This is a genomic window from Methylobacterium sp. 174MFSha1.1 (assembly GCF_900116815.1).
Taxonomy (GTDB): domain Bacteria; phylum Pseudomonadota; class Alphaproteobacteria; order Rhizobiales; family Beijerinckiaceae; genus Methylobacterium.
In genome coordinates this window covers 1-56,835 of the sequence record NZ_FPCB01000021.1, presented here as the reverse complement: position 1 = coordinate 56,835, position 56,835 = coordinate 1, and the positions used below count along the sequence as shown (strand labels likewise).

Annotated in this window: 48 protein-coding genes and 1 pseudogene (1 of these 49 only partly in view); 24 read left to right on the top strand and 25 right to left on the bottom strand. The window is 71.3% G+C overall.

Annotation, left to right across the window (positions count from 1 at the left end):
* Positions 1–410 carry the 3' portion of a DUF3313 domain-containing protein gene (locus BM430_RS18980; protein WP_093568813.1) on the top strand. It extends 478 nt beyond the left edge of the window, so the window shows 410 of its 888 coding nt (coding positions 479–888); the start codon falls outside the window, past its left edge; it ends in the stop codon at positions 408–410.
* 221 nt (positions 411–631) lie between these two features.
* Here BM430_RS18980 and BM430_RS18975 read toward each other — a convergent pair whose 3' ends face one another.
* Entirely contained in the window at positions 632–1,819 is a 1,188-nt protein-coding gene (locus BM430_RS18975; protein ID WP_093568812.1) for an amidinotransferase, read from the bottom strand.
* A gap of 309 nt (positions 1,820–2,128) precedes the next feature.
* Between BM430_RS18975 and BM430_RS18970 the strand changes: the two genes are divergently transcribed.
* The 6 genes from BM430_RS18970 (at position 2,129) to BM430_RS18945 (ending at position 8,534) form a co-directional block, all read left to right on the top strand.
* Entirely contained in the window at positions 2,129–3,214 is a 1,086-nt protein-coding gene (locus BM430_RS18970) for a lysylphosphatidylglycerol synthase domain-containing protein (protein ID WP_093568811.1), read from the top strand.
* 4 nt (positions 3,215–3,218) lie between these two features.
* On the top strand, positions 3,219–3,875 hold the full coding sequence (locus BM430_RS18965) for a Tgt2/MlaC family protein (protein WP_177303101.1): 657 nt from the start codon (positions 3,219–3,221) through the stop codon (positions 3,873–3,875).
* A gap of 136 nt (positions 3,876–4,011) precedes the next feature.
* The gene (gene hpnI / locus BM430_RS18960) at positions 4,012–5,196 is read left to right on the top strand and encodes a bacteriohopanetetrol glucosamine biosynthesis glycosyltransferase HpnI (RefSeq protein ID WP_093568810.1); all 1,185 of its coding nucleotides are present in this window, start codon (positions 4,012–4,014) and stop codon (positions 5,194–5,196) included.
* Between the two features lie 76 nt (positions 5,197–5,272).
* Positions 5,273–6,709 (top strand): hopanoid biosynthesis associated radical SAM protein HpnJ, encoded by a 1,437-nt coding sequence (hpnJ, locus tag BM430_RS18955; protein ID WP_093568914.1) that lies wholly within the window; start codon positions 5,273–5,275, stop codon positions 6,707–6,709.
* Positions 6,710–6,820: 111 nt separating this feature from the next.
* Entirely contained in the window at positions 6,821–7,681 is an 861-nt protein-coding gene (gene hpnK, locus BM430_RS18950; RefSeq protein ID WP_093568809.1) for a hopanoid biosynthesis-associated protein HpnK, read from the top strand.
* Between the two features lie 67 nt (positions 7,682–7,748).
* Positions 7,749–8,534 (top strand): molybdate ABC transporter substrate-binding protein, encoded by a 786-nt coding sequence (locus BM430_RS18945; RefSeq protein ID WP_093568808.1) that lies wholly within the window; start codon positions 7,749–7,751, stop codon positions 8,532–8,534.
* Positions 8,535–8,592: 58 nt separating this feature from the next.
* On the opposite strand, the gene BM430_RS18940 is transcribed toward BM430_RS18945, so the two are convergent.
* Positions 8,593–12,195: an autotransporter family protein gene (locus BM430_RS18940; protein ID WP_244539554.1), complete on the bottom strand. Its 3,603-nt coding sequence runs from the start codon at positions 12,193–12,195 to the stop codon at positions 8,593–8,595.
* 570 nt (positions 12,196–12,765) lie between these two features.
* Here BM430_RS18940 and BM430_RS18935 point away from each other — a divergent pair.
* Positions 12,766–13,827, top strand: coding sequence for an HD-GYP domain-containing protein (locus tag BM430_RS18935; RefSeq protein ID WP_093568807.1), 1,062 nt, complete (start codon positions 12,766–12,768; stop codon positions 13,825–13,827).
* 345 nt (positions 13,828–14,172) lie between these two features.
* On the opposite strand, the gene BM430_RS34085 is transcribed toward BM430_RS18935, so the two are convergent.
* The gene (locus BM430_RS34085) at positions 14,173–17,760 is read right to left on the bottom strand and encodes an AsmA-like C-terminal region-containing protein (RefSeq protein WP_210188449.1); all 3,588 of its coding nucleotides are present in this window, start codon (positions 17,758–17,760) and stop codon (positions 14,173–14,175) included.
* A 232-nt stretch (positions 17,761–17,992) separates the two neighbouring features.
* Between BM430_RS34085 and BM430_RS18925 the strand changes: the two genes are divergently transcribed.
* Positions 17,993–19,750: a carbamoyltransferase family protein gene (locus BM430_RS18925; RefSeq protein WP_093568805.1), complete on the top strand. Its 1,758-nt coding sequence runs from the start codon at positions 17,993–17,995 to the stop codon at positions 19,748–19,750.
* Between the two features lie 66 nt (positions 19,751–19,816).
* Here the strand turns inward: BM430_RS18925 and BM430_RS18920 are convergent, their stop codons facing one another.
* The 3 genes from BM430_RS18920 to putA form a co-directional block, all read right to left on the bottom strand.
* Positions 19,817–20,179: a hypothetical protein gene (locus BM430_RS18920; protein ID WP_093568804.1), complete on the bottom strand. Its 363-nt coding sequence runs from the start codon at positions 20,177–20,179 to the stop codon at positions 19,817–19,819.
* A gap of 322 nt (positions 20,180–20,501) precedes the next feature.
* Entirely contained in the window at positions 20,502–20,762 is a 261-nt protein-coding gene (locus BM430_RS18915) for a hypothetical protein (protein ID WP_093568803.1), read from the bottom strand.
* A 227-nt stretch (positions 20,763–20,989) separates the two neighbouring features.
* Positions 20,990–24,079, bottom strand: a complete 3,090-nt coding sequence (gene putA / locus BM430_RS18910) for a bifunctional proline dehydrogenase/L-glutamate gamma-semialdehyde dehydrogenase PutA (protein WP_093568802.1) — start codon at positions 24,077–24,079, stop codon at positions 20,990–20,992.
* Positions 24,080–24,205: 126 nt separating this feature from the next.
* Between putA and BM430_RS18905 the strand changes: the two genes are divergently transcribed.
* The gene (locus BM430_RS18905; protein WP_093568801.1) at positions 24,206–24,670 is read left to right on the top strand and encodes an Lrp/AsnC ligand binding domain-containing protein; all 465 of its coding nucleotides are present in this window, start codon (positions 24,206–24,208) and stop codon (positions 24,668–24,670) included.
* 148 nt (positions 24,671–24,818) lie between these two features.
* Positions 24,819–25,136, top strand: coding sequence for a hypothetical protein (locus tag BM430_RS18900; protein ID WP_244539553.1), 318 nt, complete (start codon positions 24,819–24,821; stop codon positions 25,134–25,136).
* Positions 25,137–25,388: 252 nt separating this feature from the next.
* Here the strand turns inward: BM430_RS18900 and cysK are convergent, their stop codons facing one another.
* Entirely contained in the window at positions 25,389–26,369 is a 981-nt protein-coding gene (gene cysK, locus BM430_RS18895) for a cysteine synthase A (protein ID WP_093568800.1), read from the bottom strand.
* A 326-nt stretch (positions 26,370–26,695) separates the two neighbouring features.
* Between cysK and BM430_RS18890 the strand changes: the two genes are divergently transcribed.
* Positions 26,696–28,075, top strand: coding sequence for an NAD(P)/FAD-dependent oxidoreductase (locus tag BM430_RS18890; RefSeq protein WP_093568799.1), 1,380 nt, complete (start codon positions 26,696–26,698; stop codon positions 28,073–28,075).
* A 234-nt stretch (positions 28,076–28,309) separates the two neighbouring features.
* On the opposite strand, the gene BM430_RS18885 is transcribed toward BM430_RS18890, so the two are convergent.
* The 5 genes from BM430_RS18885 to BM430_RS18865 all read right to left on the bottom strand — a co-directional run bounded on the left by BM430_RS18885 (position 28,310) and on the right by BM430_RS18865 (position 32,795).
* Complete coding sequence (locus BM430_RS18885; RefSeq protein ID WP_093568798.1) at positions 28,310–28,621, bottom strand: response regulator transcription factor; 312 nt, start codon at positions 28,619–28,621, stop codon at positions 28,310–28,312.
* A 43-nt stretch (positions 28,622–28,664) separates the two neighbouring features.
* Positions 28,665–29,882, bottom strand: coding sequence for an ABC transporter permease (locus BM430_RS18880; RefSeq protein WP_093568797.1), 1,218 nt, complete (start codon positions 29,880–29,882; stop codon positions 28,665–28,667).
* On the bottom strand, positions 29,882–30,598 hold the full coding sequence (locus BM430_RS18875; RefSeq protein WP_280142283.1) for an ABC transporter ATP-binding protein: 717 nt from the start codon (positions 30,596–30,598) through the stop codon (positions 29,882–29,884). The genes BM430_RS18880 and BM430_RS18875 overlap by 1 nt, the downstream gene beginning before the upstream one ends.
* Positions 30,595–32,028 carry an efflux RND transporter periplasmic adaptor subunit gene (locus tag BM430_RS18870; protein ID WP_244539552.1) on the bottom strand — a complete coding sequence of 478 codons (1,434 nt, stop codon included), beginning with the start codon at positions 32,026–32,028 and terminating at the stop codon, positions 30,595–30,597. Before BM430_RS18870 ends, BM430_RS18875 begins: the two co-directional genes overlap by 4 nt.
* A gap of 158 nt (positions 32,029–32,186) precedes the next feature.
* Entirely contained in the window at positions 32,187–32,795 is a 609-nt protein-coding gene (locus BM430_RS18865) for a response regulator transcription factor (RefSeq protein WP_093568796.1), read from the bottom strand.
* A 407-nt stretch (positions 32,796–33,202) separates the two neighbouring features.
* On the opposite strand from BM430_RS18865, the gene BM430_RS34800 reads away from it, so the two are divergent.
* The 3 genes from BM430_RS34800 (at position 33,203) to BM430_RS34075 (ending at position 34,885) form a co-directional block, all read left to right on the top strand.
* The gene (locus BM430_RS34800) at positions 33,203–33,589 is read left to right on the top strand and encodes a hypothetical protein (RefSeq protein WP_093568795.1); all 387 of its coding nucleotides are present in this window, start codon (positions 33,203–33,205) and stop codon (positions 33,587–33,589) included.
* Between the two features lie 133 nt (positions 33,590–33,722).
* On the top strand, positions 33,723–34,211 hold the full coding sequence (locus BM430_RS34795; RefSeq protein WP_177303100.1) for a hypothetical protein: 489 nt from the start codon (positions 33,723–33,725) through the stop codon (positions 34,209–34,211).
* Between the two features lie 227 nt (positions 34,212–34,438).
* The gene (locus tag BM430_RS34075; protein ID WP_143132069.1) at positions 34,439–34,885 is read left to right on the top strand and encodes a hypothetical protein; all 447 of its coding nucleotides are present in this window, start codon (positions 34,439–34,441) and stop codon (positions 34,883–34,885) included.
* 266 nt (positions 34,886–35,151) lie between these two features.
* Here the strand turns inward: BM430_RS34075 and BM430_RS18845 are convergent, their stop codons facing one another.
* Together BM430_RS18845 and ppk2 are read right to left on the bottom strand one after the other, a co-directional pair.
* Complete coding sequence (locus BM430_RS18845; protein ID WP_093568793.1) at positions 35,152–36,624, bottom strand: carbohydrate porin; 1,473 nt, start codon at positions 36,622–36,624, stop codon at positions 35,152–35,154.
* Positions 36,625–36,631: 7 nt separating this feature from the next.
* Complete coding sequence (gene ppk2 / locus BM430_RS18840) at positions 36,632–37,552, bottom strand: polyphosphate kinase 2 (protein WP_093568792.1); 921 nt, start codon at positions 37,550–37,552, stop codon at positions 36,632–36,634.
* A 232-nt stretch (positions 37,553–37,784) separates the two neighbouring features.
* On the opposite strand from ppk2, the gene BM430_RS18835 reads away from it, so the two are divergent.
* The 7 genes from BM430_RS18835 (at position 37,785) to BM430_RS18805 (ending at position 43,834) form a co-directional block, all read left to right on the top strand.
* The gene (locus tag BM430_RS18835; protein WP_093568791.1) at positions 37,785–38,210 is read left to right on the top strand and encodes a DUF2852 domain-containing protein; all 426 of its coding nucleotides are present in this window, start codon (positions 37,785–37,787) and stop codon (positions 38,208–38,210) included.
* A 160-nt stretch (positions 38,211–38,370) separates the two neighbouring features.
* Positions 38,371–39,621 carry a GTP cyclohydrolase II gene (locus BM430_RS18830; RefSeq protein ID WP_093568790.1) on the top strand — a complete coding sequence of 417 codons (1,251 nt, stop codon included), beginning with the start codon at positions 38,371–38,373 and terminating at the stop codon, positions 39,619–39,621.
* 37 nt (positions 39,622–39,658) lie between these two features.
* Positions 39,659–40,894, top strand: a complete 1,236-nt coding sequence (locus tag BM430_RS18825; RefSeq protein ID WP_093568910.1) for a URC4/urg3 family protein — start codon at positions 39,659–39,661, stop codon at positions 40,892–40,894.
* Between the two features lie 126 nt (positions 40,895–41,020).
* The gene (gene upp, locus BM430_RS18820; RefSeq protein WP_093568789.1) at positions 41,021–41,683 is read left to right on the top strand and encodes a uracil phosphoribosyltransferase; all 663 of its coding nucleotides are present in this window, start codon (positions 41,021–41,023) and stop codon (positions 41,681–41,683) included.
* Positions 41,684–41,749: 66 nt separating this feature from the next.
* Positions 41,750–42,757, top strand: a complete 1,008-nt coding sequence (locus BM430_RS18815; RefSeq protein ID WP_093568788.1) for an NAD(P)H-quinone oxidoreductase — start codon at positions 41,750–41,752, stop codon at positions 42,755–42,757.
* Between the two features lie 127 nt (positions 42,758–42,884).
* Positions 42,885–43,199: a hypothetical protein gene (locus BM430_RS18810; protein WP_093568787.1), complete on the top strand. Its 315-nt coding sequence runs from the start codon at positions 42,885–42,887 to the stop codon at positions 43,197–43,199.
* A 155-nt stretch (positions 43,200–43,354) separates the two neighbouring features.
* Positions 43,355–43,834, top strand: coding sequence for a hypothetical protein (locus BM430_RS18805; protein ID WP_093568909.1), 480 nt, complete (start codon positions 43,355–43,357; stop codon positions 43,832–43,834).
* Between the two features lie 25 nt (positions 43,835–43,859).
* On the opposite strand, the gene BM430_RS18800 is transcribed toward BM430_RS18805, so the two are convergent.
* From BM430_RS18800 to BM430_RS18755, 10 genes are all read right to left on the bottom strand, one after another.
* Positions 43,860–44,741, bottom strand: a complete 882-nt coding sequence (locus tag BM430_RS18800; RefSeq protein ID WP_093568786.1) for a 3-hydroxybutyryl-CoA dehydrogenase — start codon at positions 44,739–44,741, stop codon at positions 43,860–43,862.
* Positions 44,742–44,877: 136 nt separating this feature from the next.
* Positions 44,878–45,828 carry an electron transfer flavoprotein subunit alpha/FixB family protein gene (locus tag BM430_RS18795; protein ID WP_093568785.1) on the bottom strand — a complete coding sequence of 317 codons (951 nt, stop codon included), beginning with the start codon at positions 45,826–45,828 and terminating at the stop codon, positions 44,878–44,880.
* A gap of 42 nt (positions 45,829–45,870) precedes the next feature.
* A complete protein-coding gene (locus BM430_RS18790; protein ID WP_093568908.1) occupies positions 45,871–46,620 on the bottom strand; it encodes an electron transfer flavoprotein subunit beta/FixA family protein in 750 nt (249 codons plus the stop codon).
* Between the two features lie 206 nt (positions 46,621–46,826).
* Positions 46,827–47,402 (bottom strand): cob(I)yrinic acid a,c-diamide adenosyltransferase, encoded by a 576-nt coding sequence (locus BM430_RS18785; protein WP_093568784.1) that lies wholly within the window; start codon positions 47,400–47,402, stop codon positions 46,827–46,829.
* A 116-nt stretch (positions 47,403–47,518) separates the two neighbouring features.
* Positions 47,519–48,121 (bottom strand): acyloxyacyl hydrolase, encoded by a 603-nt coding sequence (locus BM430_RS18780; RefSeq protein ID WP_093568783.1) that lies wholly within the window; start codon positions 48,119–48,121, stop codon positions 47,519–47,521.
* A gap of 137 nt (positions 48,122–48,258) precedes the next feature.
* The gene (locus BM430_RS18775; protein ID WP_048433402.1) at positions 48,259–48,444 is read right to left on the bottom strand and encodes a twin transmembrane helix small protein; all 186 of its coding nucleotides are present in this window, start codon (positions 48,442–48,444) and stop codon (positions 48,259–48,261) included.
* Between the two features lie 447 nt (positions 48,445–48,891).
* Positions 48,892–51,522, bottom strand: coding sequence for a TIGR02302 family protein (locus BM430_RS18770; RefSeq protein ID WP_093568782.1), 2,631 nt, complete (start codon positions 51,520–51,522; stop codon positions 48,892–48,894).
* An 86-nt stretch (positions 51,523–51,608) separates the two neighbouring features.
* Positions 51,609–51,848, bottom strand: a complete 240-nt coding sequence (locus BM430_RS18765) for a hypothetical protein (RefSeq protein ID WP_143132068.1) — start codon at positions 51,846–51,848, stop codon at positions 51,609–51,611.
* A gap of 100 nt (positions 51,849–51,948) precedes the next feature.
* Positions 51,949–53,220, bottom strand: coding sequence for a diaminopimelate decarboxylase (gene lysA, locus BM430_RS18760; RefSeq protein ID WP_093568780.1), 1,272 nt, complete (start codon positions 53,218–53,220; stop codon positions 51,949–51,951).
* A gap of 105 nt (positions 53,221–53,325) precedes the next feature.
* Positions 53,326–53,688, bottom strand: a complete 363-nt coding sequence (locus BM430_RS18755; RefSeq protein ID WP_244539551.1) for an LPS translocon maturation chaperone LptM — start codon at positions 53,686–53,688, stop codon at positions 53,326–53,328.
* 317 nt (positions 53,689–54,005) lie between these two features.
* Between BM430_RS18755 and BM430_RS18750 the strand changes: the two genes are divergently transcribed.
* Entirely contained in the window at positions 54,006–56,114 is a 2,109-nt protein-coding gene (locus tag BM430_RS18750; protein ID WP_093568779.1) for a hybrid sensor histidine kinase/response regulator, read from the top strand.
* Between the two features lie 19 nt (positions 56,115–56,133).
* Here BM430_RS18750 and BM430_RS18745 read toward each other — a convergent pair whose 3' ends face one another.
* On the bottom strand, positions 56,134–56,364 hold the full coding sequence (locus BM430_RS18745) for a 3',5'-cyclic-nucleotide phosphodiesterase (RefSeq protein WP_244539550.1): 231 nt from the start codon (positions 56,362–56,364) through the stop codon (positions 56,134–56,136).
* A 254-nt stretch (positions 56,365–56,618) separates the two neighbouring features.
* On the opposite strand from BM430_RS18745, the pseudogene BM430_RS18740 reads away from it, so the two are divergent.
* Positions 56,619–56,835 (top strand): annotated as a pseudogene (locus BM430_RS18740) (hypothetical protein); the annotation flags it as partial.

Here is a 56,835-nt window from a genome sequence, read left to right as displayed (position 1 = left end):
ACACGATCGGCAAGGTGCCGGTGCCGCGCCTGCCGATCGGACTCGGCGACCTCACGGTGGAGGCCGAGGCCCTCGACGCCCGCCGCCAGCAGCGCGCCGCGATGGTGTGGGCCGGGGGCGCCAACTCCTTCACCAACCAGGCCCGCTTCTCGCCGATCGCCGACATCTACGACCTCGCCGGCGATTTCGGCCAGGATTTCGGCTCGTACCTCACCACCGGCGTGGACCCGTTCGAGTCCGAGCTCACCATCCCGACCTACGAGCGCATCCGCGTGACGGTGCTCGGCGAGATGCCCCGCGATCCCGACTGCCAGGCCTTCGGCCGTGCGCCCGGAATCGACGGCATCGTCGGCGATTCGTTCGGCCTGCCGCCGGACTGGACCGACAAGGGGCCGACGGCCGGGCGGTAACCACCCGTCTGATACGATTTCCGGAAGATTCCTTCCGGGAACCGTATCGCGAGCCCGCGCGGCGTCTGAGCGAAGCCGATTTCCGCGTTGCGAAGCAATCAGTCGGAAATCGTATGAACCCACGCAGCAGACGAAAAGGCCCGCCACGGGAGTGGCGGGCCTTTTCGGGTTTGAAACCATTGGGCATCCGGCCCGCCCGAGGCGAGCCGGCTTCCCTTGGACTAGAAGTACGACTTCAGCACGCCCCGCCGGCGCACGTCGAGCGTGGCGCAGTGGAACGAGCCGCCGAACGGGCCGTAGGACAGGAACGGCGTCGGGATCGGGTCGAAGCCCCAATCCTTGAGCGCCTTGATCAGCGTCGGCTGGCTCGCGTCGACCACGATCTTCTTCTCGTCGATGGCGAGCACGTTGATCGAGGTCCAGGGCGAGCACATCGAGATCTTGCTCATGAAGCCCTCGACGGGGTCGGGGCGGGGCGCGATCAGCACGTCCCACTTCTTGAGCACCGCCGGCAGCTTCTCGACGTCGATGTAGTCGGGGTTGACCAGCACCTTGCCGGGGGCGAGCGGCATGAACGACGAGTCGATGTGCATCGGCTGCGGGCAGCGGCTCTCGATCTCGTGGATGCGGAAGCCCGGGCCGAGGTGGCGGCGCAGCCACTCGATGCCCATCAGGTTCGTCACGTTCGAGCGGGTGACGAACAGGTCGCGGCCGCAGCGCACGAAGTCGGCCGCGTCGAAGACCGGCTCGAACTCGTTCACCGTGAACTGCATCGGCTCGCCGGCCTTCAGGTTCGGCACCCGATAGTCGTAGTTGTAGAGCTCGTCGGTGAGCTGGGGCCGCGGCGCCGAGGTCCAGCGCGCGCCGGCCCGGAAATACTCCTTGAACAGCGAGCGGTAGGCGTCGCCCTCGAAGTAGCGCGAGCGCCAGCACATCGGGCTCTCGATGATCTCGTCGCCGATCACCAGGTACGGGTCGCGCGGGCAGGCGACGCAGAAGCCGCGCGACGACCAGCGCGGAGCCTTGAACTTCTTCGAGAAGTCGACCGAGTCGGGGCGGCGGATCTTCACGCCCTCGCCGGCCAGGATCTTGATGAAGCCGTCCAGCTCCTGCTGGGCGAGCTTCTTCATGAAGCCGGGGTACTTCCAGCCCGAGGCGAGCCGGTAGAACGGCTGGGCCGCCCGCGGCAGGTTGAAGATCACCGTCAGGTGGTGGGTCGGGATCGTGGCGCCGTCGAGCGAGCCGACGATCACCTCCTCCAGCGGATCCCACTCGTTCCAGGCCATCACCGGCGATTGCGGCGCCGGCGCCCGGCCGGGCGCGTCGCCCCCGAAGGCCGTCAGGTCATGGGTGCTCGCGTCGTCGAGCGCGCCGCCGCGCTCGGCCTCGAAGGTCGTCTCCCGATCCATGCTGGTCATCCCTTGGCGGCCGTCACGAGCGGCCTTCTTTCGCGATTCAGACCCCCGCCGGCCGAATCGGGGCGGGGAGGACGATGCGCCGTAATCTAGGCTTGCGGCATTGCTTGGGCGGCGGTGCTTTGGGCCGGCCCGCAGCACCGGTGGTGGATGCCGGTTTCGCCGGCACTGTGTCCGGGCGGTGATAGACAGCGCCCATCAAAGCTGCAACGTGCCGGGATGCAACGGCGCTGCTTTGTTTCGACTCCGTTGCCGGAATGGCGCGCCCTCTAGGGCCGCTGCCGCTGCGACAGAAAGAGGGTCATGAAGCGACTGACGACACTGGGCCTGATCGCCGGCCTCTGCACCGTGATCGGCCTGTTCGTCTCCTCGGGGCCGGAGGCGGTCGCGGCGGCCCTGTGGGCGTCCGGCTGGGGTGCCGTGCTGGTCGTGGTGGCGCGCTTCGTCGCCGTCGCCTGGGCGGGCCTCGGCTGGTGGGTGGTGTTCCCCCGCGGCGAGAGGCCGCTGCTGCGGGCCTGCGTCAGCGTGCGCTTCGTGCGCGAGGGCATCAACACGCTCCTGCCCGTGGCGCAGGTCGGCGGCGACCTGATCGGCGCCCGGCTGCTGACGCGCGAGCGGGTGTCCGGCGCCCTGTCGGGTGCCTCCACCCTCGTCGACCTGATGGTCCAGGCGCTGACGCAGTTCCTGTTCACGCTGGCCGGCCTCGGCATCCTGGTCGCGCTCGGCGGCGACGGGCCGATCGTGCACTACGTGGGCTTGGGCCTCGTGGTGGCGGCGCCGGCCCTCGTGGCCTTCTACCTGGTGCAGCGCCGCTTCGGGCAGAGCCTGCTCCAGGCGGCGATCAACCGCTTCGCCGGCGGGCGCGAGTGGCGCATCTTCGGCGCCGTCGACGTGATGTTCGAGCGCCTGCGCGGCCTCTACGCGGCCCGCGGCCGCATTCTCACCGCCATCGGCACGCATCTGTTCGGCTGGATCATCGGCACCTTCGAGGTCTGGATCGCGCTCCGCTTCATGGGCTACGAGGTCGGCTTCCTCGAGGCGATCGTGATCGAGAGCCTGGCGCAAGCCGTGCGCGGCGCAGCCTTCGCGGTGCCGGGCGCGCTCGGGGCGCAGGAGGGCGGCCTGATCGCGCTCTGCGCCGTGTTCGGCATCCCGGCCGAGGCGGCTCTGGCCCTGTCGCTGATCAAGCGCTTGGCCGACCTCGCCGTCGGGCTGCCGAGCCTGATGCTCTGGCACGCCATGGAGAACGAGGCCGATCCGGGCCGTCCGGCGGCCGGGATTGGCGCGGCCCTGCGGGCCTGGGTGCGCCCGCGCGACGCCCAGCTGCGTCAGGCGCCGATGCCTGCTTACGGCTACGCCGCGGCGCCCGCCGACGGCAAAGGAGAGTGACCTGGTGCAGACCCGACGCGAGACCCTGCGCAGCCTGACGATCGCCGGCCTCCTCACGGCCGCGCTGCCGGCCCTGGCCCAGACTCCCGCCGCTGCCCCCGCGGCCGCGGAGGGCGATCCGGCGGTCGCGACCGTGCGGCGGATGACCGACGCCCTCGAGGCCGCGCTCAAGGCCGGCGACGTGCGCGCCCGGGCCGAGACCCTGGCGGGCCCGATGAAGGAGGCGTTCGACCTGCCGGCGATGCTGCGCCTCGGCGTTGGCACCCGCTGGAAGGACATCCCGGCCGACAAGCAGCAGGCGCTCGTCGCCGCCTTCGAGGCCTACCTGCCGGCGACCTACGCCACGCGGCTCGGCGCCGCGGCGGGCAGCCAGTTCGCCATCGATCCGAAGAGCGAGCCGCGCGGCAACGGCCACATCGTCCACGTCACTGTGACCGACGGCAGCGGCGACACCTCGCCGGTCGACTACGTGCTGAACGCCGAGAACCGGATCACCGACGTCTACCTCCAGGGCACGGTGAGCGAGGCCGGCACCCTGCGCACCGGCTTCTCCGAACCGCTGCAGGAGGGCGGGGCCGACGGCCTGCTCGCCCATCTGCGCAAGTCCACCGAGACGATGCTGGCGGCGCCGGCACCGGCGGCTAAGTCGCCCGCCAAGTAGCCCGCCAGGTGGTCCGCCGGCCCGTGACGGCCGGCGGTCACGAAGTGCTTACCCTCCGCCCGCACCCTCAACCCACAACACAGCCCGCCGCGCGCCCCCCGCGCGGCCAACTCCTCCCAGGGATCGCCGCCACGCCATGGAATGGACCTGGATCTCCGCCCTCCTGCTCGTCCTGGCGCTCGCCGGATGCGTGTACGGCCTGACGACCGCCTGGCTCGCCGGGCGCCTCGCCAGGCAGCCGGTGCCGCGCCTCGCGCCCGATGCGCCCCGCCCCTCCGTGACCCTGCTCAAGCCGCTCTGCGGCGACGAGCCGAACCTGCACCACAACCTCACCACCTTCTGCGCCCAGGCCTATGCGGGCGCGGTGCAAGTGGTGTTCGGGGTGCAGAACGCGGCCGATCCGGCGATCGCCGTGGTGCACCGGCTCCAGGCCGAGCACCCCGGCTTGCGCATCGACCTGGTGATCGATGCCCGCCAGCACGGTGCGAACCGCAAGGTCTCGAACCTGATCAACATGGCGGGGCTGATCGCCCACGACGTCGTGGTGCTGGCCGACAGCGACATGGTGGTGGCGCCCGACTATCTCGAGCGCATCGTCGCGGAGCTCGCCCGCCCCGGCGTCTCCGGCGTCACCTGCCTCTATCACGGCGTGCCGGCGAATGGCGGCGTCTGGGCGCATCTCTCGGCGCTCGCCATCGACACGCAGTTCCTGCCCAACGTCCTGATGGGCACGGGTCTCGGGCTCGCCGATCCGTGCTTCGGCTCCACCATCGCCTTCCGCACCGAGATGCTGAGCCAGATCGGCGGCTTCGAGGCGATCCGCGACGACCTCGCCGACGACTACACCCTCGGGGCGGCGCTCCGCGCCCAGGGCGGCATCGTGGCGATCCCGAACTTCACCATCGGGCATACCTGCGTCGACACCTCGCTTTCCGGCCTGTGGCGCCACGAGACCCGGTGGAACCGCACCATCCGCAACGTCGATCCGGTCGGCTACGCCGGCACGCTCGTCACCCACGCCTTCCCGCTGGCACTGATCGCGGCGCTCCTGCCGGATGCCGGCGTCTACACGCTCGCCACCGCGGCGCTCGCGCTCGCCTGCCGGATCGTCCTGTGCATGCGGGTGGAGCGGGCCTTCGGCCTCGAGCCGCATCCCTACTGGCTGCTGCCGATCCGCGACCTCCTGTCCTTCGCCGGCTTCGCCTGGTGCTTCATGTCCGGCGCCGTGACTTGGAAAGGTCATGATTATCGGGTCGTTGCGGACGGTACGCTGATCCCGGAATCCGGCCTCGCCCGCGAGTCCGGCGCTCCCTCGACTTAAAAGACCTCATCGGGCCGCCCGGCGGCCTCACCGGCCGTGACCACGGCTTCCTGCTCAAGAGACGATCCCCCCGATGATGCGGACCCTCTTCCTCCAGGCCCCCACCTTCGACGGCTTCGACGGCGGCGCCGGCTCGCGCTACCAGGCCAAGCGCGAGATCAAGTCGTTCTGGTACCCGACCTGGCTCGCCCAGCCGGCGGCGCTCGTGCCGAACTCCAAGCTGATCGACGCGCCGCCGCACGACATCAAGCTGCCGGAGATCGTGGCCCAGGCCAACGACTTCGACCTCGTGGTGCTGCATACCTCGGTGCCGTCGTTCAAGTCGGACGTGAAGACGATCGAGGCTTTGAAGGCGGCGAACCCGAAGCTGATCGCCGGCCTGATCGGCGCCAAGGTGGCGGTGGACGCCGCCGGCGCCATGGCCCAGGCCCCGGCGGTCGACTTCTGCGCCCGCAACGAGTTCGACTTCACCGTCAAGGAGGTCGCCGACGGCGTGCCGATGGCGGAGATCAAGGGTCTCTCCTATCGCGACGCCGACGGTGTCGTGGTCCACAACCCGGACCGCGAGATCATGACCGACATGGACCAGCTGCCGTTCGTGACCTCGGTCTACAAGCGCGACCTTGAGATGGAGAAGTACTTCATCGGCTACCTGAAGCACCCCTACATCTCGTTCTATTCGGGCCGGGGCTGCAAGTCGCGCTGCACCTTCTGCCTGTGGCCGCAGACGGTCGGCGGCCACACCTACCGCACCCGCTCGGTCGCGCACGTGATCGAGGAGATCAAGTACTGCCTGAAGGAGTTCCCGCAGACCAAGGAGTTCTTCTTCGACGACGACACCTTCACCGATAACCTGCCGCGCGCGGAAGAGATCGCCCGCGAGCTCGGCAAGCTCGGCGTGACCTGGTCTTGCAACGCGAAGGCCAACGTGCCGCGCGAGACCCTGAAGGTGCTCAAGGAGAACGGCCTGCGCCTGCTGCTGGTCGGCTACGAGTCCGGCAACCAGCAGATCCTGCACAACATCAAGAAGGGCATGCGGGTCGAGGTCGCGGAGAAGTTCACCCAGGATTGCCACGATCTCGGCATCGCGATCCACGGCACCTTCATCCTCGGCCTGCCGGGCGAGACCAAGGAGACGATCCAGGAGACGATCGCCTTCGCCAAGCGGATCAACCCGCACACCATCCAGGTCTCGCTCGCCGCGCCCTATCCGGGCACCTTCCTGTACAAGCAGGCGGTGGAGAACGGCTGGCTCGACAAGGACAACGCCGAGCTGGTCGACGAGAACGGCGTGCAGATCGCCCCGCTGCACTACCCCCACCTGTCCCACACCGAGATCTTCAACTCGGTGGAAGAGTTCTACAAGAAGTTCTACTTCCGCGCCCCGAAGATCGCCTCGATCGTCAGCGAGATGGTGCGGTCGCCCGACATGATGAAGCGCCGCCTGCGCGAGGGCGTCGAGTTCTGGCACTTCCTGCGCGAGCGCCAGGGCGTCGCCAAGAAGGCGGCGTGAAGCAGGGTGGCGTGAGTTTTCACGCCTGACGAACCCGCTTGGAGCGGGCGCGAGCCTCCCCGTCCGGCCGGACGGGGAGGCTCTTTCGCATCGCGAGACATCAAGCCGACCATGACCACGCCCGTGCCCCGCAAGTGCCTCGTCGTCACCTCGGACGATTTCGGCCTGTCGCCCCAGGTCAACGCGGCGGTGGAGCAGGCCCATCGCCACGGCATCCTCACCGCCGCGAGCCTGATGGTGTCGGCGCCCGGCGCCGCCGACGCGCTGGTGCGGGCGCAGGCGATGCCGTCCCTGCGGGTCGGCCTGCACCTCGTGATGGTCGAGGCCTGGCCGACCCTGCCGGCGGCGGACCTGCCCGACCTCACCGACGGCGCCGGGCTGATGCGGGCCGACCAGGCGCGGCTCGGGCTCGACCTGGCGCTGAAGCCCCGCGCCCGCCGCCAGCTCGAGTCCGAGATCCGGGCGCAGTTCGAGGCCTTCCGGGCGACGGGGCTGCCCCTCGACCACGTCAACGCGCACAAGCACTTCCACATCCACCCGATCATCGCCGGCCTGGTGCTGCGGGTCGGGCGCGAATTCGGGATGCGGGCGATCCGGGTGCCGCACGAGCCGCGCGACACCTTGCGCCGCGCCGAGCCCGGCGCGCGCCCTGGCCTCGCCCTCGACACCGCGCCGTGGTCGGCACTGCTGCGCGCCCGGGCGCGGCGCGCCGGGCTCCTGGTTCCGGACCGCGTGCTCGGCCTCGCCTGGTCGGGGGCGATGACGCCCGCCCGGGTCCAGGCCCTGCTGGGCCGGCTGCCGAACGGGCTGACCGAGCTCTACCTGCATCCCGCCACCGACGGCGGCTTTGCGGGCGAGGCACCGGGCTACGCCTACGCCGAGGAACTCGCCGCCCTGGTGGCGCCCGCGAGCCGGGCGGCGCTGACGGCGTCGGGCGCCGTCGCCGGCGGCTTCTCGGATTTCGCTCGCTGACCGGCGACCGGCCGGCTACCGTAGGGGAGGGGCCGGGCACGCGGCTTGTTATCCGGGAGCCTCCTGCATGCGCCGCGTCACGATCCCGACCCGATCCCTGTGCCGCCTCGGCGCCGTCTGCCTCGTCCTCGCCCTGGTCGTTCCCGCGCGGGCGGCCGAGATCACGCTCCTGACCACAGGCGCCTACAAGCCCGTCGCAGCGGCCCTGGTGCCGGATTTCGAGCGGCGCACCGGCCACACGGTCACGATCCGCAACGACACCGCCGGCGCGGTGGCGCAGGCGATCCGCGACGGCGCGCGGCCCGATCTCGTGGTGCTGACGCCTAGCGGCTTCGAGGCGCTGATCCGGGAGCAGCGCCTCGCCGGCGGGCCGCCGGCGCCGCTCGCGAAGGTCGGCATCGGCGTCGCGGTCCGCGACGGCGCGCCGCTCCCCGACATCGCCACGCTGCCGGGCTTTCGCGAGGCGCTCTTGCGGGCGCGGGCCGTCGCGATGGTCGATCCGGCCTCCGGCGGATCGAGCGGGATCTACCTCGCGCAGCTCTTCGCGCGCCTCGGCATCGCCGACGCCATGAAGGGCAAGCTCGTCCTCGTGCACGGGGGGCTGGCGGCCGCGCGCCTCGTCACGGGGGAGGCCGACCTCGCGCTCCAGCAGACGAGCGAGCTCATGGCGGTCGCGGGCGCCCGCCTCGTCGGGCCGATCCCCGCGGAAGTGCAGAACGACACCGTCTATGCCGGGATGGTCCCCGCGGGGGCGGCGGAGGGAGAGGCCGCGTCCGCGCTCCTGCGCGACCTCGCCGGCCCGCAGGCCGCCCCGGTCCTGGCGGAGAAGGGCATGGTGCCGCCGGGCCCGTGACCTGTCCGGGCTGAGACGAAGGGCGCGGCTCTTGCCGCGCCCCGTCAGGTCGGGACGATCAGAACCGGTAGGTGAAGGTGCCCTTCACCGCGTGGTCCTCCGCCCGCGAGCCGACCTGGCCGGTATACGACACGCCGAGCGTCGCCGCCGAGGACACCCGCAGGTCCACCCCCGCCGAGGCGATCAGCGCATCCCGGGTGATCGGGATGCCGGCCGTCACGAAGCTCGGGCCGGTACCGAAGGCCAGCAGCGCCGTCGGAACCACGTCCCCGAACGCCCGCCGGTAGCCGACGAGGCCGTGCAGCGACACCGGGGCCCCGAAGCCGGGATCCACCTCGGTCCGACCCCGCACGCCCGCCGTCAGGGTCGGGATCTCCGACAGCCGCGACGCACCGGTCAGGGCCGCGACGCCGCCGGTCTCGGCGAACCGGTCGCGGTCGATGCCGACGTAAGCCCCGCCCACGAACGGCTCAATGTAGGATACCGAGACCGGCGCAACCTTGCCGAGCCCGCCCGCCCCGAGCGCGATCCGGTAGCCGATCTCGCCGAAGCCCTGCACCACGGAGCCGCCATAGCGCGCAGCGTCCGTCTCCGAGAATCCGGGGAAGACCACGGATCGGCGCAGCCGCAGGCTGGTGTCGGCGTAAACCGCGCCGAGCCGCAGGGCGAACGGTCCGGCCTCGTAGCCGCCATAGACGCCGCCGAAGCCGCTCTCGATCGTGCCGCTCCCGGTGCGGCCGGGGGTGTCGAGGCTCGTGCTGGTGTAGCCACCGGCTACGCCGAGCTTGATCCCGTTCTCCAGCCGGACGTCGGCGCCGAGCACGAAGCCGGCGGTGTCGCGGTTGAGCGTCACCGCGTTGCCGTCGCTGCGGGCCTGACCGAAGCTGCCGAAGCCCTGGCCCCACAGGCCGAACACACGGGGATCGAGCACCCGCACCGGCACCGAGGCGACCGGGGCGGTGCGGCCGGGCAGGTCGGCGGTGTAGGTGGCCGGCAGGCTGCCATAGTCGCGGAGGGCGTCGCCGGCCCAGCGCAGGCGGTCGAGGATGGCCTCGCGCACGAAGAAGGCGGTCTCGTAGGACGCCGAGACCGAACTGGCATGGATGTCGCCGGTCAGCGCCTGGAAGGCGGCGACGGCCTCCGGCGTGGTGAGCCCGACCGTGCGGCCGTAGAGGCCGCTGCCGGCGCCGGCGCCCTGGATACCGCCTGCGACCGCAGCCTGGTTGCGGGTCTGGGCGATGGCGGCGAAGGGGGTGTCGTTGCGGGTCAGCGTCAGGTCGACCTGCGTCGCCTGATAGCGCAGCGTCGGAGTGAGGAAGGCGAGGTTGGAGGAGACACCCCCGAAGGTGCCCGACACGCCGGTATTGGCGGACAGGATGGTGTACCGGGTGCGCGGGTCGTAAGCGCCGTTCTGCGCCAGCACATGGACGGTGCCACCCTGGAGCGTGGCGGTGCCGGTGGCCGAGAGGCGGTCGGCCTGGCCCGCCGCGTTCGCCTCGACCTGGAGGATGGAGCCTGCCGCGAAGGTGGCGTTGCCGGCGACCGTCAGGGTGCCGATGGAGTTGCCGGGGGCGATCGTGCTGCCGGACTGCGCCACGACCCCGCCGACCACGCCGGTGCCGCCGAGGCCGGCGCCCGGGCCGACGGTGACGACCGAGCCGGCGAGCGACCCGTTCACCGCGAGGCGTCCGCCGAGGATTGCCGTCGCGCCGGTGAGGCTGCTCTGACCGGTGAGGCTCAAGGTGCCGGCGTTGAGCTTGGTCAGGCTGCCGGTCCCGGATAGGGCGTTGGCCATGCCGGCATCGTTCGCCTGGTCGAGGACCAGGCTGGCGTCGTTGCGGATCGCGCCCGACCCGAAGGCCTGGGCGTGGCCGACCAGCGTGCCGCCCGAGATCGTGGTGCCGCCCGCATAGGTGTTGCTGCCGGTCAGCACCAGGGTGCCGGTACCGGCCTTGGTGAGCGCGCCCGATCCCGCGATGTCGTTGCGCCAGGTGTCGAAGGCGGAAGATCCGCCCTGGGCGGCGTCCATGGTGACGGTGACGTTGCGGGCGAAGGCGCCGTAGCCGTCGAAGGCGGCGTAGAGATTGAGCCGGCCCCAGCCGTCATAGGTGTTGCCGCCGAGCACGGGGGTGCCGGAGGGCAGGCCGGTGCTCGCCAGCACTTCGGTGCGCTGCGCGTCGGTGAGGTAGGGGAAGCGGGTGAGGAGCAGCACCTGCGCCTGGAGCGGCACGTCGGCGGCGGTCATCGGGGCGACCGTGCCGCTCGGCTGGAAGCCGTAGGTCAGGCGGGCGGTGTAGTCCGCCTTGTTCTGCGCCGCGTTGCCGAAGGCGTCGCCGCTGCCGGAGGCGGCGTTGAGGCAGGCGGTGACGCTCGACGCGCCGCAGGCGGAGGCCAGGTAGGCCTGCGTCTGCCGGTAGGCCTGGTAGACCCCGTAGGCTACCGTGTTCGCCGGGTTGGTCCAGTCGATCCGGTTGCCGCTCGCGTCGTAGAGCGCGCCGTAGAGGTTGGTGGCGACGATCGCCGAGTATTCGATCCGGCCGCCCATCACGTCGAAGGGCGAGTGCATGCCGGCGAGGATGCGGTTGTTGCCGAGCTCCGAGGCCCGGGTCAGGAGCTGCTGGCCCCGCTGCGGCACCAGGAAGGCGGTGGCGAGCGCCTGGAGGTAGCCCGAATTGGTGTGGCCGCTCGGATAGGCGCCGTCGGCGTAGGGGTTGGTGCTGTTGATGACCGGCTGCAGCAGGGTCGGGACGGCGACCGCGGTCGAGACCCGGTACGGCCGCGGCGAGGTGCCGATGCCCGGCACGAAGTCGCCGACCCCGAAGGTCGCCGGGGTGAAGACGCCGCCCGAGAACGTGCCGACATTCGGCGCGGTGAGCGGCCGGCCGCCATTGGCGTCGATCATCGCTTGCGTGACGGTGAAGCCGCGCACCCACTGCGCCGTCGTGCCGTAGACCGCCGGCACGGGAAAGTTCGACAGGTAGGTCGGCACCACCACGCCCGCGGTGTCGCGGGTCGTGAGGCCGGCCTTGTTCGTCGTCGCGCTGTAGGTGTTGAAGCGGGCGTCGAGCGGGTCGATCGCCGGGTTGGCGCCCTGGTAGCGGGCGAAGATCCGCTTGGCCGGCTCGGTCGAGGCGTTGGCGCGGGCAATGGTGTTGATGAAGTCGACGGCGCTCGCCAGCGGTGTCGCGGTGCCGTTGCCGAAGGCCGTCACGCCCGCATTGGCGTTGTTGCCGGTGTTGATGTTCGCCGCGTAATCCGCGAGCGTCGTCGTAACGTAAGCGGTCGGCGTCAGGCTCGTCGGCGTCGTGCCGGTGAACGAGGCGCCCGCCCCGGTGAGGTAGGACGAGGTCAGCGGCCCGAGGCCGTTGAGGATGCTGTAGGCCTGGCCGGTGCGGTCGTCGTGGATCGCCGCCAGGGTCTGCGCGTCGGTCCGCCCCTGCGTCAGGGTGACAACGGTCTGGTAGTTCCGGGTCAGCGCCGCCGGATCGCCCGTGAGGAGCCCGGCATAGGAATCGAGCACCCGGTTCATCACCGTGCCCGGATTGACCGAGGTGCTGTTGGAAAATCCCACCGGCGGCGAGGTCGGCACGCCTTGCGCCCACGCATCGGCCGGAAAAAGACACGTCGCCGCCAGCAGCGCGGCGCTGAGTTTCGGATTCATGAGCCCCTCGAAGATTCTTCTTCCGTTCGGGGTCGGCGCCTAGCTTGGCCGTATGAAGGGCCGATGACGAGGTAAGGACGGATACGCTGGGGAAACACGGTCCGTCCGTCGAGTCGACGCCCTGTGTTCGGGAAATGACGGTCCTTGCACGACCTCTCCGAGCGAGACTTCGACAGTCGAGGGGAACATCACTTCGTCCCGGCCTCGCCGCACGGACGGGTTGCAGGCGGGCGCCCCCGCGACGGGCTCTCCCGCGCGCCGCGCCGCCGACGCCCGTCCGCGGCGAGGATCATCCCCAGGGTCATCCTCCGGTCTGGTGCAAGTATCTTCAGGTTGTGCCGAACAACTTCCGGCGGTACGGTCCGGATGCACTGGAGCCGGCGGCGCAGCCGGGTCCCGACGACGCGGGGAGGGACGTTCGGCCGGTCGCGAACGCGGACGATTGCTGGTTTTGTTTCGTGCGTGTCGCCATTCACTCCGGCTGCGGCTCTTCTCCGTAAGCATTTATTCGGGACTGGACGCGTATTCGGTAGGCGCAGTGGAGGCCGTGCGGCCGCCGGGAGGGACGCGATGCCCGACGAGAGGACCTTCGTCCTCGTGACCGACAGGCCGGACCGGAGCGCCGCGATCAGCGCGGCCCTGCGGGGAATCGGGATCTGCGACGTCGTCGGACCTGAGGAGACGTGGCGGGACCGGCGGGCGCTGGCGGGGGTCATCTCCGACCTGACGCTGTCGCGGCCGGAGACCGACCATTGCCTGCGCGCCCTCCAGCGCCGTTTCGCCAACCAGCACCTGCCGGTGGTCTGCCTCCTGCGCAAGGCGACCCAGGATGCCCTGCGCCACGCCAAGACCCTCGGGGCCACGGTGTGCATGCCGGCCTACGTGCCGCCCGAGACGATCGTGGCGGCCCTGGCCAACCAGGTCGGGATCATGGCCGGCCAGGCCGAGCAGGCGGTGAGCCAGGGCGTGGTCCGGGCCGGGGAGGCGCTGACCGGCCTCATGGCCGAGACCCGGGCCGGCCAGCCGGTCCGCATGGGCGCCGTCGAGGCCGGGCTCGGCCCGATCCTCACCGCGGTGCAGGAGGGCGGCCTCGCCCGCTGGCTCGACACGGTCTGGACCCACGACGACGCCACCTACCAGCATTGCCTGCTGGTGGCCGGCCTCGCGGCGCAATTTGCCCTGCATCTCGGCTTCCGCTACGAGGACCAGTTCCACTTCGTGCGCGCCGCGCTGATCCACGACGTCGGCAAGGCCCGCATCCCCCTCGAAATCCTCAACAAGCCCGGCCGCCTCGATCCGGACGAGCTGGCGGTGATGCGCACCCACGCGGCGATCGGCCACGAGGTCCTGTGGGCGGGCGGCGAGCGCGACCCCGTCACCCTCGCGGTGGTGCGCCACCATCACGAGATGCTCGACGGTTCCGGCTATCCCGACGGCCTCGTCGGCGGCGAGATCGGCGACATGGTCCGCCTGCTCACCATCTGCGACATCTACGCCGCCCTGACCGAGCGCCGCCCCTACAAGTCGCCGATGCCGATGGCCGACGCGATGGCGATCCTCACCGCCATGGACGGCAAGCTGGAGGCGCGGCTGGTGGACTCCTTCGGCGAGGCGATGAAGGCGGCGGTCTGAGCGCCGGCTTGATTGGATGCTACAGAATCAACAATCTCCGCGTCATTCCGGGGCCGCGTAGCGGAGCCCGGAGTGCCGCAGGCACGCCCAGAACCGCAGATGGTTCAGGATCAAGCGGAGTGCTTTCCGCCTCTTTCTGACCGACCAGAGGCTCTGGATCCCGGGTTCCGCTACGCGGCCCCGGAATGACGCGCAGAAAATGAATACTGTCAGTCGAGCCAATAATTTTCGGGTTTACTGTAGCTCTCTGAGTAAAATTATGTATTAAATCAAATATTTTGTCGGCCTAGATTGTCTTTTCGTAGACTTCTATCGCAAACCGGCAAATACCTTTGCGAAGCCTGCTCACGGGCTGCCGGCCTCCGGTACCCCGCCGCCCTGCGCTCCGCCGCCCTGCCGGCGCGCCTCCTCCTCGGCCTTCAGGCGTGCCGTGTCCGCCGCCCGCGCCGCCTCCGCCCGCGCAGCCTCGGCGGCCCTGGCTGCCTCCTCCGCGCGCTGCCTCTCCTCGGCGCGTTGCCTGGCCTGCCGGGCCTCCTCGGCCGCCCGCGCGCGGTCCATCTCCAGGCGGCTGCGGCGGCGGGCGAGCTCGTTGCGGTCGGCCTCGACGGTCTCGATCTTGTCGAGCTCGCGCTGCAGCACCACGGCGGCCAGGACGTTGCTCAACGGAACGAGGTCGAGCTCGCGCTGCGGCCGGGCCAGCGGGCCGACGAGGGCGAGGCCGAGGGTGGGCGCCGGCGCCGTCCAGCCCCGGGGCGTCGCGGTGGCGGCGAACGTGCCGCGGGCGTCGAGGCGCATGGTCTTCGCGTCGACCTGCACCAGGCCGGTCCAGGTGGCGGGTCCGGGATCGAGGGTGAGGCTCCCGGTGCGCAAGGTGCCGCCGACCATCGAGGCCGGCACCGAGACGGGCCCCGCCAGCTCCAGTGCTCCGCGGTCGAACTCCTCCGTCACCACCCGCTCGACCCGGCCGGCGCGCAGCGGATCCTCCTCGGCGAGGAGCCGGGCGAGGGCGCGCTGCACCGCCGCCGGATCAAGGTCGCGGAGGGTGAGGCCGGCGAGTTCCAGGGTGCCGCTGCCAGCGAGATTGCCGACCAGGGCGGCCGGGCTGTCCCCCGCCGCGCCGAGGCGGAGCCGCAACGACACCTGCCCCCGCAGGGCGTCGCCGCCGGTGAGCGCCGGGAGCGCGGCCGCCGTCAGGCCGCCCTCCGCCGCGAGCGTCGCCTGGGCGCCCTGCCGGGCCAGGGTGGCGCTGCCGGCGAGCCGCCCGCCCGCGAGGCCGGCGGCGAACTCGCGAAACGTCAGGCCGTCGCGCCCGAGCCCGAGATCGAACCGCGCCCAGTCCGCCGCCAGGCCGCGGCCGAGATCGAGCCGCCTCACCGTCATGGCGACCTGACCCGTGACGGGGACGGACGGGGCCGGTCCGAAGCGGGTGGTGGACCAGGCGTCCGGCCCGGACGGCGCCCCGGGATTCAGCACCAGCGCCCCGGCGAGCCAGGGCAGCGAGAGCCGTTCGAGCGAGACGCTGCCGGAGACCTCGCCGCCCTGCGGCCGGGTCAGGGTCGCGTCGACCGCCGAGCCGGCGAGGGTGCCGGTCACGACGAGGCGCGGGGCGTCGCCGGCGCGGGACAGGCCGAGGTTCAGCCGGGCCGGCACCCGGTCCGGCAGGGCCGGGCCGGCGCCGAGGAGGCCGGCCAAAGGCCGCAGGTCGGGCGTCGCGAGGGTGAGAGCGCCGTCCTGGAGCGGACCGGCCGCCGGCAGCACCAGCGGACGGGTGGTCGCGATGGCGGCCCCGGCGATCTCGGCGTCGAGGGTCAGGGCGAGCGGCCCCTCCGCCTCTGATCCGTTCGACCCGGCTCCTTTCGCCCCGGTCCCGTTCGTTGCCTGCCGGCGCCCGGCGAGGTGCAGGCTCGCGGGCATCGCCAGGGCCGGATCGCTCGGCCGGCCGAGCCAGCGGCCGGAGGCCACGCCGTCGAGGCGGGCGTCGAGGTCGTCGAGGCGCCCGGCCCGGGCCGCCAGCGACAGGCCGAGGCGGCCGCCGGCGGCGCTGCCGCGGGCCTGGCCGCGCAGGCGGCCCGGCTCGGACCCGGACTCGCGCTCCAGCGTCACGTCGAGGGCGACCGGCCCGTCGCGCAGGAAGCCCGGCAGCAGCCGCGCCTCGTCGACGAAGGTGCGCGCGACGAGGTCGATCAGGGGGGCTGCCACCGGGGCGCTCACCCGCCCGGCGATGCGCCCGGCGCCGTCGGCGCCGATCCGGCCCGAGAGGCTGGCCCGGGCCCCAGCGAGGTCGCGCACCTCCAGGCTGTCGAGGCGGAGCGCGGCGCCCTCGGATTGCAGGCTGGCGGCGATCTCGCCGGTGCGGGGGCCGGTCGGCCCGTAGCGCAGGTCGCGGGCGAGCAGGGTCAGGCCGACATCGTGGTCCTGGAGCGCCGCGACGGCGCCCCGCATCGGCGGCAGCTCCGCCACGTCGAGCCCGTCGGCGATGATCTGGGCGTCGAAGCGCGGGCGGGCCTGGTCCGGCCCGGCCGGGCTGTAGCGGGCGCTGCCGGTGATCTTCGCGGTCCCCAACGCCACCCGCGCGTTGCGCAGCGAGAGCACCGGCAGCGCCGCCGCCACGTCGGCTTCGGCCGAGAAGGGCCGGCCGTCGAGGAGCCCGGCGAGCGGCCCGTGAAGCCCGAGCCGGTCGAGGAGCCGGGCGAGCCGGTCCGAGGCCGGGGCGTCGACCGCGGCGTGGCCCGAGAAGCCGCCGCTCGGGGTCACGTCGCCGGACAAGGCGAGCGCCATCCCGCCGGCGGCGGTGCCAGCGAGCCGCCGCAGGGTGACGGCGCCGGAGGGCCGCAGGGTGGCGCTGAGGGCGGCCCCGGCCCATTCCTCGCGAGCGAGCGTCAGGCTGTCGGCCGCGACGTCGAGCGCCAGGGTGCCGGGCAGGGAGGCGGGCGCCACGCCGCGCCCGAGCCGGTCGTGATTGAGCAGGTCATGATTGAGCAGGGCTTGGCCGGTGGCGCTCATCAGGAAGGCGTCGAGGTCGAGGCGGCGGGCCTCCAGGCTCATCGTCGCCCGGGCGGTCGCGAGGTCGAGGCTGCCGCGGCCGGTGAAGCGCAGGGGCGCCTCGCCCGGCACCTCGACGCTCAGGGTCTCGAAGGTAGCGACCCGGCCCTTCGCCTTGAACCCGCCCTGCACCGAGACCGGCAGCGTGGCGCCCGCGGCCTGGGCCGGCGGCCCCACCACCAGGCGAGCCGTGCCGCTCGCCTCCGGCACCCCGCCGCCCTCCGGGCCGGCCGCGACGCTCACCCGGGCGTCGAGATCCAGCCGGGGCACCGTGTCGCCGCCCGCGCCGAGCTTGACCGGGATCGTCCCGTCGGGGGCCGGCGCCCCGGTGGTGAGGCGGAACGGCACCGCCTCGACGCTGCCCTCCGCCCGCCACGGGCCGGCGAGGCGCGGCGCGGAGAGCCGGACGTTCTCGGCGTAGACTTGGTCGGTGCGCCCGGTCGCCGCCACCCGGGTGGTGACGAGGAGCTGCGAGACCCTCAGATCTTCCACCGCGAGATCCCGGCCCTCGCCGAGGGAGGACGGCGGCAGGAAGCTGCCGGCCTCGGTCATCGGCAGGGTGACCTCGCCGCGGCCCATCCGGGTCTCGGTGAAGCGGATCTCGCCGGAGAGGAGCGGGGTGAGGGCGATCTCGGCCTTGACGAAGCGCGCGTCGAGGCTCGGCCGGTCCCGCCCGGTCGCGAGCCGCAGGTGGTCGATCCGCAGGCGCGGCGAGGGCAGCAGGCGCACCTCGAGGCGGCCGTCGCTGTGCGCCTCGACCCCGAGCGAGCGGCCGAGCGCCGCGTCGAAGCTGCTGCGGTAGGATTCCCACGGAATGAAGGGCGGCGCGACCAGGGCCGCGGCGAGGATCAGGATGACGAGGCCCGCCAGGGCGGTCAGGATGTCGCGCACCGTGCTGTCCGTGCCGCCCCGCGAGGAGAGCGCCGCCTCATGTTCGTCCGACGGCCCGACGGGCCGTACCCCGATGACTGCGCTAGCATATCGGCATCGGAAACGCGGGCGAAATCCGGCGGGATCACGCAGCGGGAGCGGGAACCCGATGCACCCGCGCAACGCTTCTCCCCCGCCTGACAGGGGCAGCCGACACTGTTAGAGCGGCAGCGTGACCAGATCGACGGATCCGATGCGCTACTATCTCGGCCTCGCCACCACCTTCCACGACCCGGCCCTCGCCCTGGTCGGGCCGGACGGCGCGGTGCTCTTCGCCGAGGCGACGGAGCGCTACCTGCAATACAAGCGCGCCCCGAATTGCGAGCCGGATTCGGCGCCCCGCATGGCCGGCCTGCTCAAGGCCCACCTGCCGCCGGGCGCCGAGCTCGTCGTCGCCACCACCTGGGGGCCGGATTTCAGCCGCTACCTCGCCGACCAGGCGGGCACCGGCGCCTTCGGGCTCGAGGCGTTGCGCGGGCATTCCCCGGCGCTCAACCGCTCGCTGGTGCCGGAGCGGGCCGAGCGCACCTTCATCGCCGAGCTGGCGCTCGCACAGGGACGCGCCGGCTACGGCACCCTGCTCGGCCTCGACCGGGCGCATGGCGGCCGCTCGACCGTCGCGGCCTTGCGGCGCTACCCCCACCACCTGACGCACGCGGCCTACGGGCTGTGGGGCTCGCCGTTCCGGGACGCCACCTGCCTCGTCGTCGACGGCATGGGCGAGACCGGCGCCTCGGCGATCTACCGGATGGAGGCGGGGCGGCTCGTCGAGGTGAAGCGCCATCGCGGCCGCGAATCGATCGGCTTCTTCTTCGGCCTCGTCACCGATCTCGCCGGGTTCGACCAGACCAAGGGCGAGGAATGGAAGATCATGGGGCTCGCCCCCTACGGCCGGCAGGACCCCGAGCTGATGGCGCTTCTGCGCCGGCTCTACCGGATCGAGGGCGGCCGCCTGCGCTTCTCCGACGCCGCCACCGTGCAGGCGGTGGCGGACGAGATCCGCGTTCGGCGCCCGGCCGACGCCGACGCGGACGGCTGGGCCGACCTCTCGGCCTGCGGCCAGGCGATCTTCTCGGAGATGATGGACGTGCTCGTCGCCGAGGCGTGGCGGCTGGCGCCCCACGAGAACCTCGTCGTCACCGGCGGCTGCGCCCTCAATTCGTCCTATAACGGCCGGCTGCTGCAGCGCTGCGGCTATCAGCACCTGCACGTCCCGTCCGCGCCCGCCGACGACGGCAACGCGCTCGGCGCGGCCTGGCTCGCCTTCCAGGAGGACAACCCGGACTGGACCGGGCCGGGGCACCTCGCCACCCCGTATCTCGGCTCGCGGGTCTCGACCGAGCCCCTGGAGCGGATGGTCGGCTGGGAGCCGCGCCTGCGCCATCTCGGCCATGACGGGGTGACGCAGGCCGCGGCCGACATCCTGGCGGCCGGCGGGCTCGTCGGCTGGGTGCAGGGGCGGGCGGAATTCGGACCCCGGGCGCTGGGCAACCGCTCGATCCTGGCCGATCCGCGCCCGGCCGACGCCAAGGCGATTCTCAACGGCAAGGTGAAGTACCGCGAGGCGTTCCGGCCCTTCGCGCCCTCGATCCTGGCCGAGGCCGGGCCGGACTGGTTCGAGGATTACCAGGACAGCCCCTACATGGAGCGCACCCTGGTCTGGCGGCCGGAGAGGCGCGCTCACGTGCCGGCCGTGGTCCACGAGGACGGCACCGGACGCCTCCAGAGCGTCACGGACGAGCGCAACCCGGCCTACGCCGCCCTGATCCGGGCCTTCGCGGCGAGGACCGGCGTGCCGATCCTGCTCAACACCAGCTTCAACGTGATGGGCAAGCCGATCCTCCACACCGCCGAGGACGCGATCCTGATGTTCGCTACGACAGGCCTCGACGCTGTGGTGATCGAGGACTGGATCCTGGTGAAGGACGGCGTGATGCCGAAGGCCGGGTGACCCGACGAGAAGGGCCGGCCCCGTCCCCGGGTGCCGGCCCCTGATCGTTCCCGATGCTGGCGATGCCTACTCGCAGACCTCGACGCGCTTGTAGGTGAAGGATTCGTCGTCGAGCCACACCTTGCGGCGCTCGAAGTGGCAGATCGGGCCGCGGCGCGGGCGCACGATCACGGTCTCCGGCTCCTCGACGTAGACACGGCGCGGCGGGGGAACCGCGTAGGCCGGGGGCGGCGGGGGCGGGGGCTGCATGCCGTTCATGATGGCGCCGGCCGCGACGCCGCCGAGCACGCCGGCCGCCGCGCCGCCGATGATCGCCGCGCCGACATTGTCGCGGGCCTGGGCCTGGGGCGCTGCGGTGACGAAGAGGGCGGCGACGAGCGCCGCGCCCGCGCCGAGGCGCGGAAGGCCGTATGAGGTCAGAGCGCGCACGCTGAGGGTCTCCCGAAGGTGTTGGCGCGAGAATGCGAGTGACTGCTTAACGAAGTGCCAAGCTTGCCGCCCGGCCACAAAAGTCGAGCGGCACGGCCCGGGGCCGACGAAAGCCTCGCGCCGTCGGGATCGAGCTGTGGTGCCGGTTTGCGGCGATTTCCGGGTACGCCCACGGTTCGGCGAAGGGTGTGTATTTCGGGTGACGGTGCCGTCCCTCGACGCGGAAAGGGCCGCCCCTGGGGGCGGCCCGTCATCGTCGTCACGAGGTGGCCGGACTGCCGGCCCCGGCCGAGGCTGTCGGTCGAGAACCCGGCGACCGGGCTCAGCAGCGATAGCCGCCCGAGGTCTGGCCGTACTGCTTGACCGGGAAGTTCTGCTGCTTGGCGTTGCCCTCGGCGGCCGAGCTCATCGGGCAGGCGCCGTAGAACGGCACGCTGTCGTTGGCGCGGTATCCGATCGAACCGGTGGTCTCGACGTCATAGGCCCAGGCCGGGGCGGAGGCGTGCGGGAAGGCCATGGCGGTCGAAAGCGGGGCGGCGCCGAGGACGAGGGCGGCGGCGAGGGCGGCGATGCGGGTCTTCATGTGATCCAATCTCCGTCTTCTGCCGATCGACCCGGGGGCGATCGGCGTTCCGTTGCGATGATCGGAATATAGACGGCCCCCGCACGCCGGGACGTGCTCCCACGCACGCAGCGGAAGGGATTAAAGAACCGCCTGCCCATAGTTCTTGTACACAGTATCAGCCAATGAAGCTGCACCGTTCCCCAGGGTGAGTGGTCGCTCCCTCGATGCGCAACCTGCGCCCGTGCTCACCCCTCCATCGCGATCAGCGCCGCGTCGCCGCCTGCCGCCGCGGTATTCACCGTCACCGTCTGCTCGGTGGCGAAGCGGGTGAGGTAGTGCGGCCCGCCGGCCTTCGGGCCGGTGCCGGAGAGGCCGTGGCCGCCGAAGGGCTGCACCCCGACCACCGCGCCGATCATGTTGCGGTTGACGTAGACGTTGCCGGTCGAGAGGCGCGCGACCACCCGTTCCACCGTGGCGTCGATGCGCGAATGCACGCCCAGCGTCAGGCCGTAGCCGCTGGCCTCGATCGCCTCTAACACCCGGTCGAGGTCGGCGGCACGATAGCGGGCGACGTGCAGGATCGGCCCGAACACCTCCTCCGTCAGCGCCTCGGGGCCGGCGATCTCGTAGATCTGCGGCGCCACGAAATGGCCCGCGCCCGGCACCTCGCCGGCGTAATGCACCGTCGCGCTGCGGCGCATCGCGGCGCCGTGGCGGTCGAGGCGGGTGCGGGCATCAGAATCGATCACCGGGCCGACATGGGTCGCCGGGTCGCGCGGATCGCCGAGCCGCAGTTCCTGTGCCGCGCCCGCCACCATCCCGATCACCTTGTCGGCCACGTCCTCCTGGACGAGCAGCAGGCGCAGGGCCGAGCAGCGCTGGCCGGCGGAGCGGAAAGCGGAGGTCACCACGTCGTCGGCGACCTGCTCGGGAAGAGCCGTGGCATCGACCAGCATCGCGTTGATGCCGCCGGTCTCGGCGATCAGGGGCACGATCGGCCCGTCCTTGGCGGCGAGCGCCCGGTTGATGTGGCGCGCCACCTCCGTCGAGCCGGTGAAGACCACGCCGGCCACGTCCTTATGCGCCACCAGAGCCGCCCCGACCGCACCGTCGCCCGGCACGAGGTGGAGGGCCGAGGGCGCCACGCCGGCCCGGTGCAGGAGGCGCACGGCCTCGGCCGCGACGAGCGGGGTCTGCTCGGCGGGTTTCGCCACCACCGCGTTGCCGGCCATCAAAGCCGCGGCGACCTGGCCGACGAAGATGGCCAGCGGGAAGTTCCACGGCGAGATCGCCACGAAGACGCCGCGGCTGCGCAAGGAGAGGCGGTTGCTCTCGCCGGTCGGGCCCGGCAGGGCCTGCGGCGCGCCGAAGAGCTTGCGGCCCTGCGCCGCGTAGTAGCGGCAGAAATCAACCGCCTCGCGCAGTTCCGCCACCGCGTCGTCGAGGGTCTTGCCGGCCTCGGCCTGGAGCAGGTGGATCAGCCGTCCGGTCGAGGCCTCCATCGCGTCGGCGGCCCGCTCCAGAGCGGCGGCGCGCTGCTCGGCCGGGACGCGGCCCCAGGCGAGCGCGCCCTTGCGGGCGGCCTGCATCGCGGCGGCAGCGGTCTCGGGCGAGGCCTCCGTCACGGTGCCGACGACCGTGCGGGTGTCGCTCGGGCTCACCACGTCGCGCGGCGTGCCGGCTTGCGCTGTGCCGTCGATCACCGGCGCCGCCTCGGCGAGGCCGCGCGCGGCGGACACGCTGTCCGTCAGGCGCTCCAGCGCCGCCCGGTCGCCGAATTCGACGCCGGCGGAGTTGATCCGCTCAGGCGCGAACATCTCGGCGGGGCGGCGGAGCTTGGCGTGCCGGGCGCGGTCCGGGTTGCCGACGCTCTCGGCCGGGCGGCGCAGCAGGGTCTCGACCGGCACCGCCGGGTCGGCGGCCTGCGAGACGAAGGAGGAATTGGCACCGTTCTCGAGCAGCCGCCGCACCAGGTAGGCGAGGAGGTCGCGGTGCCCGCCGACCGGCGCGTAGGTGCGGCAGGCCGCACCCGGCACAGCGGACAGCAGCCGGGCGTAGAGCGCCTCGCCCATGCCGTGCAGGCGCTGGAACTCGTAGGTGCCCGCTTCCGGCCCGGCCCGCTCGACGATCGCCGCGACGGTGAGCGCGTTGTGGGTGGCGAATTGCGGGAAGAGCCGCGGCCGGTGGGCGAGCATCCGCTCGGCCGCCGCCAGGTAGCTGAGATCCGTCATGCTCTTGCGGGTGAAGACGGGGTAGTCGGGCAGGCCGCGCTCCTGGGCCCGCTTCACCTCGGTGTCCCAGTACGCGCCCTTGACGAGGCGCACCATCAGCCGCCGGTCGAGGCGGGCGGCGAGGTCGGCGACGTGGTCGATCACCTGGAGGCAGCGCTTCTGGTAGGCCTGGACCGCGAGGCCGAACCCGTCCCACCCGGCGAGCGCGGGATCGCCGAGCACCGCCGCGATGACGTCGAGGGAGAGTTCCAACCGGTCGGCCTCCTCGGCATCGACCGTGAAGTTGAGGTCGTAAGCCTTCGCCGCCTTGGCGAGATCGAGGAGTACCGGCACCAATTCGGCCATCACCCGCTCGCGGCCGACCGCCTCGTAGCGCGGATGCAAGGCCGAGAGCTTGACCGAGATGCCCGGCCGGTCGGGCAGCGGCTTGTTGCCGGCGGCCCGGCCGATCGCCTCGATGGCGGCGGCGTAGGACGCCGCGTAGGCCCGGGCGTCCTCCGCCGTGCGGGCGCCTTCGCCCAGCATGTCGAAGGAGTAGCGGTAGAGCCGGCCCTGTCCGCTCGCCGAGCGCTTCAACGCCGCCTCGATCGTCTCGCCGAGGACGAAATGCCCGCCCATTACCCGCATCGCCTGGCGGGCGGCCTGGCGCACCGCCGGCAGGCCGAGGCGCTTGGCGAGGCCGGCCAGAATCCCCTCCGGGGTGTCGCCGGGCTGGATGATCCGCGCCGAGAGGCCGAGCGCCCAGGCCGAGGAGCGCACCAGCAGGGCGTCCGAGCGGGTGGCGTGCTGCTCGAAGCCGCCGAAGCGCAGCTTGTCCTCGATCAGCCGGTCGGCGGTGGCGGCATCGGGCACCCGCAGCAGGGCCTCGGCCAGCACCATGAGGGCGAGGCCCTCCTTGGTCGAGAGCGAGTACTCGCGCAGCATCGCCTCGACGCCGCCGAGACCCCCGCTCTCCTGCCGGATGGCGCCGACGAGGTCGCGGGCGAGCGCATCGACCCGGGCCTCGCGCTCGGGCGGCAGGGCGCCCCGCTCCAGGAAGAGGCGGGCGAGGACGGCGTCGTCGGGAGCAAAGGGCGCGTGGAAGACGGGGAGCGGGGCGGGCATCGGGGTGGGTCCGGGCGAGGGGCTTTGCGACGATCCTCAGGATAATCGCCCTTCCGCCGCGCTTCGATGGCGCTTATCGCCGGTTGGCCGCAGGATCGGCGGCGAAACCGGGGTTTGGGAGAGAGAATGACGGACGGGCTCGACCGGGTCGACCGACAGATCCTGAAGATCCTCCAGCGCGAGGGGCGCATCCCGAACGTGGAACTGGCCGAGCGGGTCGGGCTGTCGCCGACAGCTACCGGCGAGCGGCTGCGCCGGCTGCAGAAGGACGGGGTGATCACCGGGTTCGGGGCGCGGCTCGACCCGCAGCGCTTAGGGTTGAGCCTGCTCGTCTTCGTCGAGGTCTCGCTCGACAAGACCACGCCCGACGCCTTCGCGCGCTTCGCCTCCGCGGTGCGGCGCGCGCCGGAGGTGCTGGAATGCCACATGGTGGGGGGCGGGTTCGACTACCTGGTCAAGGCCCGGGTCGCCGACATGCCGGCCTACCGCCGCTTCCTCGGCGAGGGCCTGCTGTCGTTGCCGGGGGTCAACAACACGCGCACCTACGCGGTGATGGAGGAGGTGAAGAGCGATGGGGTGCTGCCGCTCTAATCCCGTGTGTCATGCGCTGGGCGCATGAATTAGCTGCGACATAACGGAGCTTTGCAGCAGCTGCGGAGTTGGCAGAGGGAGCGTCTTGTCGCAGTCTCACCGCCAACGAGCCGCCGAAGAGCGGCCTGACGAGAACGGAGGTACGCCGATGGTCAACCCGAACCGCCTCGTGAAATCCGCCTGGATCGCCGCGGAAGTGTCCCGCGAGAAGTCCGAGAAGGTCCTGGTGGTGGAGGCCTATATCGCCGTCAGCCCGCTGGAGGCCGGCTTCGATGCCGGCCGCTACGGCCGCCTGGTCGAGGATGTGCGCCGCATCCTGGCCGAGAACCCCGATATCGACCGGGCGTCGATCCTGAGCGTCCACCGAGAGTCGCGCTGCGCCGCTCTGTTCCGCCGGGGCGCCTGCGAGGAGGACCGGCATCACGAGGTCCGCCACGAGGAGCGCCGGCCCGAACTGGTGGCGTGAGACGCCGTTCGCGTCTCGCGACGGGTCTGGCATCCTCCATCGTCATCCCGGGGCCGCGAAAGCGGAACCCGGGATCCATAACCGCTGAGGTTCCGGGATGTGGCGGAACGCGATCCGCTTCGTTCTTCGACGTCGGCGGTTATGGATCCCGGGTTCTCGCCTTCGGCGAGCCCCGGGATGACGCGGAGGGTGGGGCATCCGTTGCGCGGATGGTCCGAGGCGGAGCTCCGGAAGGCCCCGCCCTGACGGGCTTTACAGCCCCTCGAACAGGGCCGACGAGATGTAGCGCTCGGCGAAGGAGCAGGCGACCGTCACGATCCGCTTGCCCTTGAACTCCGGCCGGCTCGCGACCTCAAGGGCCGCCGCGACGTTGCCGCCGGTCGAGATGCCGCCGGGGATACCCTCGATCCGGGCGAGCAGGCGCGCGGTGTCGAAGGCGGTCTGGTTGGAGACCGTCACCACCTCGTCGATCACGCCGCGGTCGAGCACGCCCGGCACGAAACCGGCGCCGATGCCCTGGATCTTGTGCGGGCCGGGCTGGCCGCCGGACAGGACCGGGGAATCCTCCGGCTCGACCGCGACGACGCGCAGATGCGGCAGGCGCGGCTTGATGACCTGGCCGACGCCCGTGATGGTGCCGCCGGTGCCGACGCCGGCCACGAAGGCGTCGAGCTGGCCGTGCGTGTCGTTCCAGATCTCCTCCGCGGTGGTCTTGCGGTGGATCTCGGGGTTCGCCGGGTTGTTGAACTGCTGGGGCATGATCGCCCCCGGGATCTCCTTCAGGAGTTCCTCGGCCTTGGCGATCGCGCCCTTCATACCCTGCGGGCCGGGGGTGAGGGCGAGCTCGGCCCCGAGATAGGCCAGCATCTTGCGCCGCTCGAGCGACATCGTCTCGGGCATGACGAGGATCAGCCGGTAGCCGCGGGCCGCGGCCACGAAGGCCAGCGCGATGCCGGTATTGCCGGAGGTCGGCTCCACCAGGGTGCCGCCGGGCTTCAGCACGCCCGAGGCCTCCATGGCGTCGATCATGTTGACGCCGATGCGGTCCTTCACCGAGGCGATCGGGTTGAAGAACTCGAGCTTCAGCAGGATCTCGGCGTCGATCCCGCGCTCCTTGGCCAGGCGGTTGAGGCGCACCAGCGGGGTGTTGCCGATGGTCTCGGTGATCGAGTCGTAGACCCGGCCGTGGCCGATCCGGCGGCCGGATTCCGAGGTGGCGGTGGCGTCGGCCATGGTGTGTCTCTCCCTTGAGGGCGCGTCGTCCGCCGCACGGGTAGCGGAAATCCGGACAGCCGTCGAGGTATGCCGATTTATACAATTTTTAACTGTGAAATAGGCTTCCGCCCGGTGCGCCGATCCTGCCGGATCGAGGCCGGCACCGCAGGGTCGATGGCCGTCGCCCTGACGCCATCCGGGGGGGTTCCAGGGCTCTCGCCAGCATCGTAACCTTGGGTCAGAGTGTCGCTTCGGCAAGCCGTGATCAGGCCGGTTCCGCGTGGGTGAAGCCCGCCGGGACGAGCCCCGATCCGGCCGCCTGGCACCGTCCGAGGGAGAGCCGCATGTCCGAGACCCTGCACCGCACCCCTCTCGAAACCACCCCCCTCGACGGGGTGAAGCGGGCGCCGCTCGCCGCGCCCGGGCTGCACCGGGTGGTGATCGTCGGCGGCGGCTTCGGCGGCCTCACCACGGCCCGCGGCCTCGGCGGCGCCGAGGGCATCGCCGTCACGCTGATCGACCGGCGCAACCACCACCTGTTCCAGCCGCTGCTGTACCAGGTCGCCACCGCGGTGATCGCGCCGGGCGAGATCGCCGAGCCGATCCGGGCGATCCTGCGTTGGGACCGCAATGTCAGCGTGCTGATGGGCGAGGTCGAGGGGGTCGACACCGAGGAGCGCTCCGTCCGCCTGCGCGACGGCACCCGCATCCCCTACGACACGCTGGTCCTCGCGACGGGCGCCACCCACAGCTATTTCGGCCACCCGGAATGGGAGCGCTTCGCCCCGGGCCTCAAGACCCTCGACGACGCCCGCCGCATCCGCGCCCGGGTGCTCCTCGCCTTCGAGGCGGCGGAGCGCGAGGACGATTCGGCCGCCCGCGAGCGGCTGATGACCTTCGCGGTGATCGGCGGCGGGCCGACCGGGGTCGAGATGGCGGGGGCCATCGCGGGCCTCGCCCACCACGCCCTGTCGAAGGATTTCCGCCGCATCGACCCGAAGCAGGCCCGGATCCTCCTGATCGAGGCCGCGCCCCGGGTACTCGGCACCTTCACCGAGGACCTCTCAGCCTATGCGCGCCGCTCACTGGAGCGTCTCGGCGTCACCGTGCTGACCGAGCACGCGGTCGAGGACGTGTCGGAGGAGGGGGTCACGGTGGCGGGCAAGCTGATCCCGGCCGCCACGATCGTCTGGGGCGCCGGCGTGCGCGCGTCGCCGGCGGGGGAGTGGCTCGGGGTCGAGACGACGCGCACGGGCCACGTGCCGGTCGGGCCCGACCTCGCGGTCATCGGGCGACCGGGCATCTACGCCCTCGGCGACCTCGCCATGGCGAAGGCCGAGGACGGCAAGCCCCTGCCGGGCCTCGCCCAGGTGGCCGACCAGCAGGGCCGCTATCTCGGCAAAGCCCTGCGCGACCGCATCCTGCACGGCACGATGCCGAAGCCCTTCCGTTTCCGCAGCCGCGGCAACCTGGCGATCATCGGGCACAATTCCGGCGTGGTGCAGTGGGACCACCTCAAGCTGAAGGGGTTCCTGGCCTGGGTGGTGTGGGGGGTGGCCCACGTCTACCTGCTGGTCGGCTTCCACAACCGGCTGGTCGTGACCTTGCGCTGGCTCTGGGCCTATCTGAGCTTCCAGCGCGGGGCCCGGCTGATCTCCGAGCGCGACGAGGCCGTGATGGCGCTGATCCGCGGCACCCCGCCGGGGCGGATTCCGCCGCCCTGAGCGGTCGGGGGCAGGACGGTCGATAACGGGATACGCAAGCGTGCCGCGCATCGTGAGCCGCCACCCCTTTCCCGGATCTCCTTCCGCTTCGTTGCGATCGTCCGGGAAAATGGGGGCGGAGCCGGAACCGGGAAATCCGCTCATCCGACGCCACGGCAGGCGAGTGTTCCAGCCGGTGGAAGGATGCCGAGGACGAAGCAGGCACGAATCCACTCCGCGCCTGCTCGGACGCCCCTACCGCCGCCGCAACGGCTCCGCGACCGCCTCGGGCAGGAGCGGCGTCAGCAGCATGGCGATCTGCGTCCGGTTGCTGAGCTGGTACTTGCGCATGATGTTGCCGATATGCGCCCGGACGGTGTTGGGCGAGATCCCCATCTCGTGGGCGATCAGCTTGTTCGGCAGGCCCCGGGCGATGAGCGCGATCAGCTCGCACTCCCGCGCGGTCGGGGCCGCGGTCTCGTCCTCCGGCGCCGCCGGCTTCGCCGGCCGGAACCGGATCGGGGCCTTGCTTCGCGACAGCGGATGGGACCCTTTCAGTACGACCATGTGTGCCTCCCCCCATCGGCCCGGGCGGGCCGCCTTACGATGATCACTCGGCTTTGAGCGCCTCCACCGGATCGAGCCGGGCCGCGCGGTGGGCCGGGTAGAGCCCGAAGAAGAGTCCCGTGATCGCCGAGAAGCCGACGGCGACCGCGACGGCGCTCGGGTCGATGACGGTCGTCCAGCCGGCCGAGCGGGCGACCGTCAGCGAGATCGTCGCCCCGAGGACGACCCCGACGAGACCGCCGGCGAGGCACAGGACGAGCGATTCGCACAGGAATTGCAGGCGGATGTCGCGGCCGCGGGCGCCGAGCGCCCGGCGGATGCCGATCTCCCGGGTCCGCTCCGTCACCGAGACGATCATGATGTTCATGATGCTGATGCCGCCGACGAGCAGCGAGACGCCGGCGATCGAGGTGAGCAGGATCGCGACCGTGCGGGTGGCGCCCCGCTGCGCCTCGGCGGCGGCGGAGGGGTCCTGGACCTTGAAGTCGTCCTCCTGGTCGTCCTGGATCCGGTGGCGCTGGCGCAGCAGGTCCTCGATGCTCGCCTTCGCCCGCGCCATCGCCTCGTCGGAGACCGCCTTGGCGAGGATGTAGGCGACGGCGTCCCGGGCGGTGCCGCCGGCGCTGCCGAGGAAGCGGAGCTTGGCGGTCGAGAGCGGCACGAAGGCGACGTCGTCCTGGTCCGGTCCCTTCGGGCTCAGCACGCCGACGACCTCGAACGGCACGTTCATGATGCGGATCTCGGCGCCGACCGGATCGTCCGTGCCGAACAGCTCGCGGGCGACGACGCTGCCGAGCACCGCGACCTTGCCGGCGGTCGCCTCCTCGGTGGCGTTGAAGGTGCGGCCGGAGGCGAGCGTCCAGTCCCGGACCACGAAGTGGTTCGTGGTGGTGCCGTTGACGGTGGTGTTCCAGTTGCGGTTCTCGCGCACGGCCTGCGCGCTGCCGGCGATCGAGCCCGCGGCCGCGCGCACCTGCGGCACCTGCTCCAAGATGGCGTCGACATCGCCCTCCGTCAGGGTCGCCCGCGTCCCGGCCTTGAGGCGCAGGCCCCCCTGACGGGCAGCACCCGGATTGATCATCAGGACGTTGGCGCCGATCGCCCGGATCTGCCGGGTGACCTGGCTCTGCGCGCCGCTGCCGATCGCCAGTACCGTGACCACCGAGGCGACGCCGATCACGATGCCCAGCATGGTGAGCAGGCTGCGCAGCAGGTTGAGGCGAAGCGCCCGCAGCGCCATCAGGAGGGCCTGCCCGATCATCACGCGGAGGCCTCCGCCATCGCCCGCGGGGCGGTTCCGTCCTCGGACACGACGCGCCCGTCCTGCAGGCGGACGATCCGGCCGCAGCCCGCCGCCACGCTCATGTCATGCGTGATGATCAGGATCGTCCGCCCGGTGGCGTTCAGGGCCTGGAACAACCCCAGGATGTCGCTACCGGTGCGGCTGTCGAGGGCGCCGGTGGGCTCGTCGGCGAGCAGGATGCCCGGATCGGTGACGAGGGCGCGGGCGATGGCGACGCGCTGCTGCTCGCCGCCCGAGAGGCGGGTCGGCAGGTGCTCGGCCCGGTGGGCGAGGCCGACGGAGTCGAGGGCGCGCTCGGCCCGCCGCCGCCGCTCCGCCCGGCCGACCCCGGCATAGATCAGCGGCAATTGCACGTTGTCGAGGGCGGAGTGGCGGGGGAGCAGGTTGTAGGCCTGGAAGACGAAGCCGATGCGGCGGTTGCGCAAGCGCGCGCAGCGATCGGCCGAGAGCCGCCCGGTCTCGACGCCCTCGAGGAAGATCCGCCCGGAGCTCGGCCGGTCGAGCAGGCCGATGAGGTTCATCAGGCTGCTCTTGCCGGACCCGGACGGACCGACGACCGCGACCGACTCGCCCTCGCCGACCGCGAAGGTGACGTCGTGCAGGACAGGGACATTGACGTCGCCCATCCGGAAGGTGCGGCTGACCGCCGCCAGCCTGACGATGCCGTCGCTCATAGGCCGAGCCTGATCCCGAGGAAGCGCGACGGTTCACTCGCGTCGGCCTGCCCGACGACGACCCGGTCGCCCTCCTGCAGCGCGCCGCCGCGCAGCACGACCTGGTCGGCGCTCGATGCGCCCGTCGTCACCGCCACCGGCCGGAGCGCGCCGGCTTCATCCTGCACCCAGACCGCCTGCTCGCGCGTGCCCGGTTCGGTCCGTCCCTCGGGCACCGCCCGGGCCGGCCGGAAGCGCAGGGCGGCCAGCGGCAGCTTCAGCACGTCGTCCTCCCGGTGCACCGTCAGGCGCGCGAGCGCGGTCATGCCGGGCAGGAGCAGGCCCTCGCGATTGTCGGTCGTCAGCACCACCGTGTAGGTCACGACGCCCTGGTTGCTCTGGGGCGCCTTGCGCACCTGGCGCACCGCGGCCTCGAAGCGCCGCCCCGGATAGGCGTCGACCGTGAAGCTCGCGCGCTGCCCCGGGGCGACCCGGCCGATATCGGTCTCGTCGACCCGGGCGTGGATCTCCATCTCGCCGAGGTTGCGGGCGACGTTGAAGGCGGTGCGCGCCTCGAGCCCGGCGGCGAGGGTCTGGCCGGCGCTGACGAAGCGGCCGACGATCACGCCGTCGATGGGCGAACGGATGGTGGTGCGGTCGAGCTCGATCTGCGCCGCCCTGAGGCTCGCCTCCTGCAGCGGCACGGCGGCCTTGGCCTGGATCAGCTCGGCTTCGAGACGGCGCAGGTCGGCCGCCGCGGCATCGACCGCGAAGGCGTTGAGCTCGAGGAGCGAGACGGTCTCGCGCAGCTGCGCCTTGCGCGAGGCGAGGTCGGTCTGCGCCTCCTCCAGCGTCGCGACCGAGGTGGCCTCGCGCGAGCGCAGCATGGTCTTGCGGTCGACGTTGCGCTTGGCCGCCTCGAGCATGACCTGCGCGTTCTCGAGCCGCGCGGCCAGCACCGCACGGTTGCCCTTGGCGTTGTCGAGGTCGATGCGGGCGCGCTCGAGCCGCGCCTGCTGGACCCGGACGCTGGCTGCGGCCATTTCGAGCGAGGCGCGGGCCTGCTCGACGCGGGAGATGAAGCTGCGCTGGTCGATCCGCGCCAGGGGATCGCCCTTGTGGACGCGGTCGTTGAAGTCGACGAAGAGGTCGGCGATCTGGCCCGCCAGCTGCGAGCCGACCTCCACCGTGTCGACCGGCTGCAGCGCGCCGGTGGCGGTGACGATCTGCTCCAGCGGCCCGCGCTGGATCGCCGTCGTGATGAACGGGGCCGGCTCCGGCGCGGGCGCCGAGACGAGGCGGGTGATCCGCGCATAGGCCCGCTCCTGCCGGGCGGCCAGGTCGTCCAGGATCGGGCGCAGCGCCAGGGGATGCGCCTGCACCACCGCGGCGGCGGCGAAGCCGCCCGCGGCCACGGATGCGCACAGGGTGCTGACAATCCAGCGTCCCACCACCACCCTCCCTCACCTGCGGTCGACAGAACCCGTCAGGGCGCGAACTGTCGATGTATTTGTTAGTTCATCGTCCAGCGCAGTAATGTTCTGACAGATCGCAACCCTGACCGAAATCCGCGCGACTCCGTACGGTCGAGCCCGTACGGAGCGGCCCCTCAGTCGAATCCGGCCTCCAGGGCGATGCGGACGAGGTCCTGCACGCTGGCGCATTCCGTCTTCGCCATGATCCGCGCCCGGAACACCTCGACGGTCCGGTGGCTTATCGAGAGGTCGTCGCCGATCTCCCGGTGGGTCAGCCCGAGCAGGATGCGGGCGAGGACCTGCCGCTCGCGCTCGGTGAGCCGGGACAGGCGCTCGCTCGCGAGCGCGTGCCGGACGTCGGGCGAGGCGGAGCGGGAGCCGCGCACGGCGCAGCGTACCGCCCGGACCAGGTCCCTGTTGGCGAATGGCTTCTCGATGAAGTCGAAGGCCCCGAGCTTCATCGCCCGGACCGCGGTCGAGACGTCGGCGTGCGCGGTGAGCAGGATCACCGGCACGAGCGACCCGCCCGCGCGCAGCCGCGACAGGAGGTCCAGGCCGTCGATCCGCGGCATGCGGAAGTCGGTGACGACGCAGCCCGCCTCCGCCAGCGCGGGATCGCCGAGCAGGCTGTCGGCCGCGGGATGTTCTCGGACAGTGAAGCCGGCGCCGCTGAGAATATCCGCCGCGAGCGAGCGCATCGCGGCGCTGTCGTCGACGAGATGCACGAGCTGTCCCGTTTCCATGAGGTCACCCTCCGAAAGCACGCGTGCGTCGGGACGGCGGTCCACCGTCCGGGCGCTCTCCTCCGTGAACTGTTGTCGGCAGCATCCGCCTCTTTTCCGCGAAGGTAGCGGCATTTCGAGTTTCGGAAAGCTGCGTGTGATCGCCCGTAAGCCTGAAGATGCGTACCCCTTTTGGGGTAGGGCCTGATTTGCTATTTAACACGCTATGCATGTAGCGACGGTATCATAGAGGCTTATCGATTGACGCAGTGTCAATAGTCTCAAGAGATTAAAACATATATCAGGCTTATTCGGCCGACATTTTTGGGGAACGATTGTGACGGCGCTGGGGAACGAGCGACGCTCCGACACCGAAGCACCATCTCGTGCGGCACATCCGTCGCCTGGTTCACTCAAGGAGGCATCCGATGAAAAAGATCCTGCTCTCGGCCGTGACCGTGCTCGCGCTCACCGGCCTCCCCTCGACCAGCTATGCATGGTCGGTCGGCAGCGGCAACGGCAACGGCAACGGCAATATCGGTGTCGGCAACGGCAACGGTAACGGCAACGGCAATACCGGCGCCTACAACGGCAACCTGAACGGCAACGGCAATATCGGCTTCGGTAACGGCAACAACAACGGCAACGTCAATACCGGTGCCGGCAACGGCAACGGCAACGGCAATTTCAACTTCGGTGCCGGCAACGGCAATAGCAACGGCAACTTCAACAAGGGCCTGCTGAACGGCAACCTCAACGGCAACAGCAACTGGGGATTCTACAGCGGCAACAACAACGGCAACGGCAACCGCTGAACGCAGCCCCGGCCGCTGACGGCGATCGGCGGAGCGGTCCCGGCCGCTCCGCTCTCTCGATGCAGGGGACCTCGACGTGAGGTTCCTGACCGCACGTGGCCCTCGCGCCGCAAGGGAGGCTCCGATGAAACTAGTGCCCTACCTGCTCGCCGCGGCGCTGCTCGGCACCGCGTACCCCGCCGCCGCCCGCGGTCTCGCGATGACCATGTCGGTGTCGATCGGCAACGGCAACGGCAACGGAAACGGCAATATCGGGATCGGCAACGGCAATTCGAACGGGAACTACAATACCGGGTCCGGCAACGGCAACGGGAATGGAAACGGCAACGGCGCGCCGCAGACCGGCGGCAATATCGGTGCCTTCAACACGGGCACCGGCAATGTCGGCGCCTTCAACTCTGGCACCGGCAACGTCGGCGCATTCAACGGCAACAACAACAGCAGTTCCACGAGCGGGAATTACAACGTCGGTGCGTTCAACGGTAATTTCAACACCGGGGCCTATAACGGAAACAACAACGTCGGCGCGTTCAACGGCAACCTGAACGGCGGCAGCTACAATGGGAACGGCAATATCGGTGCCGTCAACGGGAACCTGAACGGGAACGGCAACCGGCGCTGAGAGGCCGCGAGTCCGACTCCCGGCCGGATGTCCCGGGACCGACCTGGGCCGGCGGGGGTCGATCGTGTCGTCCGGATGACGCTCCCCGACAGAGGGCCTGCCCGTCGAGAGAGCATTTCGGCGGAGACCCGGGGACGACCGGACGAAATCTTCCTTTCCACTCGGCAGACCCCGTCGCCTCTCCACCAGGAGGGCGAGATGGCGGCCGGAAGGAGACGACAATGCGCTTGACCCTGATCGCCCTCGCGTTGACCGGACTCGGTGTTGCCGGTCCGGCCGTCGCACAGACGCATCGCTGGACGCCGCCCGACGGCGTCAGCCGTGCCGAGTTCCACGGCTTCTTCCGGCACTGGCACGGTCAGGGAGGCGGTTGGCAAGGTGGCGGGTGGCAGGGTGGAGGCTGGCAAGGCCGTCCGCACCGGCCGCGATACCGGTCCATGGACCTCAACACCGGTGCCACCGGAGATGCCGCGGCCGCGCCCGAGCCCCCCGGTCTGGCGGGCGCCCTGCCTCCCGGCCTCGCTGCCGGATCGGGCAACGGCAATGGCAACGGCAACATGGGCAACGGCAACGGGAACAACAACACCGGCAACAACAACGGCAACGGCAATGTCGGGAACGGGCTCGGGAACGGGTTCTCCGGCAACGGCAACGGCAACGGCCTCGTCCAGTGACAGCCGGTCCGATAGAATGACATCGATCGGGCGCTCCGGATTTACTATCCCTCGATGTCATCCCGGGGCTCGCCGTAGGCGAGAACCCGGGATCCATAATCGCTGACCTTTCAGACGAATCGGGGCGCGCTCCGCTTCAACCTGAATTGGCAGCGGTTATGGATCCCGGGTTCCGCCTTCGCGGCCCCGGGATGACGTGGAGGATGGGAGTATCGTTGGCATGATCGAACGGGCGCGGAGCCAGCACCCCGTCCGGACCCAGCATCCTAATAGTTGATCGTCGCCCGCAGGCCCATCACGGTCGCGTTCTTCAGCCGGCGGCCGTCGTCGCCGGCGAGCCCGCCGCCGGGGCGCATGACAAGTTGCAGGTCCGGCTGCAGGGTGAAGCCGGGCAGCACCTCGGCCTGGTAGGTCGCCTCGATCACCACCTCGCTGCTGCGGATCGGGCCGGCGCTCTGACCGAACCGGATGCTGTCGCGGTCGAAGGCGCGGGCGGCCGGGCTGATGCGCGAGTAGATCACTCCGAGCGCCGCGGTGTCGTTGGGCCGCCCGGGCAGGAGACCCTTATAGGCGATGCCGCCGTCGAGGTAGAAATCGATCAGGTTGCGATCGCCCGGCACCTTCGAGATACGCAGGAAGGCGCTGGCGCCCTCGTCCTCGGTGCCGGGCTCGCGGTAGAGCGTCTGGTCGACGATGCCATAGACGCCGCGGTCGCCGCGGAAGCGCCGGGCGATGCCGCTCGCCTCCGGATCGGCGAGGAACCGGCCGGCGACGCTGTCGAGGCGCGGGCTGTCGAAGCCGCCGAGATGCTGCCAGCCACCCAAGGTCGCGGTGCCGTGCAGGTTCTCGCCCCACAGGCCGAGCGTGTAGGCGTAGGCGACCTCGCCGATGACGAGGGGCGGGTCGCCGACCCGGAAGCTGGTGCCGGTGCGGTTGATCCGCTGCGGATCGGTGTCGTCGCCGCGGCGAACGCCCGCGGGATCGCCGTTGAAGATCGCGGCCTGGAACGACAGGCGCGGATCGGGGACGACCTTCACCCGGACGGCCGGGGTGGCGAGGGGATAGATCGGCCCGCCGCTCGGCAGCACGACGGCGCCGATATTGGGCCAGCCGAAGCCGGCATTGAAGAACACCACCGCCGACTGGGCGATGGCGAACTCGGTATCGGCCGAGACCTGGCCGACCTTGATTAAGAGCGTGTCGTCGAAGAGGCTCTGCTCCAGCCACACTTCGAACAGCCGCGTCGCCGGCAGGGCCTCGATGCCGCTCACCGTCGTCAGGTTGTTGACGTAGGAGCGCGACATCCCGTGGCCGTGGATCTGGAAGAAGTCGGTGTGGAACTTCGCGCCTCGCCAGCCGGCGAGCCGGTCGAGATCGACGTCGAGGGAGGTGTCGAGCCGCCCGCCATAGGTGACGCCGCGGCGCAAACCCCCGCGCAGGTTGGCCAGCCCCTCGCCGATATAGGTGACCGTGTAGGTGATGCCGCGCTCGGCCAGGACAGCGCGGAACCCGAACGGGTCGCCGTAGGGGCCGAGCGACGACTGGATCGAGCCGCCGATCGTCACCGAGACCTGGTCGGAGGTGCGCGACTGGGCGATGGCGGTCTGCGGGTCGCCGCCGGCACCGGTGAGGGGCCAGGCCGGTGGGACCACCGTGAGACGGGGGGCGGGCTGCGCCTGCGCCCCGGCGGAGGCCAGGACGAGGACAGCGAGCGCTGCCGCGCGCGCGAGCCCGCTCATGCCCCGCTCAGTACCGCCCCGGCACGTACATGTCGGCCGGGATCGGGCCGCGGACGTAGTCGGGGTTGCGCACCCGCGCGGGCAGGTGGACGGGCGGGTGCTCGACGGTGCCGTAGGGCACCTGCTCCAGCAGGTGGCTGATGCAGTTGAGGCGGGCGCGCCGCTTGTCGACCGCGTCGACCACCCACCACGGGGCCTCGTCGATATGGGTGCGGGCCAGCATGTCTTCCTTGGCCCGGGTGTAGCTCTCCCAGCGCCGGCGCGACTCGACGTCCATCGGGCTGAGCTTCCACTGCTTGAGCGGATCGCGGATGCGCATCTCGAAGCGGTGGGCCTGCTCGGCATCGGTGATCGAGAACCAGTACTTGACCAGGACGATGCCCGACCGGACCAGCATGCGTTCGAACTCGGGCACCGAGCGGAAGAACTCCTCCACGTCGGATTCCGAGCAGAAGCCCATGACGCGCTCGACGCCGGCGCGGTTGTACCAGGAGCGGTCGAACAGCACCATCTCGCCGCCGGTCGGCAGGTGGCTGACGTAGCGCTGGAAGTACCATTGGCCGCGCTCGCGCTCGCTCGGAGCGGGGAGGGCGGCGACGCGGCAGACCCGCGGGTTGAGGCGCTGGGTGATGCGCTTGATGACGCCGCCCTTGCCGGCGGAATCGCGGCCCTCGAACAGGACCACGACCTTGAGCTTCTCGGTCTGGACCCAGTCCTGGAGCCGCACCAGCTCGTGCTGCAGGCGCAGGAGCTCGCGGAAGTAGAGCCGGCGGTCGAGGTCGGGGGCTGCGCCCTCGGGCGGCGGCACCAGCCCGGCGAGGCGCTCCTCCTCGATCTCGAGTTCCAGTTCCTCGTCGTAGGCCTCGGCGATCTCGCGCCGCAACGCCTCGATGGTGGCCGCCTGCTGCGGCGCCTCGAACTCGCTCATGGGCCTTCGTCCCTCATCCCCGTCTCGACGATGCCGCCTTACAGCAGCGGCCCATGACACTGATGAGAAGAGGCGGGGGCGGCAGCCCGATCGTCCCGGCCGGCACCTCGGCGAGGTTTGCGATCGCGCCCCCGCTCTCCACGAATTTTCCCTCGCCCACCCTCCTTGAAACCGCCCGGGCGGCCCCGCATGTAAATGTCGTTCACATTCACATCCTGCGGGAGATCGTGACGTGTCGTTTTCCTCTGCCCCCTGGTCGAGCGGCCGCGCCTGCCGCAACGGCCCGTTCCCGCGCCGCTCTCTCGAGATCGGCGCGATCGTCATCGGATTCATCTATGCGTGGCCGTTGGCCGCGGCCTACGTGGTGTGGAAGCTCATGGGTTACCCGGCTCTGAACGAGATGAAGTCCTTCGCCGAGCGTTCCTTCCGGAACGGCTTCTCGGGGTTCTCCGGCTTCGGCGCGGCCCGCCACGACAGCGGCAACTGGGCCTTCGAGGAGTATCGCCGCAAGGAGATCGAGCGCCTCGAAGAGGAGCGCCGCCGCCTCGAGGAGGAGAGCCGCGCCTTCACCGAGTTCGTGGACGAGCTGAAGCGCGCCCGCGACCGCGAGCAGTTCGACGCCTTCATGGCCCGTCGCCGCGCCGGCTCGAACTACTGAGCGGAGCGGGGCCTGGCTGCCCCGACAATGAGCGTCCGGCGCCTCAGGCTTGAGCTTGACGCGCCGAATCGACTGGGCCACCCTCCATCAGGTCAAGCACACGACAGGCTCCTCGCGGCCCCCGCGGGGAGCCTTCTCCGTTGAAGGACGGCGCGGCCGCATGACCAGTTCCAACCGCTCGACGCATATCCGGCTCACCTCGCACCCGGAGCCCGGCACCGCCCGCTGGCCGATCCGCTGGGGTGCCGCCGACCCGCGCGAGCGCGGTCCCGTCATCGGCACCGTGACCAACCCGGCCGACCGCAACGTGATCGGGGCCAATGGCGGCGCCTACTCGCTCTATCGCGCCCTCGCGATCGCGGGCCGGGCGATGAACCCGCTCGCGCGGCCGGACCTCACCAACACCCACCCGGTTGTCGCGATCGGCCCGCATCCGCAATGGGCGGACCCGGAAAAAATCGTGTCGCTCGACCCGTGGGGGCACATGCCGGGCGAGGTGTTCCGCGAGGCGATCACCTCCGGCACCGACATCCGGCCGACCATCGCGGTGACCAAGGCTCGCCTCAGCCTGCCGGAGATCCTGGCGGCGATGGGCGCCCATCGGCTGGCCGCCGACGGCACGGTGCTGCACGCGACCGGCGACATCTCGGTCACCAAGATCGCGGTCGATCCGGTCTGGTACCTGCCGGGCGTCGCCGCCCGCTTCGGCACCAGCGAGACGAGCTTACGCCGCACCCTGTTCGAGCAGACCGGCGGCATGTTCCCCGAGCTCGTCACCCGGCCCGACCTCCAGGTCTTCCTGCCGCCGATCGGCGGCTGCACCGTCTACGTGATGGGCGAGGTGTCGGGCCTGACCGATCCGCGCCGGCGCATCGCCTGCCGCGTCCACGACGAGTGCAACGGCTCGGACGTGTTCGGCTCCGACATCTGCACCTGCCGGCCCTACCTCACCCACGGCATCGAGGAATGCGTGCGCGAGGCGCAGGCCGGCGGCACGGGCGTCATCGTCTACAACCGCAAGGAGGGGCGGGCGCTCGGCGAGGTGACGAAGTTCCTGGTCTACAACGCCCGCAAGCGCCAGGAGGGGGGTGATTCCGCCGCCACCTACTTCGAGCGCACCGAGTGCGTCGCCGGCGTGCAGGATGCCCGCTTCCAGCAGCTGATGCCGGACGTGCTGCACTGGCTCGGCATTCGCCGCATCGACCGGCTGATGTCGATGTCGAACATGAAGTACGACGCGATCACCGGGTCGGGCATCGAGGTCGGCGAGCGGGTGCCGATCCCGCCGGAGCTGATCCCGCCGGACGCCTCGGTGGAGATGGAAGCTAAGAAGGCGGCGGGCTACTACGCGCCGGACGGCGTCACCGAATCCCTCGACGCCGTGAAGGGCCGCGACCTCGAACGCTTCTAATCCCGTTCGCTGGCGCCCAACCGCATTGCCTCTGGAGATGTCCGTGCCTGAGTTTTCGACCGCCCGCAGCCTGCTCTCGGCCCGGGCGGTGCGCGCCCGCGCCGAGACCCTGCTCAAGGCCGGGCTCGACGGGCGGCTCGACCATTTCGTGGTCGATCTCGACCGCCTCGGGCCTTGCGCCGACGCCGTGGTCGAGACCATCCGCGACGCCTATCCCGACCTCGCGATCCCCTATCACGCCCGCTGGCGCCACTTCTCGGTCGGCGGCTTCGAGCGCTGGGGCTCGCTGGTCCACGCCGCCCCCTTCGAGGACCCGGCCGAGCAGGCCCGCGCCGCCTTCGACCTCGTGGTGGTGAGCGTCCTGCTCGATGCCGGCGCCGGCCCGACCTGGCGCTACGAGGAGGGCCGCACCGGCGAGACCTATGCCCGCTCGGAAGGGCTGGCGGTGGCGAGCTTCGACATGTTCGTCTCGGGCCTGTTCTCCTCCGAGCCCGAGGATCCGTTCCGCGCCGACGCCCGCGCCCTGGCGAGCCTGACCGAAGCCGAACTCGCCGACGGCTTCCAGGCCTCTCCGACCAACCCCCTCGTCGGCCTCTCCGGCCGCACCGCGCTCCTCAACCGCCTCGGCCAGGTCGCGGCGGCGGATCCCGAGGGTTTCGGGCCGCAGGCCCGTCCCGGCTTCCTGTTCGACCGCATCAAGGCGAGGGCCCGCGACGGCGAGGTGCCGGCGGAGGCGGTGCTGGAGGTGCTGCTGACCCATCTCGGGCCGATCTGGCCCGGCCGCATCGTCCTCGACGGCGTCGATCTCGGCGATACCTGGCGCCATCCCCTCGCCGGCGGCACCGGGCCGACGGAGGGGCTGGTGCCGTTCCACAAGCTGTCGCAGTGGCTCGCCTACTCGCTGCTCGAGCCGCTGGAGGAGGCGGGCCTGACCGTCACCGGGCTCGACGCCCTGACCGGCCTGCCCGAATACCGCAACGGCGGCCTCTTCCTCGATACCGGGGTGCTGGCCTTGCGCCGTCCCGAGGAGGCATCGCGCCCGCACGAGGTCGGCTCCCGCCTCGTCGTCGAGTGGCGGGCGCTGACGGTGGCGCTCCTCGACCGGCTGGCGCCGCTGGTGCGCGAGCGGCTCGACATCGAGGATCCCGCCGACCTGCCGCTCGCCAAGGTGCTCGAAGGCGGCACCTGGGCCACCGGCCGGCGCCTGGCGAAGTCCCTGCGGCCGGAGGGCGCGCCGCCGCTTTCCATCGCGAGCGACGGCACCGTATTCTGAGCTCAGCAGAGTTGCATGGCGCAACTCTGCTGAATTTCTTGTTTGTGCATCATTTTTTTCGCCGAACCGGTGACCACTTCGGCGAATGATGCTTAGTCGAGTATGTTCGTGAACGGAGAGACGGCAATGCAGGGTGCGGGTGCGCGCGGGGAGACGGGTGTGGCGCCGGTCACGGTGGTCGATCACCCGCTGGTGCAGCACAAGCTGACCCTGCTGCGGGACAAGGCGCGCTCGACCAAGGGCTTCCGCCAGCTCCTGAACGAGATCGGGACGCTGCTCGCCTACGAGGTCACCCGCGACCTGCCGCTCGAGCCGGTCGAGATCGAGACCCCGCTCGTCACGATGCAGGGCGCGCAGATCGCCGGCAAGAAGCTCGTCCTGGCGCCGATCCTGCGCGCCGGCGTCGGCTTCCTCGACGGCATGCTGTCGCTGCTGCCCTCGGCCCGCGTCGCCCATATCGGGCTCTACCGCGATCCCGACTCGCTCGAGGCCGTCGAGTACTACTTCAAGGCCCCGTCCGACCTCGCCGACCGCACCGTGCTGGTCCTCGACCCGATGCTGGCGACGGCGAACTCGGCCGTCGCGGCGGTCGACCGGCTGAAGGAGCGCGGCGCCCGCGACCTGCGCTTCGTCTGCCTGCTCGCTGCGCCGGAGGGACTGGCGAAGTTCCAGGGCTCCCACCCGGACGTGCCGGTCTGGACCGCCTCGATCGACAGCCACCTGAACGAGCACGGCTATATCCTGCCGGGCTTAGGGGATGCCGGCGACCGGATGTACGGCACGCGGTAAGCCCTTGCCGGTGGCCCCCTCGCGCGGCAGGTAAGGGCGCACATCCCGTCAACACGGAGCCGCCCCATGCCATCGATCCCCGCCACCATGCGCCAGATCCGCTTCAACGGGGCCGGCGGGCCGGAGGTGATCGGGATCGAGACCGTGCCGGTGCCGCGCCCCGGGCCGAACCAGGTCCTGGTCGAGGTCGTGGCGGCGGGCGTGAACCGTCCCGATTGCCAGCAGCGCGCCGGCAAGTACCCGCCGCCGCCCGGCGCGACCGAGATCCCGGGCCTGGAGATCGCCGGCCGCATCGTCGCCCTCGGCGAGGGCATCACCGGTCTCGCCGAGGGCCAGGAGGTCTGCGCCCTGACGATCAGCGGCGGCTACGCCGAGTACGCCGTCGCAGAGGCAGCGCTCTGCCTGCCCAAGCCCGGTCCGCTCTCCCTCGTCGAGGCGGCGGGGCTGCCGGAGAATTACTGGACGGTCTGGACCAACGTATTCGAGCGCGGCCGCCTGCAAAAGGGCGAGCGCTTCCTGGTCCATGGCGGGTCGAGCGGCATCGGCTCGACGGCGATCCAGCTCGCCAGGCATTTCGGCGCCACGGTCTACGCCACCGCCGGCTCGGCCGAGAAATGTGCCTTCTGCGAATCCCTCGGGGCCGACCACGCCATCAACTACCGTGAGGCCGACTTCGCGGCCGAGGTGAAGCGTCTGACCGACGGCCAGGGGGTCGACGTGATCCTCGACATGGTCGGCGCCGCCTATCTGGAGCGCAACCTGAAGTCGCTGGCGCTGGAAGGCCGGCTCGTCATCATCGCCTTCCTGCAGGGCTTCCTGGCGGAGAACGTCAATCTCACCCCGGTGATGATCCGCCGCCTCACCGTCACCGGCTCGACCTTGCGCCCGCGCACCGTCGCCCAGAAGGCCGCCATCGCCGACGGCCTGCGCCGCGAGGTCTGGCCGCTGCTCGAATCCGGCACCGTCAAGCCGATGATCCACGCCACCTTCCCGCTGGAAGAAGCACGGGCGGCGCACGAGCTGATGGAATCGAGCGCGCATCTCGGGAAGATCATGCTGCTCACGGGCAAGTAGATCGCGCAATACCGACCCGGGGCCAAATCCCGGTGCGCCAGGAACCTCGGCCGATCGGTGACGTTGGCTGCTCACATCGATCATCGCTCGACGTGACGCCCGCCGAGCCGCAAACCGAGGTTCCCCCATGGATACCAACCGCCCGATCGAGACCCCGACCGCGGCCCGCCAGGGCACCCGCGGCCGCCCCGTGCTCTACGTGCTGCTCGGCAGCCTCGCCCTCCTGGCCGTCGCCATGGTGGCGCTGCTCGGCTGGAACGGATCGAACGCCCCGAAGGACTACGCCAGCCAGAGCCAGGACGCCTCGCGCCAGCAGATCACCGGCTCGCCTAACGGCAGCGGCGGCGTGTCGTCGACGAACAGCGCGGGCGTGCCGGCCGGCAACCCCGCCTACCCGGCCCCCGCCGAGCCGAAATCGACGGGCTCGACCAACGCCAAGTAAGCGAAGACACCGTACCAACGAAGGGCCGCCTCCCGGCAGGGGGGCGGCCCTTCTGTCTTTCAGGCCCGCCCGGCATGGCACGGGAATGTGATTCACACCGCCCCGGTACCGTCCCGTAGGCTGTTCGCGTCGTCCGGGGGAAGCGTGTCGTGGCGATGCGGCGCCTGATGAAGTTCCTGCACACGATGGGGGCGATCGGCCTGATGGGCGCGATGGCGTCCCTGATCGTGCTGCTCGGCCTCGCGCCGCCGCCCTCCGCTCTCCCCGGCTACGCCCTGATGCGCAGTGCCATGGCGGCGGTCTCGACCTGGATCTTCCTGCCGTCCCTGGCGCTGATGCTGGTGGCCGGCTTGCTGGCCGTCGCGCTCAACCGGGCCTTCCAGCAGGCCGGCTGGGCCTGGGTGAAGCTGGCGACCGGGATCCTGATGTTCGAGTACGGCTTCGTCGGCGTCCAGGGGCCGATGCAGCGGGAGGCGGAGCGCAGCGCGCAGGCCCTCCTCGGCCGCGTCGATCCGGCGACGCTCGCCGAGTCGCTCGGTGCCGAGCGCGGCACCCTGTGGGTGCTGCTCGCGATCTCGACCGTGAACGTCGTGCTGGGAATCTGGCGGCCGCGGATCCTGATCCGGATCCGCTGAAAGCGGCCGCCCCGGGGCGGAGGCTTCAGCGCGTCGGCACCGGCTCCGCGCCGCGGTAATCGTAGAAGCCGCGCTTGCTCTTGCGGCCGAGCCAGCCGGCCTCGACGTACTTCACCAGGAGCGGGCAGGGGCGGTACTTCGAGTCGGCCAGACCCTCGTAGAGCACCTGCATGATCGACAGGCAGGTATCGAGGCCGATGAAGTCGGCGAGCTGGAGCGGGCCCATCGGATGGTTGGCGCCGAGCCGCATCGCCGTGTCGATCGAATCGACCGAGCCGACGCCCTCGTAGAGGGTGTAGATCGCCTCGTTGATCATCGGCAGCAGGATGCGGTTGACGATGAAGGCCGGGAAATCCTCCGACACCGACACGATCTTGCCGAGGCGCCGCACGAAGGCCTTGGCGGATTCGTAGGTCGGGTCCTCGGTGGCGATGCCGCGGATCAGCTCGACGAGCTGCATCACCGGCACCGGGTTCATGAAGTGGATGCCGATGAACCGCTCGGGCCGGTCGGTCGAGGCGGCGAGGCGCGTGATCGAGATCGACGAGGTGTTGGTCGCCACCATCGTTTCGGGCCGCAGGGCCGGGCACAGCGCGCTGAAGATGCTGCGCTTGATCGACTCGTCCTCGGTCGCGGCCTCGATCACGAGGTCGCAGGGACCGAACCCGTCGAAGGAATCGACCGGCAGGACCCGTTCGATGGCGGACCGACGCTGGTCCTCGGTGATCGCCCCCTTCGAGACCTGCCGCTGCAGGTTGCCGTTGACGTTGGCCAACCCGCTCTTCAGGCGCTCGGGATCACGGTCGTTCATCCGCACGTCGAGCCCGGCCAGGGAGCAGACATGGGCGATGCCGCTGCCCATCTGACCGGCCCCGATGATCCCGACCGTCTTGATCTCGATGCCCATCACACCCCTGCCTTCCCGCCACGCCGTCCCGGGCGTTCATACCACCGCGCCTTCGCAGATGCGAAGGGTTCCCGCGGGGCCCGGACGGGTCTCATCGGCCGTCCCTCGCGCGGTCCCGCGCGAGGGACGATTATCCTCAGCCTTTGGCCTTGGCGATTTCCTGCTGCAGGTCCGGCACGACCTGGAACAGGTCGCCGACCAGGCCGTAATCGGCGACCTGGAAGATCGGCGCCTCCTCGTCCTTGTTGATGGCGACGATGACCTTCGAGTCCTTCATGCCGGCGAGGTGCTGGATCGCCCCCGAGATGCCGACCGCGACGTAGAGGTCCGGCGCCACCACCTTACCGGTCTGGCCGACCTGCCAGTCGTTCGGGGCATAGCCGGCATCCACCGCCGCGCGCGAGGCGCCGACCGCGGCACCGAGCGAGTCGGCGAGCGGCTCGATCAGCTCCTTGAACTTGTCGGCCGAACCGAGGGAGCGGCCGCCCGACACGATGATGCGGGCGCCGGCGAGCTCCGGACGGTCGGACTTGGCGATCTCCTCGCCCTTGAACGACGACTTGGCCTCCGGCGCCGCGGCGGCGGCCGCCGCCTCGACGGGAGCGGCGGAGCCGCCCTCGGGGGTCGCCTGGAAGGCGGCGGTGCGGACCGTGATCACCCGCTTGGCGTCGGTCGCCTGCACGGTCTGGATCGCGTTGCCGGCATAGATCGGCCGCTCGAACGTGTCGGGGCCCACCACCTTGATGATGTCCGAGACCTGGGCGACGTCGAGGAGGGCGGCGACGCGCGGCAGCACGTTCTTGCCCTCGGTCGAGGCGGCGGCGATCACGGTGTCGTACGAGGCGGCGAGCTCGGCGACGAGGGCGGCGGTCGGCTCGGCGAGCAGGTGGTCGAAGGCGGCGTCGGCCGCCACCAGCACCTTCTCGACCCCGTCGAGCTTGGCGGCGGCCTCGGCCGCGCCTTGCGCGTCGGCGCCGACCACGAGGGCGTGGACCGGGGCGCCGAGCTGCTTGGCCGCCGTCAGGGCCTTGGTGCTGGCGTCCTTCACGGCGCCGCCGGCATGCTCGACCAGCAGGAGGGTGGTCATGGCGTGAATGTCCTTCCGGTTGAGGGAAGCCTCAGGTTCTCGTCAGAGAACCCCGGCCTCGACCTTCAGCTTGTTGACGAGCTCGGCGGCGCTGGCGACCTTGACGCCGGCCTTGCGGCCGCCCGGCTCGACGGTCTTGAGCACCTTCAGCCGCGGGTTCACGTCGACGCCGAGCGCCTCCGGCTCCACGGTGTCGAGCGGCTTCTTCTTCGCCTTCATGATGTTGGGGAGCGACGCGTAGCGCGGCTCGTTGAGGCGCAGGTCCGTCGTGACGATCGCCGGCAGCTTCAGGTTCAGGGTCTGCAGGCCGCCGTCGATCTCGCGGGTCACGTCGAGGCTGCCCTCGGCCACCTCGAGTTTGAACGCGAAGGTGCCCTGCGGCCAGCCGAGCAGGGCGGCGAGCATCTGCCCGGTCTGGTTGGAATCGTCGTCGATCGCCTGCTTGCCGAGGATGACGAGGTCCGGGCTCTCCTTCTCGACCAGCGCCTTGAGGAGCTTCGCCACGGCGAGCGGCTCGACGGCGGCGTCGGTCTTGACCAGGATGCCGCGGTCGGCGCCCATGGCGAGCGCGGTGCGGATCGTCTCCTGGGCCTGCTGCGGGCCGATCGAGACGGCGACGATCTCGGTGACCTTGCCCTTCTCCTTGAGGCGGATCGCCTCCTCGACGGCGATCTCGTCGAAGGGATTCATCGACATCTTGACGTTGGCGAGCTCGACGCCCGAGCCGTCCGGCTTGACCCGGATCTTCACGTTGTAGTCGACCACCCGCTTGACGGGCACCAGGACCTTCATGATCGTCGCATCCTTCAGGATGAAGGGGCGATCGCGGTCGGGCCCTCCCATGGCCGGCCCGCGATCATCCCCGATTGAGCAAGGTGGCGCGGACCGTAGCGGCCGATTTTCCGAATTGTCAACGCGCCCCGGAGACCCGCCGCCCCACCGTCCGAGGCGGGTCCCGGGCGCGGGTTTTTCAGGTTCGGCTTTTCAGTCCTGGTTTTTCAGGTCCTGGTTTTTCCCGGCACCCACAGCACGTCGGCCGTTCCGCCCTCGGTGGCGACCCGGGCGGCGACGAACAGGAAATCCGACAGGCGGTTCAGGTACTGGATCGCCACCGGCGAGACGGCCTCGCCCGGGGTTCCGGCGAGCGCCACCGCCAGGCGCTCGGCCCGGCGGCAGACCGTGCGGGCGAGGTGGAGCGACGCCGCCGCCGGCGAGCCGCCGGGCAGCACGAAGGAGCGCAGGGGGGTGAGGCCGGCATTCAGCGCGTCGATCTCGCGCTCGACCCGCTCGACCTGGGCGGCGACGATCCGCAGCGGCTCGTAGGGCAGGGGCTCGGGCGTTTCCGGCGTCGCGAGGTCGGCGCCGAGATCGAACAGGTCGTTCTGCATCCGGCCCAGCATCGCGTCGAGGTCGCCGGCCGTGTGCAGGCGGGCCAGGCCGAGGCAGGCATTGGTCTCGTCGACGGTGCCGTAGGTCTCGACGCGGAGATCCGCCTTCGAGCGGCGCTCGCCGCTGGCGAGAGCCGTGGTGCCGGAATCGCCGGTGCGGGTGTAGATGCGGTTGAGGACGACCACGACGCGCTCCCTGGGGCCGGGCTCGCGTGAGGCGGGCGGATCGGCCCTGCCGGGCCCGGCCCGGATGTTCTAGCGGCCCTGTCCCGGATCGCCAGACCCCCCGCCGCCGGCGGTCCTCAGAACGTGTACGCGATCTTGCCGCCGAAATTGGTCAGGCCGCGGTTGTTGACGCAAAGGCCGGCATTCGACATGTGCTCGATCGTCGCCATGATGCTCCAGTGCTCGTTGATGCGGTAGCCGACGCCGGCCGCCTCGCGGAACAGCGGGTTGCACCCGAGCGAATTGAAGGTCTTGGGCACGTTGTTCTTCGGCCCCGTCCAGCCGTCGTGGAAGCCGGCGCCGAAGAAGCCCTCGACGAAGATCCGGTCGGTGATGTCGAAGGTCCAGGTCGCGCCGAGATAGGCGTAGCTCGTGCGGCCGTCGACGTTGTAGCTGCCGCCGACGGTCGGGCGCGGCACGAAGGCGGCCCAGAACCGGTCGAGCCCGGTGACCGGCTTGGCGAACAGCAACTCGCCGTTAATGTTGCTGGTGTTCTTCTCGTTGCTGCCCGGATCTTGGGCGGAGCCGCCGATGCGGAACTCCGAGACGATGCTGAGGGGCTGAACCGGCGGCCGGTAGTCGGGCACCAGGGCTGAGGGATCGGCGGCCTGTGCGGCCGGAGCGGCGAGAGCGACCGCGGTGGTGATCGCCGCGGCGAGGCTCGAAAGGGTTACGCGCATCTGTCGTACGGGGTCCGCCGCCCCGTTGCTGGGGCAAGGGTCACCCTAGCCGTGGGGCGGGCGTCCCGTCTCGCCGTACAATCCGTCTCGCCGCGGTTTTCCACCCCGTGCGTCCACCCCGCCACAGTCTCGCTGGGTCAGCCGCCGCGCCACCACAGCACGCCCATGATGACCAGGATGGCGACGAACTGGAGCACCACCCGCAGGCGCATCAGGCGCTGCGAGACGTTGGCGCTGCCGCCGCGCAGCATGTTGGCGAGGCCGAACAGCAGCACCACGGCGACCGCGAGGCAGGCGATGAGGACGATGGTGTTGCCGGACATTCCAGGGCTCTCGAGGTGGAACGGCCTGATAGGGCGGATCGGATCCCGGCGGGAGAGGCTCCCGCGCCGCAGGACGATACCGGGGCGAGGCGCGCGACCGCGCCCCGCCCGGAGGGCGGACGCCTCGCATCCGACGTTATCAGAGCCTGTTTGAGCGGTTGCGCCGATCGATCCGCACGCAGGCCGGCATCTCTCTGCGGCATCCCGGGGCTCGGCGCAGCCGAGAGCCCGGGATCCATAACCGCTGACGCAGCTTGAAAGGGCGGGCAGCGTCCCGCTTCATCCTGCACCGCCAGCGGTTATGGATCCCGGGTTCCGCTACGCGGCCCCGGGATGCCATCGAGGGTTTCAAGACGGTCAGCCCACCCGAACAGGCTCTCAGGATGAGGGTGTGGGCGGGATAGATAAAGCGTCCCGCGGTGCAGTCCGAGCAGGTCGAACAGGCCCTCAGTTCCGCCGCAGCAGGCGCTCGAAGTAGTCGAGTTCCTCCGCCGGGCGGCTCGGGTCGCCGAGCTTGCGCCGCAACTCCTCCAGGATGCGCCGGGCCCGCTCGACGCCGGATTCCTCGGCGGTGGGCACCCGCACGCGTCCGTCCGAGAAGTCGCGGCTGCGGGTCGGGCGGCCGAGCGGGTCGTTGTCGCGCGCACCCTGGCGGCCGGGCTGGTTGGGGTTGCCCTGGCCCTGCTGGCCGTCGGCCGCCTGCTGGCCGTCACCGTCCTGGCCCATCTGCTGCATCTGCTGGGCCATGCCCTGCGCGCCGCGCTGCAGGCCTTCGAGGGCGCGGCCCTGCGCGTCGACGGCGGAGCCGTCCTGGCCCTGGCCGAGCGCGTTCTCGGCCTCGCGCATCGCCTGCTCGGCGTCGGACAGGCCCTGCTCGCCCTGCATGCCGAGCTCCTTCATCCGCCGCTGCAGGTCCTCCAGGCGCTGGCGCAGGGCCTGCTGGCGGTCGCCGACGCCGCCCTGCTTGTCGCCCCCGGGCTGCTGGCCGCGCTGTCCCGGCTGCTGGCCGTCCTGGCCCTGCTGGGGCTCGCCGCCGCGCTGGCCCTGCTGGCCGCGCTGCGCCGGCTGGCGCTGACCCTGCTGGCCCGGCTGCTGCGGCTGGCCGCGGTTGCCGAAGCGGCGCTCCTGGCCCTGGCGAAAGGTCTCGTCGCGCAGGCCCTGCTGCTCGCGCGCCATCGCCTCCAGGTCCTGCATCTGGCGGTTCATCTCGCGGGCGGTGGGATCCGACATGCGCGAGTTGGGCTGCGCCGTCTGCAGGTTCTCCAGGATGCCGCGGAGCTGGTCGAGCAGGCGCTGGGCCTCCGCCACGTCGCCGCGCTTCATCGCCTCCTGCATCTGGTCGAGCATCTTCGAGAGGTCGTCCGGCGTCACCGTGCGGTCGGCCTGCTGGTTCTGTTGCCCGGGATTCTGCGGATTCTGCTGCTGGCGCTGGGCGAACTCTTTCAGGAAGCGGTCCATAGCCTGGCGCAGGTCCTCGGTGAGCTTGGCGATCTCCTGGTCGGAGGCGCCGCGGTCCATCGCGTCCTTGAGCCGGTCCTGGGCGGCGCGCAGCGCCTTCTCGGCGTCCGAGAGGTCGCCCTCCTCGATCTGCAACGCCATGGTCCAGAGGAGGTCGGCGACCTCGGTCAGGGCCTCGTCGGTCTTGGCCGCCCGCAGGCGACGCACCGCCTCCTTGAGGCCGAGGAAGACGCCCCATTGCGGCGTGAACCGCTCCGGCGCGATCAGGAGCGCGTCGAGCGAGGTCTCGACCCGGGCGCGGCTGCCGTCCGGATCGAGGACGAGGCGGCGGCGCTCCTCGGCGAGCGAGCGCGCCAGCGGCTTGGTGAAGAACCGGCCCGGCAGGGTGAAGGCGAGGGGGGCGGAGCGCCCCTCCTGGCCCGCCTCGTCCTTCGCCACCAGGGTCAGCAGCACCTTGGCGCCGGCCCAGGGGTTATCGGTAAGGTCGATCAGGGTGCGGGTGTCGCTGGTTCCTTGCGCGTCCGCCGGCAGGCTTAGGGTCAGGCGCGGCGGCGGCACCAGGCTGCGCCCCTTCACCTGCGGCTCGACGACGCCCTCCGCGGAGGCGAGGCCGTAATCGTCCTTCGCCCGATAGGCGAGGGTGAAGGTGCCGCGCCCGTTCGTTTCCGGCTGGCCCGCGATGGCGATCTCCGGCGGCCGGTCGGGGATGGTCTCGATCGTGAGCCGGTGGGTGCTGGCGAATCCGGTCTGCACCGCGACCTCGGCGGTGCCGCCGGTGAGCGTGAAGCGCTCCTCGCGCAGGTCGGGCCGGGCCGGCGCGGTGGCGGGCAGGGGTTTCAGCCCCGCGCCCGGCGTCACGGTCGCGTCGGAGGTGCCGGCGATGCGCACGACGAGCGTCGAGTTCACCGGCGCCCGGAGGCGCTGGCCCGCCTCCGCCAGGGTGACGATGAGGGGCGGCGTGCGCGTGTAGAGAGGCGGATCGATCCAGCCGTCGACCCGGAACGACGGCGCGGCCGCGGCCGGCCCGCGCCAGTCGAAGGCGGCGCGCAGGCGGTCGCCGGCCTCCGGCCCCGCCACGAAGGCGCCGGCCACCGCGGCGAGGATGGCGCCGGCACGCAACGCGTAGGGATCGCGCCGGGCCATTCCCGGCCGCGGGCCGGAGACCTTCAGGCGGGTGAGGGCCGCCGCGGCGCGCCGGCGGTGCAGCGCCCAGAGCGCCTGCGTGCCGGGATCGTCCCCTCCGAGGGCGAGCGTGTCCTCGAGCGTCCGTGCCGGGCGGTGGGACAGGCCGGCATCGCGGTCGATCCGCGCCAGCGCCTGGATGCGGGCGATCCGGCGCAGGCGCAGGAGCGGCAGCAGCACCCCGATGAGGGCGAGGCCGAAGACCGCCACCCCCGCCATGCGCAGGATCGGCCCGGCATCGAGCCACAGCCCCAGCCACGACGCGGCGAGGAAGACCAGCACCACCGCGAGGCCGCGCCACAGGATCGGCCAGGCCTGCTCCCACAGGGTCACCCGGCCGGCGCGGACCACCAGCCGGTCGAGCCCAGCGCGCACCGGATCCACCCGGCCGTCCGGGGCGGCTTTGCGCTGCGCGGTGTCCGGCTCGGCCTTGCTCATGCCCTGCTCCCGCTGGTCCCGTCCGGGGACGGGCGAAGAGGGCAGGCTAGCATGCCGGTCCCGGCGGGCCAGCGGGTCAAATCGGCTCAGGCCGACAGGTCTTTGCGGGGCTCCTGGCGCGGCCGTCCGGAATCGAGGGCGTACGGCACGCCCCCGCTCTGCCGCGCCGCCGCCTCGCGCAGGGGCTGCACGGCGTGGCGGGCCTGGGCCAGGGTCGCCTGGTGCTCGGCGGCGATGCGGAACGCGCGCTCGACCACGGCCTCGGCCCGGGCGAGGAGAGAGCCGTCTCGAAGGTTGCCTTGAGGATTGCCTTGGGGCGCCATCACGTCGGTTCCTCGCGGATCACATGCTGGGCACGTTAGACCGCGAGGATTGGCGGCTCCGTTCGGAAATCCCGTCGCATTTTATCGATCGACGCGGGATTGATCAGGCCACGAGCCACTCCGGCACCCGGTCGAGACCGATCAGCTCCTCGTAGGTCGGCCGCGGCCGGATCACCGCGTGGTCGGCTCCCCGCACCAGCACCTCCGGCACCAGGGGCCGGGTGTTGTAGGTGCAGGCCTGCACCGCGCCGTAGGCGCCGGCCGACATCACGGCGATCAGGTCGCCGGGCTTCACCTCCGGCATCTCGCGGGCGAGCGCGAGGTAGTCGCCGCTCTCGCAGACCGGGCCGACCACGTCGGCGGTGAGGCGGCCGGCCTCGGGCTTCGGCTCGGCCACCGGGCGTAGGGCGTGGTAGGCCTCGTAGAGCGTCGGGCGGATCAGGTCGTTCATCGCCGCATCGACGATCACGAAGGTGCGGCCCTCGCCGTGCTTGACGTAGAGCACCCGCGTGACGAGCACGCCGGCATTGCCGGCGATCATCCGGCCGATCTCGAAGACCGGCTTGAGGCCCAACGGCTTGAAGTGCGGCCGCAGCACCGAGGCGAAGGCGGCCGGGTCGGGCGGAGGCGCGTTGTCGTCGCGGTAGGGGATGCCGAGGCCGCCGCCGAAGTCGACGTGGTGGAGCCGGTGGCCGGCCGCCATCAGGTCCCGGGCGAGGCCGCAGAGCAGGGCGGCGGCGTTGTCGTAGGGCGCGAGGTCGGTGATCTGGCTGCCGATATGCATGTCGACGCCGACGAGCGACAGGCCCGGCAGCCGAGCCGCCCGGTCGTAGACCTCGCGGGCGCGGGAGATCGGGATGCCGAACTTGTTCTCGGACTTGCCGGTCGAGATCTTGGCGTGGGTGCGGGCATCGACGTCCGGGTTGACCCGGATCGAGACCGGCGCCGTCGCGCCCCGGGCGGCCGCGACCCGCGACAGCTGCTCCAGCTCGGGCTCGCTCTCGACGTTGAAGCACAGGATGCCGGCGTCGAGCGCCGCCGCCATCTCGCCCTCGGTCTTGCCGACGCCCGAGAACACGATCCGCTCGCCCGGCACGCCGGCGGCGAGCGCCCGGCGCAGCTCGCCCTCCGAGACGATGTCCATGCCGGCGCCCAGCCGCGCCAGGGTGGCGAGCACCGCCTGGTTCGAGTTCGCCTTCATGGCGTAGCAGACCAGCGCGTCGTCGCCGGAGAACGCTTCGGCGAAGACCCGGTAGTGCCGCTCCAGGGTGGCGGAGGCGTAGCAGTAGAACGGGGTGCCGACCGCGCCCGCGAGCCGTGCCAGGTCGACGTCCTCGGCGTGGAGCACGCCGTCGCGATAGGTGAAGTGGTGCATGGGAGTTGACCGGGGTCCGGACGCTGCCGCGAGCGCGTGAGACGCGCCCTCTACACGAAACCGGCCGGGCTTTGCACCCACACGCCCGCTCGGAAAATCGCCCGATCAGAGGATCGGGTCGAGGGGGAAGGGCTCCTTGGGGATCACGTAGCCCTTGCGGCGGCGGGACGACGACTCGGTCGGGGCCGGGATCCCGGTCGGCGCGGCGACCGCGGCGGAGGGCAGCTCGTCCTCGGGGTCGGGGGCGGAGGCGCCCGCCGAGAGCCCGACGCCGGCCGGCAGGGTGTTGACGGCCGCCGCCCCGGTCTTCGGCCGGGTGCCGCCCGGATTGCCGCCACCTTGGCCGCCGGCTTGCGGCTGGACGGCCGGCGCCGCCGCGGGCGGCGGCTCGAGCGGGCCGCGCCGGCCGCAGGCGGCGGCCGAGAGGGCGATCAGGCCGAGGAGGACGAGGGTACGGGTACGGAACACGGGCGGGATCCGGTAAACGCGAAGCGTGGCCGCGGCACCATAGCGGTCCGCACCCCGCGAGGCGAGCCCGGGACGCGCAGGCCTTTGCGGGTCAATGCACCGCATTCGAGCGTGGCCGTTAAGGCGGCGTTGGAGGCGGATCGCGAGAGTGCGGCAGCGGCTGACGGACGGCCGCGCCGATGCCCCGGCGACACACCGCCCCGGAAGGCGGCGGTTGGGCATCGGCGCGGCGATCGTTTCGCTCGCCAATCCGCTAACGAACAGTTAAGCTTTTGGCCGATCGCCGCGTCGGCTTCCGTCGCGTTTGTGAGAGTCCCGTGAGCCTTTCGACGGTGCGGCTGCACCAGCTCCTCGTCGCCGCGGCTTTCCTGGTGCCGTGCGTCGTCCTGGTGGGCGCGGCGTGGTGGAACCGGGCCGAGGTCCTGCGGGAAGAGGACAGCGCCGTGGTCCGCACCGCGGCGGTGATGCACGAGCACGCCTCGAAGGTGTTCGACACCGCCGAATTGGCGATGGACCGGGTCGACGATTACGTCTTCGACCGCAGCTGGACGCAGATCGCCGCGCCCGCCACCGGCGGCTTCCTGGCGAGCCTGAAGGCGCCGCTGGCCCAGGCCCGGGCGGTGTGGGTGGTCGATCCCCAGGGGAAGATCCAGGCCTCAAGCCGCGAGGCCGATCTCGGCCGCGACCTCGCGGCCCGGGACGTCTTCTCGGTCCACCGCCCGCGCGACATCGGCATCTATGTGAGCCCCGCCGTGCGCGAGGCCGACGGCACCACCGCCTTCATGGTCAGCCGCCGCCGCTCGACCGACGACGGGCGCTTCGACGGCGTGATCGTGATCGCGCTCGGCACCGAGTATTTCGCCCGCTTCTACGCCGAGATCGCCGCCCCCACCGATCACCGGGCGATGCTCCTGCGCGCCGACGGCGCCATCCTGGTGCGCGAGCCGCCGGGCCCCGACGTCGACGAGCGCCTCGCCCCGGCCGATCCGCTGCTGCGGGCGATCCGCGCCCGGCCGCAGGGGGGCGCCGCCACCGGCACCCCGCCGGGGGAGGCCGAGCGGCTCTACGCCTGGCGCCGCATCGGCGATTATCCGGTCGAGGTCGCCTTCTCGGTCGAGACCGTGATCGCCCTCGACCGCTGGTACGACAACCTGCGGGTCTACGGCCTCGTTGCCACCGTCTCGGCCCTGACCCTGGTGCTGATGGCCTGGCTGGCGCTGGCCCGGGCCCGGGCCGAGCAGCAGGCGCTGACCGACCTCAAGCGCGAGCACGTCCAGCGCCTCGCCGCCGAGAACCAGCTGCGCCAGTCGCAGAAGATGGAGGCGGTGGGCCAGCTCACCGGCGGCATCGCCCACGACTTCAACAATCTGCTCGCTGTCATCACCGGCTCGTTGGAACTGGTGCAGCGCCGCATCGCCCGGGGCGACACCGATGTCGGCCGCTTCATCGCCGGCGCCCTCGACGGGACCGACCGGGCGGCGAAGCTCACCCACCGGCTCCTCGCCTTCGCCCGCCAGCAGCCCCTGGAGCCACGCCCGACCGACCCGAACCGCCTCGTCGGCGGCATGATCGACCTCCTGCGTCGCACGCTGGGCGAGACCGTCCGGGTCGAGACCCGGCTGATGCCCGATCCGCCGGCGATCTTCGTCGACCAGAACCAGCTCGAGAATGCGATCCTCAACCTGGCGGTCAATGCCCGCGACGCGATGCCGGGCGGCGGGCGGCTTTCCCTGGAGACGGCGCACGGCGCCCTCGACGACGGCACCCGGGCCGTGTCCGTCACGGTGCGGGACACCGGGACCGGCATGCCGCCCGACGTGGTCGCCCGCGCCTTCGAGCCGTTCTTCACCACGAAGCCGCAAGGGAGGGGCACGGGCCTCGGCCTGAGCCAGGTCTACGGCTTCGTCACCCAGTCGGGCGGGCGCGTGCGCATCGACAGCCAGCCGGGCCAGGGCACCGCGATCGAATTGACCCTGCCGGTGAGCGCGGACGGGGTGCCGGCCGAGACCGCCGGCCGGTCGCTCCTCGCGGCGGCCGTGCCGGGCCGGGCCCGGCAGACGGTGCTGGTGGTGGAGGACGACGCCGCGGTGCGGCTCGCCAGCGCCGAGACCATCGGCGAGCTCGGCTACCGCACCGTGACGGCGCCGGACGGCGCGGCGGCGCTGGCCGCCCTCGACAGCGAGCGGGACGTGGCGGTGCTGTTCACCGACGTGGTGATGCCGGGCCTCGACGGGCCGACGCTCGCCGCCGAGGCGCGGCGGCGGCGGCCCGACCTGAAGGTGATCTTCGCCACCGGCCATCCGCGGGACGACGACCAGGACGGTCCGCGCCCGGGCCCCGGCGAGACGGTGTTGCGCAAGCCCTTCACCATCGAGGCCCTGGCCGAGGCCCTGGAGGCTGCGAGCCGGGCCGAGGCCTCGGCGTGAGCCGAGGCCACCCTGATGCTTACTTGTGGGTCTGCTCGTAGTAGTCGATCGCCTTCTTGCAGTTGACCGAAATCTTGTTCATGTTCTTCTCGAAGCAGCGATCGACCTGAGGGCTGTCCGGCGGCAGGTTGCCGCAATAGGTCATGTAGTCGCCGGTGCAGTACTTCTTCAGGTTGGGATCGTCCCGTTGGGCCAGGGCGGGCCCGGCGAGGACCATCAGGCTGCCGGCAGCCAGGAGAGCGAGCGACATCGGCCTGAGCATCATGTCTGTCGAAGCCTTGCAGAGCGTGGGAAGTGGCAGCGACATGGCCCGAAACCCGCATCCTGACAAGGGCTGCGGGACCGAGGCGATGCGGGGCGGTCGCCGGCATGGCCGGCGGCCCGGCAACAGGAAATATGAAAAAGTCTCGCCGGGGCAGAGGCTTGGATCGTGTTTCCAGTAACCGGGGCAAATTTGCGGGTTTTGGGTTTGCTCCGGCTGTCCCGATGTGATTCAGCATTGGCATGGCGCAGCCTGATCCCACTTCGGTCGAGACGCTCGGGTTGTCGGACCTGCGGGTCCTTGTGGGGACGCTGATTGAGCAGACGCAGCGCCTGACTGCCGAGAACCGGGCGTTGCGCGACGAGATCGCGCGGCTCAAGGGCTTGCCGCCCCGCCCGCCGACGCGTCAGACGCCCTCCGGGATGGAGAAGGCGACGGGCGCGGCCAAGATCCCGGGCG

What these genes read in the sequence shown, in the direction of transcription:
- BM430_RS18975 (WP_093568812.1), bottom strand. Translation starts at nt 1,819, where the DNA reads ATGGATCGGGAGACGACCTTCGAGGCCGAGCGCGGCGGCGCGCTCGAC.
- BM430_RS18970 (WP_093568811.1), top strand. Translation starts at nt 2,129, where the DNA reads ATGAAGCGACTGACGACACTGGGCCTGATCGCCGGCCTCTGCACCGTG.
- hpnI (WP_093568810.1), top strand. Translation starts at nt 4,012, where the DNA reads ATGGAATGGACCTGGATCTCCGCCCTCCTGCTCGTCCTGGCGCTCGCC.
- hpnJ (WP_093568914.1), top strand. Translation starts at nt 5,273, where the DNA reads ATGCGGACCCTCTTCCTCCAGGCCCCCACCTTCGACGGCTTCGACGGC.
- hpnK (WP_093568809.1), top strand. Translation starts at nt 6,821, where the DNA reads ATGACCACGCCCGTGCCCCGCAAGTGCCTCGTCGTCACCTCGGACGAT.
- BM430_RS18945 (WP_093568808.1), top strand. Translation starts at nt 7,749, where the DNA reads ATGCGCCGCGTCACGATCCCGACCCGATCCCTGTGCCGCCTCGGCGCC.
- BM430_RS18940 (WP_244539554.1), bottom strand. Translation starts at nt 12,195, where the DNA reads ATGAATCCGAAACTCAGCGCCGCGCTGCTGGCGGCGACGTGTCTTTTT.
- BM430_RS18935 (WP_093568807.1), top strand. Translation starts at nt 12,766, where the DNA reads ATGCCCGACGAGAGGACCTTCGTCCTCGTGACCGACAGGCCGGACCGG.
- BM430_RS18925 (WP_093568805.1), top strand. Translation starts at nt 17,993, where the DNA reads ATGCGCTACTATCTCGGCCTCGCCACCACCTTCCACGACCCGGCCCTC.
- BM430_RS18915 (WP_093568803.1), bottom strand. Translation starts at nt 20,762, where the DNA reads ATGAAGACCCGCATCGCCGCCCTCGCCGCCGCCCTCGTCCTCGGCGCC.
- putA (WP_093568802.1), bottom strand. Translation starts at nt 24,079, where the DNA reads ATGCCCGCCCCGCTCCCCGTCTTCCACGCGCCCTTTGCTCCCGACGAC.
- BM430_RS18905 (WP_093568801.1), top strand. Translation starts at nt 24,206, where the DNA reads ATGACGGACGGGCTCGACCGGGTCGACCGACAGATCCTGAAGATCCTC.
- BM430_RS18900 (WP_244539553.1), top strand. Translation starts at nt 24,819, where the DNA reads ATGGTCAACCCGAACCGCCTCGTGAAATCCGCCTGGATCGCCGCGGAA.
- cysK (WP_093568800.1), bottom strand. Translation starts at nt 26,369, where the DNA reads ATGGCCGACGCCACCGCCACCTCGGAATCCGGCCGCCGGATCGGCCAC.
- BM430_RS18890 (WP_093568799.1), top strand. Translation starts at nt 26,696, where the DNA reads ATGTCCGAGACCCTGCACCGCACCCCTCTCGAAACCACCCCCCTCGAC.
- BM430_RS18885 (WP_093568798.1), bottom strand. Translation starts at nt 28,621, where the DNA reads ATGGTCGTACTGAAAGGGTCCCATCCGCTGTCGCGAAGCAAGGCCCCG.
- BM430_RS18880 (WP_093568797.1), bottom strand. Translation starts at nt 29,882, where the DNA reads ATGATCGGGCAGGCCCTCCTGATGGCGCTGCGGGCGCTTCGCCTCAAC.
- BM430_RS18875 (WP_280142283.1), bottom strand. Translation starts at nt 30,598, where the DNA reads ATGAGCGACGGCATCGTCAGGCTGGCGGCGGTCAGCCGCACCTTCCGG.
- BM430_RS18865 (WP_093568796.1), bottom strand. Translation starts at nt 32,795, where the DNA reads ATGGAAACGGGACAGCTCGTGCATCTCGTCGACGACAGCGCCGCGATG.
- BM430_RS34800 (WP_093568795.1), top strand. Translation starts at nt 33,203, where the DNA reads ATGAAAAAGATCCTGCTCTCGGCCGTGACCGTGCTCGCGCTCACCGGC.
- BM430_RS18845 (WP_093568793.1), bottom strand. Translation starts at nt 36,624, where the DNA reads ATGAGCGGGCTCGCGCGCGCGGCAGCGCTCGCTGTCCTCGTCCTGGCC.
- ppk2 (WP_093568792.1), bottom strand. Translation starts at nt 37,552, where the DNA reads ATGAGCGAGTTCGAGGCGCCGCAGCAGGCGGCCACCATCGAGGCGTTG.
- BM430_RS18830 (WP_093568790.1), top strand. Translation starts at nt 38,371, where the DNA reads ATGACCAGTTCCAACCGCTCGACGCATATCCGGCTCACCTCGCACCCG.
- BM430_RS18825 (WP_093568910.1), top strand. Translation starts at nt 39,659, where the DNA reads ATGTCCGTGCCTGAGTTTTCGACCGCCCGCAGCCTGCTCTCGGCCCGG.
- upp (WP_093568789.1), top strand. Translation starts at nt 41,021, where the DNA reads ATGCAGGGTGCGGGTGCGCGCGGGGAGACGGGTGTGGCGCCGGTCACG.
- BM430_RS18815 (WP_093568788.1), top strand. Translation starts at nt 41,750, where the DNA reads ATGCCATCGATCCCCGCCACCATGCGCCAGATCCGCTTCAACGGGGCC.
- BM430_RS18810 (WP_093568787.1), top strand. Translation starts at nt 42,885, where the DNA reads ATGGATACCAACCGCCCGATCGAGACCCCGACCGCGGCCCGCCAGGGC.
- BM430_RS18805 (WP_093568909.1), top strand. Translation starts at nt 43,355, where the DNA reads ATGCGGCGCCTGATGAAGTTCCTGCACACGATGGGGGCGATCGGCCTG.
- BM430_RS18800 (WP_093568786.1), bottom strand. Translation starts at nt 44,741, where the DNA reads ATGGGCATCGAGATCAAGACGGTCGGGATCATCGGGGCCGGTCAGATG.
- BM430_RS18795 (WP_093568785.1), bottom strand. Translation starts at nt 45,828, where the DNA reads ATGACCACCCTCCTGCTGGTCGAGCATGCCGGCGGCGCCGTGAAGGAC.
- BM430_RS18790 (WP_093568908.1), bottom strand. Translation starts at nt 46,620, where the DNA reads ATGAAGGTCCTGGTGCCCGTCAAGCGGGTGGTCGACTACAACGTGAAG.
- BM430_RS18780 (WP_093568783.1), bottom strand. Translation starts at nt 48,121, where the DNA reads ATGCGCGTAACCCTTTCGAGCCTCGCCGCGGCGATCACCACCGCGGTC.
- BM430_RS18775 (WP_048433402.1), bottom strand. Translation starts at nt 48,444, where the DNA reads ATGTCCGGCAACACCATCGTCCTCATCGCCTGCCTCGCGGTCGCCGTG.
- BM430_RS18770 (WP_093568782.1), bottom strand. Translation starts at nt 51,522, where the DNA reads ATGAGCAAGGCCGAGCCGGACACCGCGCAGCGCAAAGCCGCCCCGGAC.
- lysA (WP_093568780.1), bottom strand. Translation starts at nt 53,220, where the DNA reads ATGCACCACTTCACCTATCGCGACGGCGTGCTCCACGCCGAGGACGTC.
- BM430_RS18745 (WP_244539550.1), bottom strand. Translation starts at nt 56,364, where the DNA reads ATGTCGCTCGCTCTCCTGGCTGCCGGCAGCCTGATGGTCCTCGCCGGG.